This is a genomic window from Sorangium sp. So ce590, assembly GCF_051521365.1.
Taxonomy (GTDB): Bacteria; Myxococcota_A; Polyangia; order Polyangiales; family Polyangiaceae; genus Sorangium.
Window position 1 is genome coordinate 1211104 of record NZ_CP150346.1, and the last position, 57671, is coordinate 1268774.

The 57671-nt window shown below is 73.7% G+C and carries 33 protein-coding genes (2 of these 33 only partly in view); 20 read left to right on the forward strand and 13 right to left on the reverse strand.

The genetic code is table 11. From position 1 onward, the window contains the following. Window positions 1-1340, reverse strand: partial view of an ATP-binding protein gene (locus tag WMF28_RS04485; RefSeq protein ID WP_437600797.1) — the 5' portion only. 1225 nt of this gene lie to the left of the window's left edge; 1340 of the gene's 2565 nt are visible here — the first part of the coding sequence; it begins with the start codon at window positions 1338-1340; the stop codon falls past the left edge of the window. Window positions 1341-1966: 626 nt separating this feature from the next. Between WMF28_RS04485 and WMF28_RS04490 the strand changes: the two genes are divergently transcribed. The 4 genes from WMF28_RS04490 to WMF28_RS04505 all read left to right on the forward strand — a co-directional run bounded on the left by WMF28_RS04490 (window position 1967) and on the right by WMF28_RS04505 (window position 20005). Next, a complete protein-coding gene (locus WMF28_RS04490; protein ID WP_437600798.1) occupies window positions 1967-3616 on the forward strand; it encodes a PfaD family polyunsaturated fatty acid/polyketide biosynthesis protein in 1650 nt (549 codons plus the stop codon). 27 nt (window positions 3617-3643) lie between these two features. After that, complete coding sequence (locus WMF28_RS04495; RefSeq protein ID WP_437600799.1) at window positions 3644-11380, forward strand: SDR family NAD(P)-dependent oxidoreductase; 7737 nt, start codon at window positions 3644-3646, stop codon at window positions 11378-11380. A gap of 11 nt (window positions 11381-11391) precedes the next feature. Next, complete coding sequence (locus tag WMF28_RS04500) at window positions 11392-19224, forward strand: beta-ketoacyl synthase N-terminal-like domain-containing protein (protein WP_437600800.1); 7833 nt, start codon at window positions 11392-11394, stop codon at window positions 19222-19224. Window positions 19225-19489: 265 nt separating this feature from the next. After that, complete coding sequence (locus WMF28_RS04505; RefSeq protein ID WP_437600801.1) at window positions 19490-20005, forward strand: hypothetical protein; 516 nt, start codon at window positions 19490-19492, stop codon at window positions 20003-20005. A 192-nt stretch (window positions 20006-20197) separates the two neighbouring features. On the opposite strand, the gene WMF28_RS04510 is transcribed toward WMF28_RS04505, so the two are convergent. Further along, entirely contained in the window at window positions 20198-20419 is a 222-nt protein-coding gene (locus WMF28_RS04510; RefSeq protein ID WP_437600802.1) for a YdcH family protein, read from the reverse strand. A gap of 336 nt (window positions 20420-20755) precedes the next feature. Between WMF28_RS04510 and WMF28_RS04515 the strand changes: the two genes are divergently transcribed. Then, window positions 20756-21955 carry a tetratricopeptide repeat protein gene (locus WMF28_RS04515; RefSeq protein WP_437600803.1) on the forward strand — a complete coding sequence of 400 codons (1200 nt, stop codon included), beginning with the start codon at window positions 20756-20758 and terminating at the stop codon, window positions 21953-21955. A 53-nt stretch (window positions 21956-22008) separates the two neighbouring features. Here WMF28_RS04515 and WMF28_RS04520 read toward each other — a convergent pair whose 3' ends face one another. Continuing rightward, window positions 22009-23142, reverse strand: coding sequence for a vWA domain-containing protein (locus WMF28_RS04520; RefSeq protein WP_437600804.1), 1134 nt, complete (start codon window positions 23140-23142; stop codon window positions 22009-22011). A 449-nt stretch (window positions 23143-23591) separates the two neighbouring features. On the opposite strand from WMF28_RS04520, the gene WMF28_RS04525 reads away from it, so the two are divergent. Beyond that, window positions 23592-25148 carry a hypothetical protein gene (locus WMF28_RS04525; protein ID WP_437600805.1) on the forward strand — a complete coding sequence of 519 codons (1557 nt, stop codon included), beginning with the start codon at window positions 23592-23594 and terminating at the stop codon, window positions 25146-25148. A gap of 109 nt (window positions 25149-25257) precedes the next feature. Here WMF28_RS04525 and tmk read toward each other — a convergent pair whose 3' ends face one another. Beyond that, complete coding sequence (gene tmk, locus WMF28_RS04530) at window positions 25258-25959, reverse strand: dTMP kinase (protein WP_437600806.1); 702 nt, start codon at window positions 25957-25959, stop codon at window positions 25258-25260. Beyond that, window positions 25960-26850, reverse strand: a complete 891-nt coding sequence (panC, locus tag WMF28_RS04535) for a pantoate--beta-alanine ligase (protein ID WP_437600807.1) — start codon at window positions 26848-26850, stop codon at window positions 25960-25962. A gap of 43 nt (window positions 26851-26893) precedes the next feature. On the opposite strand from panC, the gene ppk1 reads away from it, so the two are divergent. Next, entirely contained in the window at window positions 26894-29257 is a 2364-nt protein-coding gene (ppk1, locus tag WMF28_RS04540; protein WP_437600808.1) for a polyphosphate kinase 1, read from the forward strand. Between the two features lie 108 nt (window positions 29258-29365). Here ppk1 and WMF28_RS04545 read toward each other — a convergent pair whose 3' ends face one another. Further along, window positions 29366-30289 carry a hypothetical protein gene (locus WMF28_RS04545; protein WP_437600809.1) on the reverse strand — a complete coding sequence of 308 codons (924 nt, stop codon included), beginning with the start codon at window positions 30287-30289 and terminating at the stop codon, window positions 29366-29368. A 1249-nt stretch (window positions 30290-31538) separates the two neighbouring features. Here WMF28_RS04545 and rpsL point away from each other — a divergent pair. The 9 genes from rpsL (at window position 31539) to rpsS (ending at window position 38473) form a co-directional block, all read left to right on the forward strand. After that, a complete protein-coding gene (gene rpsL, locus WMF28_RS04550) occupies window positions 31539-31937 on the forward strand; it encodes a 30S ribosomal protein S12 (protein ID WP_012233473.1) in 399 nt (132 codons plus the stop codon). Between the two features lie 30 nt (window positions 31938-31967). Then, on the forward strand, window positions 31968-32438 hold the full coding sequence (gene rpsG / locus WMF28_RS04555) for a 30S ribosomal protein S7 (RefSeq protein WP_437486970.1): 471 nt from the start codon (window positions 31968-31970) through the stop codon (window positions 32436-32438). A 317-nt stretch (window positions 32439-32755) separates the two neighbouring features. Beyond that, on the forward strand, window positions 32756-34870 hold the full coding sequence (gene fusA, locus WMF28_RS04560) for an elongation factor G (protein WP_437600810.1): 2115 nt from the start codon (window positions 32756-32758) through the stop codon (window positions 34868-34870). 9 nt (window positions 34871-34879) lie between these two features. Continuing rightward, the gene (gene tuf / locus WMF28_RS04565; protein ID WP_437600811.1) at window positions 34880-36070 is read left to right on the forward strand and encodes an elongation factor Tu; all 1191 of its coding nucleotides are present in this window, start codon (window positions 34880-34882) and stop codon (window positions 36068-36070) included. Window positions 36071-36080: 10 nt separating this feature from the next. Next, entirely contained in the window at window positions 36081-36392 is a 312-nt protein-coding gene (gene rpsJ / locus WMF28_RS04570; protein WP_012233476.1) for a 30S ribosomal protein S10, read from the forward strand. Window positions 36393-36405: 13 nt separating this feature from the next. Beyond that, the gene (gene rplD, locus WMF28_RS04575; protein ID WP_437600812.1) at window positions 36406-37029 is read left to right on the forward strand and encodes a 50S ribosomal protein L4; all 624 of its coding nucleotides are present in this window, start codon (window positions 36406-36408) and stop codon (window positions 37027-37029) included. A 15-nt stretch (window positions 37030-37044) separates the two neighbouring features. Beyond that, window positions 37045-37341, forward strand: coding sequence for a 50S ribosomal protein L23 (locus tag WMF28_RS04580; protein WP_436612695.1), 297 nt, complete (start codon window positions 37045-37047; stop codon window positions 37339-37341). Window positions 37342-37343: 2 nt separating this feature from the next. Next, the gene (gene rplB, locus WMF28_RS04585; RefSeq protein WP_437600813.1) at window positions 37344-38174 is read left to right on the forward strand and encodes a 50S ribosomal protein L2; all 831 of its coding nucleotides are present in this window, start codon (window positions 37344-37346) and stop codon (window positions 38172-38174) included. Window positions 38175-38176: 2 nt separating this feature from the next. Next, entirely contained in the window at window positions 38177-38473 is a 297-nt protein-coding gene (rpsS, locus tag WMF28_RS04590) for a 30S ribosomal protein S19 (protein WP_437486975.1), read from the forward strand. 219 nt (window positions 38474-38692) lie between these two features. On the opposite strand, the gene WMF28_RS04595 is transcribed toward rpsS, so the two are convergent. The 6 genes from WMF28_RS04595 to WMF28_RS04620 all read right to left on the reverse strand — a co-directional run bounded on the left by WMF28_RS04595 (window position 38693) and on the right by WMF28_RS04620 (window position 48880). Beyond that, the gene (locus WMF28_RS04595) at window positions 38693-39727 is read right to left on the reverse strand and encodes a tetratricopeptide repeat protein (protein ID WP_437600814.1); all 1035 of its coding nucleotides are present in this window, start codon (window positions 39725-39727) and stop codon (window positions 38693-38695) included. Window positions 39728-39732: 5 nt separating this feature from the next. After that, window positions 39733-43800, reverse strand: a complete 4068-nt coding sequence (locus WMF28_RS04600) for a protein kinase domain-containing protein (RefSeq protein WP_437600815.1) — start codon at window positions 43798-43800, stop codon at window positions 39733-39735. A gap of 344 nt (window positions 43801-44144) precedes the next feature. Next, window positions 44145-44789 carry a tetratricopeptide repeat protein gene (locus tag WMF28_RS04605; RefSeq protein ID WP_437600816.1) on the reverse strand — a complete coding sequence of 215 codons (645 nt, stop codon included), beginning with the start codon at window positions 44787-44789 and terminating at the stop codon, window positions 44145-44147. Next, a complete protein-coding gene (locus WMF28_RS04610) occupies window positions 44789-46246 on the reverse strand; it encodes a protein kinase domain-containing protein (RefSeq protein WP_437600817.1) in 1458 nt (485 codons plus the stop codon). The genes WMF28_RS04605 and WMF28_RS04610 overlap by 1 nt, the downstream gene beginning before the upstream one ends. Window positions 46247-46379: 133 nt before the next feature. Further along, window positions 46380-47741, reverse strand: a complete 1362-nt coding sequence (locus tag WMF28_RS04615) for a GDSL-type esterase/lipase family protein (protein ID WP_437600818.1) — start codon at window positions 47739-47741, stop codon at window positions 46380-46382. Beyond that, entirely contained in the window at window positions 47738-48880 is a 1143-nt protein-coding gene (locus WMF28_RS04620) for an SDR family oxidoreductase (RefSeq protein WP_437600819.1), read from the reverse strand. Before WMF28_RS04620 ends, WMF28_RS04615 begins: the two co-directional genes overlap by 4 nt. Before the next feature lie 175 nt (window positions 48881-49055). Between WMF28_RS04620 and WMF28_RS04625 the strand changes: the two genes are divergently transcribed. From WMF28_RS04625 to WMF28_RS04635, 3 genes are all read left to right on the forward strand, one after another. Beyond that, a complete protein-coding gene (locus WMF28_RS04625) occupies window positions 49056-52649 on the forward strand; it encodes a protein kinase domain-containing protein (protein ID WP_437600820.1) in 3594 nt (1197 codons plus the stop codon). A 101-nt stretch (window positions 52650-52750) separates the two neighbouring features. Continuing rightward, on the forward strand, window positions 52751-54541 hold the full coding sequence (locus tag WMF28_RS04630) for a hypothetical protein (RefSeq protein ID WP_437600821.1): 1791 nt from the start codon (window positions 52751-52753) through the stop codon (window positions 54539-54541). A 5-nt stretch (window positions 54542-54546) separates the two neighbouring features. Then, on the forward strand, window positions 54547-55500 hold the full coding sequence (locus WMF28_RS04635) for a 3D domain-containing protein (RefSeq protein WP_437604214.1): 954 nt from the start codon (window positions 54547-54549) through the stop codon (window positions 55498-55500). 118 nt (window positions 55501-55618) lie between these two features. On the opposite strand, the gene WMF28_RS04640 is transcribed toward WMF28_RS04635, so the two are convergent. Then, a complete protein-coding gene (locus WMF28_RS04640) occupies window positions 55619-55909 on the reverse strand; it encodes a PEGA domain-containing protein (protein ID WP_437600822.1) in 291 nt (96 codons plus the stop codon). 199 nt (window positions 55910-56108) lie between these two features. On the opposite strand from WMF28_RS04640, the gene WMF28_RS04645 reads away from it, so the two are divergent. Continuing rightward, window positions 56109-57671, forward strand: the 5' portion of a protein-coding gene (locus WMF28_RS04645; protein WP_437600823.1) for a protein kinase domain-containing protein. It continues 1263 nt past the right edge of the window; only the first 1563 of its 2826 coding nucleotides appear in the window; the start codon lies at window positions 56109-56111; its stop codon lies beyond the right edge, outside the window.

A 57671-nucleotide genomic window follows, 5' to 3' on the forward strand; every position in this document is an offset into this window, starting at 1 on the left:
GCGAGGTTGTCCGCGGAGCGGGGCGCCCCCGCCGGCCTCGGCGGCTCCGCCGCGCGAGGCGCCCGCGACGCCATCACGCCGTCCGCCGCCCGCGGGAGGCGCACGAAGAAGCGGGAGCCGACCCCGGGCTCGCTCTCCACGCCGAGCGTGCCCCCCATGAGCTCGGTGAGCTCCCTGGCCAGCGACAGGCCGATCCCCGTCCCCTCGTGCTTGCGCGTCGCCGACGCGTCGATCTGCTGGAACCGCTGAAAGAGCAGGTGTCTCTGGTCCGGCGGGATGCCAGGACCGGTGTCCTCGACCGACAGCTCGAACTCGCCGTCCGCCGCCCGCAGGCCGACCGCGACCCTGCCGCCCGGCGGGGTGAACTTCAGCGCATTGCCCAGCAGGTTGAGCGCGATCTTCTCGAACTTGCGCCGGTCGAGGGGGACCGTCTGCAGCGCCGGATCCACCCCGAGCGACAGCCGCACTCCGCCGCGCTCCGCCGCGGGGCGCGTCTCGTCCACCATGTCCGCGACGAGGTCTTTCACGTCGACCGCCTCCCAGTCGACCTGCATCTTGCAGGCCTCGATCTTCTGGTAATCGAGGACGTCGTCGACAAGCCGGCGGAGCCGCCGCCCGCTGCGCTGGATGCGCTCCAGATCCGCCCGCACCCGCGGCGACAGCGGCTCGTCCTGGCTGGACAGGAGCGAATCGAGCGGACCGAGGATGAGCGAGAGCGGCGTCCGGAGCTCGTGGCTCATCACCGTGAGGAACTCCCCCTTGGCGCGGGCGGCGGCGTCGGCGGCCTCCTTGGCCTTCTGGAGCTCTGTCTCCATCCGCTTGCGCTCGGTGATGTCGGCGTAGATCCCGAGGAGCCCGGTCACCTCGCCGCGCTCGTCGCGGATGGGCACCTTGCTGGTGAGCAGGACCCGCCGCTCGCCGTCCGGGCGGCGCAGCGGCTCCTCAATGTCGAGGGACGGCGTGCCGCGCTCCATGACCTCCCGGTCGACGCGCACGAAGGACTCCGCGTCATGCGCTCCCCAGACATCGAAGTCGGTCTTGCCGACGAGGTTCTCCAGGACCTTCGTGTTCGTGTCGTTGAGGAAGTTCTGATTTCCTCCAAGAAACCTGCCCTGGCGATCTTTCCAGAAGATGGCGTGGGGGACGTTGGCGATGACGTACTTGAGCACCGCCTGCTGCTGCTCGAGGGTCTCCCGCGCGGCGCTGCCGGCAGCGCCGGTCGGCGCCTCGTCCCCCTCGCCCGCCGGCGCCGCCCTGGACGTCCGTGCCTGTCTGGCGCGAGCTCGACTGGCCTGGAGGAGCTTGCTGATCTTGGCAGAGAGGCGGTAGCGACGTCGCATCGTTCTATTGTCGCGGGAGCATAGGACGAGCGCGAGCGACCTCAAAGCTTGACCGCGCAGGAACCCAGGCGCCGAGCACGAGCGGTTGGTTGGGGAGATCGAGCGAGCGAGCGCGCCGGCTCTGCCGCTCCATATCCTCCCTCATGTGCCCTGGATGAATCCTTTCGTCGCTCTCGTCGAGACCCGGCGGAAGCGCGCCGGCTGCGGTCTTGTCGAAGACACCCGTCATGGCCGGCGGTGCCGGCCAGAGCGCGTGTCCTCTACCATCTATCCGCCTTGAGCCGGCGCAGGTTCACGCGGCGGCTCCGCCGTGGTATCAGTCTTTGGCTTGCGTCGCCCGAGCTCGTCGCTGGGGGCAGGAGAGAAGGGTCCAGTCTCGGATCCACCGGGGCGCGGAAAAAGCAAGCGCCTTCGCTCCTCTCCTGCACAGGGCTCGTTCAGCCGCCCGCGGGAGCGGAGCCGCGGCGCGTCACGACGGCGCGGAGCGCGCAAAAGCCGAGGGAAAGCGCTTTCACGGCCCGATCCGGGGATCCGGCGTGATCGGCGTTCCGTGACCGAACCATTACCGCGGGGCCGAGACGACGGATGTTACAGAGGGGCTGCTTGTCATTTGGAGGCAGCTCAGCATGATTAAGGAACCGCAGGCCCTCCGCAGCGCGGGCCTCCAGCCGATCGGTATCTGGCGCAGCGGACCGTGGCTCCCCGCGTTCACGTCGACCGATCTGAGGGAGGCCATCTCCTGCGTGCGCGAGCCGGTGCACGTGGTGCGGGAGATGCCGGAGGGGCGCGTCGGCGTGTCGCGCGGCGGCGCGCTCATCGGCGAAGATCAGGTCAACGGGGTCCCCACGTTTCCGCTCCTCGGCACGCTCCCGGCGCTCTACCCGGAGTGGCTCGGGGACCGCTCCTTCCTCGAGGTCCATCGCCTGCGCTTCCCCTACGTGGCCGGCGCGATGGCGAACGGTATCCACACCACGCGGCTCACGATCGCGATGGCCAGGGCAGGGATGATGGGGTTCTTCGGCGCCGCCGGCCTCGGGCTGCACCGGATCGAACAGGCCGTCGATGAAATCATCGCTGCGCTCGGGACGGAAGGTCCCACCTGGGGGTGCAACCTCATCCATGCTCCGAACCAGCCGCGGCTGGAGAGCGACACGGTGGAGCTCTACCTGAGAAAGGGAGTCCGCCGGGCCGAGGCCGCGGCCTACATGGGCCTGAACCCGATGGTCGTGCGCTTCGCCTACAGCGGCATAAGGCGCCTGCCAGACGGCCGGATCGACCGGCAGAACCACCTGTTCGCGAAGATCTCGCGCCCGGAGGTCGCAGCGCGCTTCCTGTCGCCCGCGCCGGCCGAGATCCTCGATACGTGCGTTCGGAACGGATGGCTCACCCGGGAGGAGGCGGAGCTCGCGCGCAGCCTCCCGGTCGCCGAGGACATCACCGTGGAGGCCGACTCGGGGGGGCACACCGACAACCGGCCCCTTGTCGCGCTGTTCCCGGTGATCCTCGGTGTCCGCGACGAGCTCGCGGCGAAGCACGGGTATCAGCGCCCGATCCGCGTCGGCGCCGCCGGCGGCCTCTCCACGCCGTCCACGATCGCCGCCGCGTTCGCGCTCGGGGCCGCGTACGTGCTCACGGGCTCGGTCAACCAGGCATGCATCGAGTCGGGCCTGTCCGACGAGGGCAAGAAGATGCTCGCCCAGGCCGACCTCCCGGATGTGGTCATGACGCCGGCCGCCGACATGTTCGAGCTCGGCGTGCAGGTCCAGGTGCTCAAGCGCGGCACGATGTTCGGGGTCCGCGCGCAGCGGCTCTACGACCTGTACGTCGCCCACGACTCCATCGCGTCGCTGCCCGCCGACGTGCGCGCGCGCATCGAGCGAGAGCAGTTCCAGATGTCGTGCGACGAGGTGTGGGCGGGCTGCGAGCGGTTCTTCGCGGAGCGCGACCCGGCCGAGCTCGAGCGCGCCGCCCGCGAGCCGAAGCACAAGATGGCGCTGATCTTCCGCTGGTATCTCGGCATGTCCAGCAAGTGGGCGATCGCCGGGGACCCGAAGCGCCGCGCCGATTTCCAGATCTGGTGTGGCCCGGCCATGGGCGCCTTCAACCGCTGGGTCAAGGGGTCGTTCCTCGAGGACCCAGCGCGCCGCACCGTGGTCCAGGTCGCGCGCAACCTGCTCGAGGGCGCGGCCGTCGTCACGCGCGCGCAGCAGCTCCGGACATACGGCGTCCCCGTGCCGAGCGCCGCCTTCCACTTCACTCCTCGCCCGCTCGACTGAGCGCCTGATCACCTGCTGAGGTCCGTCATGCACCCTTCGTCCTCGCGTATTCCGCCCATCGCTGTCGTCGGCGTGAGCGCCATCTTCCCGGGCTCGCTCGACGCTCACGGCTTCTGGCGCGACATCCTCGCTGGAACCGACCTCATCACGGACGTCCCGAGCACCCACTGGCTGATCGAGGACTACTACGATCCCGATCCGTCCGCCCCGGACAAGACGTACGCGAAGCGCGGCGCCTTCCTGAGGGACGTGCCGTTCGATCCGCTCGAGTGGGGCGTCCCGCCCTCGATCGTGCCGGCCACGGACACGACGCAGCTGCTCGCGCTGATCGTGGCGAAGCGGGTGCTGGAGGACGCGGCGCAGGGGCAGTTCGAGTCGATGAGCCGCGAGCGGATGAGCGTGATCCTCGGCGTCACCTCGGCGCAGGAGCTCCTCGCCTCGATGGTGAGCCGGATCCAGCGGCCGGTCTGGGCGAGGGCGCTCCGGGACCTCGGGTATCCGGAGGACGAGGTGAAGCGCGCCTGCGACAGGATCGCGGGCAGCTACGTGCCCTGGCAGGAGTCCAGCTTTCCGGGCCTGCTCGGCAACGTCGTGGCCGGGCGCATCGCGAACCGGCTCGACCTCGGCGGGACGAACTGCGTGACCGACGCGGCGTGCGCGTCGTCGCTGTCGGCGATGTCGATGGCGATCAACGAGCTCGCGCTCGGCCAGTCCGATCTCGTGATCGCGGGCGGCTGCGACACGATGAACGACGCCTTCATGTACATGTGCTTCAGCAAGACGCCGGCCCTGTCGAAGTCGGGCGACTGCCGCCCGTTCTCGGACAAGTCCGACGGCACGCTGCTCGGCGAGGGCATCGGGATGGTGGCGCTCAAGCGGCTCGACGACGCCGAGCGCGACGGGGACCGGGTGTACGCGGTGATCCGCGGGATCGGCTCGTCCTCGGACGGGCGGAGCAAGAGCGTGTACGCGCCGGTGCCGGAAGGGCAGGCCAAGGCGCTGCGCCGGACCTACGCCGCCGCCGGGTACGGCGCCGAGACCGTGGAGCTCGTGGAGGCCCACGGCACCGGGACGAAGGCCGGCGACGCGGCCGAGTTCGAGGGCCTGCGCGCGATGTTCGACGAGTCGGGGCGCGCCGATCGGCAGTGGTGCGCGCTCGGCAGCGTGAAGTCGCAGATCGGCCACACAAAGGCGGCCGCCGGCGCGGCGGGCCTGTTCAAGGCGATCATGGCGCTGCACCACAAGGTGCTGCCGCCGACCATCAAGGTCGACAAGCCGAACCCCAAGCTCGAGATCGAAAAGACTCCTTTCTATCTCAACACCGAGGCGCGGCCGTGGATCCGCGCGGGCGATCACCCGCGGCGGGCGTCGGTGAGCTCGTTCGGCTTCGGCGGCTCGAACTTCCACGTGGCGCTGGAGGAGTACACGGGCCCGGCGCCGCGGGCGTGGCGGGTGCGGTCGGCGCCGGCGGAGCTCGTCCTCTTGTCGGCGGACACGCCGGCGGCGCTCGCGGACCGCGTCCGGGCGCTGGCGAAGGCGGCGGAGACGCCCGAGAGCCTGCGCTTCCTGGCGCGGGAGTCGGCGCTCTCGTTCGACGCGTCGCGGCCCGCGCGGCTCGGGCTGTGCGTGACGGACGAGGCGGATCTCCGGAAGAAGCTGGAGCAGGTCGCGGCGCACCTCGGGGCGAAGCCCGAGCAGGCGCTCGCCGCGCCGCTCGTGCACTACGCGAGCGGGGAGGCGCCGGGGCAGGTGGCGTTCCTGTTCCCGGGGCAGGGGAGCCAGTACCTCGCGATGGGCGCCGACGTGCTGATGACGTTCGACGCGGCCCGCGAGGCCTGGGACGCGGCGGCGGGCGTGTCGATCGCGGACGCGCCGCTGCACGAGGTGGTGTTCCCGCGGCCTGTGTTCTCGGACGAGGACCGCGCGGCGCAGGAGGCGCGGCTCCGCGAGACGCGGTGGGCGCAGCCCGCGATCGGCGCGACGAGCCTCGCGCACCTCGCGCTGCTCGGGGCGCTCGGGGTGCGGGCGGACGCGCTCGCGGGCCACAGCTTCGGCGAGATCTCGGCGCTGCACGCGGCCGGCGCGCTGTCCGCGGCGGACCTCCTGCGCGTCGCCCGGCGGCGCGGCGAGCTGATGGGCGCGGCGTCGTCCGAGCGGGGCGCGATGATCGCGGTGCCGCGGGCGATCGACGAGGTGCGGGCGATCGACCTCGGCGACGTGGTTGTCGCGAACCACAACGGCCCGAAGCAGGTGGTCCTGTCGGGCTCGGTCGCGGCGATCGAGGCGGCGGAGAAGCGGCTCTCGGGCATGGGGATCCAGGCGCGGCGCCTCGACGTGGCCGCGGCGTTCCACTCGCCGCTCGTGGCGGAGGCGAGCGCGCCGTTCCGCGAGTTCCTGGCGGGCATCGCGGTGCAGGCGCCGGGGGCGCCCGTGTACAGCAACGCGGAGGTCGAGCCCTACCCGGGCGACGGCGACGCGGTGCGCGATCGGCTGGCGCGGCAGCTCGCCGAGCCGGTGCGGTTCGTGGAGGAGATCGAGCGGATGTACGCGGCCGGGGTGCGCACGTTCGTGGAGGTCGGGCCGGGCTCGGTGCTCACGAACCTCGTCGGCGACATACTGAGCGGGCGGCCGCACCGCGCGGTGGCGCTCGACCGCAAGGGCAAGCACGGCGTGACGAGCCTGTTCGAGGCGGTGGCGCGGCTCGCGGTGGCCGGGGTGCCGCTGGACGCGCGGGTCCTCTGGGACGGGTTCGCGGCGCCGGTGGACCCGCGGGCGCTGCCGAAGCCGAAGCTGGCGCTGCCGATCAACGGCAGCAACTACGGCAAGCCGTACCCGCCGCAGGGCGGGGCGAAGGAGCTGCCGAAGGCGAGCGCGGGGCGGCCGGCGCAAGAGACGGCGCGGGCGGCAGCGAGCGCGTCGGCGCCGGCGGGGAGCGCGTCGGGGCCGGTGGTGCGCGCGTCGGTGCCCGCAGTGAGCGCGCCGGTGCCGGTGGTGCGCGCGTCGGGGCCGGTGGTGAGCACGTCGGCCGCGGTGGTGCGCGCGCCGGAGCCCGCAGTGCGCGCGTCGGTCGCGGTGGTGCGCGCGCCAGAGCCCGCAGTGAGCGCGTCGGCCGCGGTGGTGCGCGTGTCGGTGCCGGCAGGGAGCGCGTCGGCGCCCGCAGTGAGCGCGTCGGCGCCGGCAGTGAGCGCGCCGGGACCGAGGATCGTGAGCACGTCGGCGCCGGCAGTGAGCGCGTCGGCGCCGGCCGTGAGCGCATCGCGGCCGGCCGTGAGCGCGTCGGTGCCCGTGGCGAGCGCGTCGTGGCTCGCCGCTTACCAGGAGGCGCAGCGCGCCACGGCAGAAGCCCACAGCGTGTACCAGCGCACGATGGCCGAGACCCACATCGCCTTCCTGCAGGCGGCCGAGGCCTCCTTCGCAGGGCTCGCCGCGCTCGCGACCGGCGCTTCGTACCCGGTCGCTGCCACGGCGGCGCCCGAGGCGTGGCCTGCGCCCGCGCTCCTCGCGCCGGTGCATCGAGGGCCGGTCTCGGAGGCGGCGCTGGGGCCCGCAGCGGCGCAGGCCCTGCACAACGGCGGGGGCAGAGGCAGCGCGATCCACGACGGCCTGAACGGCACCGGCGGGCAGCATCACGCGGCGCTGACCGCGGCGCCGGCCGTGGCAGCGAAGGCGGCGGTCGCGACGCCCGCGGCGCCGGCCGTGGCAGCGAAGGCGGCGGTCGCGACGCCGGCGGCGCCGGCCGTGGCAGCGAAGGCGGCAGTCGCGACGCCCGCGCCCGCGGCGCCGGCCGTGGCAGCGAAGGCGGCGGTCGCGACGCCTGCTGCGCCCGCCGCGGCGACGCAGGCGGCCGTTGCCGCCGCGCCGGGCGTCGATATCGAGCGGATGGTCCTCGAGGTGGTCGCCGACAAGACGGGATACCCCGTCTCCATGCTCGGGCTGCAGATGGAGCTGGAGAGCGATCTCGGGATCGACAGCATCAAGCGGGTGGAGATCCTGTCCTCGGTCCGGGACCGGACGCCCGGGCTGTCGGAGGTCGACGCCTCGGCGCTGGCGCAGCTGCGCACGCTCGGGCAGGTCGTCGACCACCTCCGCGCTTCGATGCCCGCCGCCGCACCGGCGGCCGGCGCCAGGCCGGCTGTGGCTGCTCCCGCCGCCGCAACGGCGCCCGCAGCCGCAGCGCCGGCTGGCGCTGCGGCGCCCGCGGCGTCCGACGTCGAGCGGATCGTGATGGCGGTGGTCGCCGAGACGACGGGCTACCCGGCCGAGATGCTCGGGCTGCAGATGGAGCTGGAGAGCGATCTCGGGATCGACAGCATCAAGCGGGTGGAGATCCTGTCGGCGGTGCGGGATCGCACGCCGGGGCTGTCGGAGGTCGACGCCTCGGCGCTGGCGCAGCTGCGCACGCTCGGCCAGGTGGTCGACCACCTCCGCGCCTCGCTGCCCGCCGGGACGACAGCGACCGGCGCCAGGCCGGATGCCGGCGCTCCCGTCTCGGCAACGGCATCCGCCGGCGCTGCGGCGCCCGCAGCGGCCGAGGTCGAGCGGATCGTGATGGCGGTGGTCGCCGAGACGACGGGCTACCCGGCCGAGATGCTCGGGCTGCAGATGGAGCTGGAGAGCGATCTCGGGATCGACAGCATCAAGCGGGTGGAGATCCTGTCGGCGGTGCGGGATCGCACGCCCGGGCTGTCGGAGGTCGACGCCTCGGCGCTGGCGCAGCTGCGCACGCTCGGCCAGGTGGTCGACCACCTCCGCGCCTCGCTGCCCGCACCCGCGCCGGCGGCCGCCGCCAGGCCGGCTGTCGCCGCCCCCGCCGCGGCGCCTGCGGCCACGCCGGCCGTCGCTCCCGCCGCTGCGGCGCCCGCGGCGTCCGACGTCGAGCGGATCGTGATGGCGGTCGTCGCCGAGACGACAGGCTACCCGGCCGAGATGCTCGGGCTGCAGATGGAGCTGGAGAGCGATCTCGGGATCGACAGCATCAAGCGGGTGGAGATCCTGTCGGCGGTGCGGGATCGCACGCCGGGGCTGTCGGAGGTCGACGCCTCGGCGCTGGCGCAGCTGCGCACGCTCGGCCAGGTGGTCGACCACCTCCGTGCCTCGCTGCCCGCAGCCGCGCCGGCCGGAGCTTCCGCCGCGGCGCCCGCAGCCGCGCCGGCCGGAGCTTCCGCCGCGGCGCCCGCAGCGGCCGAGGTCGAGCGGATCGTGATGGCGGTGGTCGCCGAGACGACGGGCTACCCGGCCGAGATGCTCGGGCTGCAGATGGAGCTGGAGAGCGATCTCGGGATCGACAGCATCAAGCGGGTGGAGATCCTGTCGGCGGTGCGGGATCGCACGCCGGGGCTGTCGGAGGTCGACGCCTCGGCGCTGGCGCAGCTGCGCACGCTCGGCCAGGTGGTCGACCACCTCCGCGCGAGCCTCGGCTCCGCCGCCGGCGACGCCCCGGCGACGCCCGCCGAGGCGCCGCCCGTCGCGCAGCTCGGCCGGTGGACGCTCGTCGAGGCGCCGGCGCCCGCCGCCGGCCTGGCGATGCCCGGCCTCTTCGACGCCGGCACCGTCGTGGTGACCGGCCACGACACGCTCGGCCCCGCGCTCGTCGCCGCCCTCGCGGCCCGCGGGATCGCCGCCGAGCACGCCGCCGCCGTGCCCCGCGGCGCCCGCGGCGCCGTGTTCCTCGGCGGCCTCCGCGACCTCGCCACGGCCGACGAGGCGCTCGCCGTCCACCGCGAGGCGTTCCTCGCGGCCCAGGCGATCGCGGCGAAGCCGGCCCTGTTCGTCACGGTCCAGGACACCGGCGGCGACTTCGGCGTCGCCGGCTCGGACCGCGCCTGGGTGGGCGGACTGCCAGGCCTCGTGAAGACCGCGGCGATGGAGTGGCCCGAGGCGTCCTGCCGCGCGATCGACATCGAGCGCGACGGCCGGCCCGCCGCCGAGCTCGCCGACGCCATCGTCGCGGAGCTCCTGTCCGGCGGCGTCGAGCTCGAGATCGGCCTGCGCGCGGACGGCCGGCGCACCACGCCGCGCAGCGTCCGGCAGGACGCGCAGCCCGGGCCGCTCCCGCTCGGGCCGTCCGACGTGGTCGTGGCGAGCGGCGGCGCCCGCGGCGTCACCGCGGCGACGCTGATCGCGCTCGCCAGGGCCAGCCGCGCGAGGTTCGCGCTGCTCGGCCGCACCGCGCTCGAGGACGACCCGGTCGCGTGCCGCGGCGCCGACGGCGAGGCCGCGCTCAAGGCGGCGCTCGTCAAGGCCGCGTCCTCCGCGGGCCAGAAGGCGACGCCGGCGGAGATCGGCCGCCAGGTCGCGAAGATCCTCGCCAACCGCGAGGTCCGCGCGACGCTCGACGCGATCCGCGCGGCCGGCGGCGAGGCCCTCTACGTCCCCGCCGACGTGAACGACGCGCGCGCCGTGGCCGCGGCGCTCGACCAGGTGCGCCGCGCCCTCGGCCCGGTCACCGCGATCGTCCACGGCGCGGGCGTGCTCGCCGACAAGCTCGTCGCCGAGAAGACGGTCGAGCAGTTCGACCGCGTGTTCAGCACGAAGGTCGACGGCCTCCGGGCCCTGCTCGGCGCGACCTCGGGCGACCCGCTCAAGGCGATCGTCCTCTTCAGCTCGATCGCGGCGCGCACCGGCAACAAGGGGCAGTGCGACTACGCGATGGCGAACGAGGTCCTGAACAAGGTCGCCGCCGCCGAGGCCGCCCGCCGCCCGGGCTGCCGCGTGAAGTCGCTCGGCTGGGGGCCCTGGCAGGGCGGCATGGTGAACGCGGCGCTCGAGGCGCACTTCGCGCAGCTCGGCGTGCCGCTCATCCCGCTCGCCGCCGGCGCGAAGATGCTGCTCGACGAGCTCTGCGACGGCTCGGGCGACCGCGGCGCGAGCGGGCCGGGCTCCGCTTCGCCCGGCGCGGTCGAGCTCGTGCTCGGCGCCGAGCCGGCGACGCTCGCGGCCCCCGAGCATGGCCGGAGGGTCGCGCTGGCCGTCCGCGCCGACCGCGCGACGCACCCCTACCTCGGCGATCACGCCATCAACGGCGTGCCCGTCGTGCCGGTGGTGATCGCCCTCGAGTGGTTCGCCCGCGCCGCGCGCGCGTGCCGGCCGGATCTCGTCGTGACCGAGCTCCGCGACGTGCGGGTGCTGCGCGGGATCAAGCTCGCGGCGTACGAGTCGGGCGGCGAGGTGTTCCGCGTCGACTGCCGCGAGGTGAGCAACGGCCAAGGCGCGGTGCTCGCGGCCGAGCTGCGCGGGCCCCAGGGGGCGCTGCATTACGCGGCGACCATCGAGATGGGGCAGGCCGAGGGGCGTGTGGCCCCGAAGGGCCCGGCCCTGCCGGAGCTCGGCCCGTGGCCCTCCGGCGGCGACCTGTACGACGGCCGCACGCTCTTCCACGGCCGCGACTTCCAGGTGATCCGGCAGCTCGACGGCGTGAGCCGCGACGGGATCGTGGGGACGGTCGTGGGCCTGCGCGAGGCCGGCTGGGTGTCCCAGCCGTGGAAGACCGACCCGGCGGCGCTCGACGGCGGGCTGCAGCTCGCGACGCTGTGGACGCAGCACGTGCTCGGCGGCGCCGCGCTCCCGATGTCCGTGGGCGCGCTGCACACGTTCGCCGAGGGGCCGTCCGACGGCCCGCTGCGCGCGGTGGTGCGCGGGCAGATCGTGGCCCGCGACCGCACCAAGGCGGATATCGCGTTCGTCGACAACGAGGGCACGCTCGTCGCCGAGCTGCGCGACGTGCAGTACGTCCTCCGCCCCGACACGGCGCGCGGCCAGGCGTGATCGAGGCAACCGTGTTCGAGCCCATCGCCATCGTCGGCCGCGGGTGCGTCCTGCCGGGCGCGCTCCACCCCGCGGCCCTCTGGGACAACGTGCTCGCCGGCAGGGACCTCGTGTCCGGCGCCCCCGACGGCCGCTGGCGCCTGTCGCGCGAGCGCGCGCTCGCCGGCGGCGCGCGCGACGTGCGCGACGTGAAGGACCGCGCGTGGAGCGACCGCGGCGGCTACGTCACCGGGTTCGACGAGCACTTCCGCCGCGTGCTGGCCGGGGACCCGTTCCCGCGGCGCAGCGGTCCGCCCGAGTCCCTGCTCGCGCTCGACCCGCTCTTCCAGTGGGTGCTCTACGCGGGCCGCGAGGCGCTGCGCGAGGCCGGCCACGAGGGCCGGTCCGACCGCGCGGGCGCGGTGGTCGGGAACCTCTCGTTCCCCTCGTCGGCGATGTCGGCGTGGTGCGAGTCGACGTGGCTCGGCGATCTCGCCGGCGTCGCGCGGCCCGATCCGCGCAACCGGTTCATGTCTGGGCTGCCTGCCCACCTGCTCGCCGACGCGCTCGGCCTGGGGGCCGGGGCGTTCGCGCTCGACGCCGCGTGCGCGTCGTCGCTCTACGCGATCGCGCTCGCCTGCGAGCGCCTGCAGGACCGCGAGGCCGACCGGATGCTCGCCGGCGCGGTGTGCCGGTCGGACGATCTCTTCATCCACATCGGGTTCTGCGCGCTGTCGGCCATGAGCCGCACCGGGCGCAGCCGCCCGTTCTCGTCGGAGGCCGACGGCCTGGTCCCGGCGGAGGGCGCGGCGTTCGTGGTCCTCGAGCGCCTGGCCGACGCGGAGGCTGCGCGCAGGCCCATCCTGGGCGTGATCCGCGGGATCGGCCTGTCGAACGACGGCCGCGGCCGCGGCCTGCTCGCGCCGGCGGTCGAGGGGCAGCTGCGCGCGATGCGGGCCGCGTACGCCATGGCCGACCTCGATCCCGGCGAGGTCTCGCTCCTCGAGTGCCACGCGACGGGCACCCCCCTCGGCGACGCGACCGAGATCGCGACCCTCACCGAGGTGTTCGGCCCCCGCGAGGTCCCGCTCGGCTCGCTCAAGTCGAACCTCGGTCACCTCGTCACGACCGCCGGCGCGGCCGGGCTCCTCAAGCTGCTCGGCGCCATGGCGGCGGGGGTCCGCCCGCCCACGTTGCACGCCGATCCGCTGAGCGACGCGGTGGCCGCGAGCCCGTTCCGGGTGCTGCAGCGGGCCGAGCCGTGGGAGGGCCGGCGGCTCGCGGGCCTGTCGGCGTTCGGGTTCGGCGGGAACAACGCCCACCTCCTCGTGGAGGCGTACGAGCCCGCCTCGCCGAAGGGGCGCGCCGCCCACGCCACGCACGCCGCGTCGCACCCGGCCGCGTCGCGCCCCGCCCCGGCCGCGCCCCCCGCCCCGGCGGGTCACCTGGCCGTTGTGGCGATGGGCCTGTGCGTCGGTGAGCTCCGCGGCGTCCGGGCGTTCGCCGAGCCGCTCCTCTCGGGCGGCGGCGCGGATCCTCGCCGCGCGACCGTCGCGCTGCCCGCGGACCGCCTCCGGTTCCCGCCGCGCGATCTGCAGCAGGCGCTCGCCCAGCAGACGCTGCTGCTCGAGGCAGCGATCGAGGCGACCGAGGGGCTCGCGCTGCCGCGCGACCGCACCGCCGTGCTCATCGGCATGGGCGCCGACACCGAGGTGTGCCGGTACATGACGCGCTGGCGGGTCGCCGAGACGGCGCCGGCGCGGCTCGGTCCGTCGGTCGACGTCGGCGCGCTGCGGGATTCGATCATCCCTGCCCTCCAGGCGGCGGGTGTCGTCGGGAACATGCCGAACATCCCGGCGAACCGGCTGAACAGCCAGCTCGACGTCGGCGGACCGTCGTTCACGATCGCGGCCGAGGAGCTCTCCGGGCCCTGGGCGCTGCGCGTCGCGTCCCGCGCCCTGCGCGCCGGCACCGTGGACGCCGCGATCGTCGGCGCCGTGGACCTCTCGTGCGAGCCCGCCCACGTGGCCGCGCTCGAGGCGCTCGGCGTTCACCTGCCTCCCGGCGACGCCGCGGTCGTGCTCGTGCTCGAGCGCCTCGACGACGCCGTTCGACAGCGGCACCCGGTCCTGGCCGTGGTCGTGGACGAGCCGGCCGACCCCGGGCTCGTGCTGTCGGCCACGGATCTCGCGCCGCGGTTCGGCCATGCGCACGCCGCCTCCGGCCTGCTGCATGTCGCCGCCGCGGTGCTCGCCTGCCGTCATGCCCGGAAGCCCGACGGAACGCCGTGGACCGACGACGTCCGCGTCGCCGAGGTCCGCTGCGCCGGCCTCGGCGGGGGCTCGCTCTCGGTCCGCATCGGGGCCGGCGGTCCGGCCGCGCCGCTCCCGCCGCCACGATCGGCGGAGGGCCCGGTGCTCACGCTCCCCGCCCACCCGCCGGCGATCGTCGTACCCGGCGCGGCCTCCTGCTCATCCCCTGGAGACTCCATGGAACCTGCGCCGCCTCTGCCGTCCGCTCTCGACGACCTGCCGCCGCTGTACCCCGGGCCCACGGGCTTCTCTGCCGCCGACGCGCCGCCTCCGCCGTCCTGGGACGAGCCGCGGCCGGTCGGGCCGGAGCTCGTCGGGGCCCCTGCCGCCGACCTCCCGATCGAGCCGTCGCCGCTCGCGCCGGCGCTCGTCGAGGCCGCGGCCGTGTACCTCCCGAACGAGCCGCTGCCGGTCGCGCCGGCGCTCGTCGAGGCTGGAGCCGTGGACATCCCGGGCGACGTGATCGTCGGTGCGGCGGCGTTCACCGTTCAGCTGGCGCGGATCCACAGGGAGTGGGCAGAGCAGCAGGCCCAGGTCCACCGCCGGTTCCTGCAGATGCGGCAGCGCGCGCTGGACTCGCTCGTCCAGGCCTCGTCGGGCGCGGCCGCGGTGGTGCATGCGACGCCCTCGGCGCAGGTCTCCCGCGTCGCCCCGGTCGGCGCCGAGTCGCCGCGCCCCGTCGAGTCGCCGCGCCCGATCCGGGTCGAGTCGCCGCGGCCGATCGAGGCGCTGCGCCCCGTTGAATCGCCGCGCCCCACCGCTGCGCCGCAACCGCCGCCGCGGCCGGTGGAGACGCCGCGCCCGACCCGCGCCGAGCCGTCGCGCCCCGCCGCCGCGCCGCCGCCTTCGCCGCGCCCCGCCGCGGCTGCCCTCGCGCCGCGGGGCCCCCGGTTCAGCCGCGAGCAGCTCGAGCGCCTCGCCTCGGGCCGGATCTCCGACGTGTTCGGCCCGCTCTTCGCCCGGCAGGACGGCTATCGCCGCCAGGTGCGCATGCCGATGCCGCCGCTGCTCCTCGCCGACCGGGTCACCGGGATCGACGCCGAGCCCGGCTCGATGAAGCTCGGCACGATGTGGACCGAGACCGACGTCCGGTGGGACTCCTGGTACCTGCACGACGGCGCGATGCCGGCCGGCATCATGATCGAGAGCGGCCAGGCCGACCTGCTGCTCATCAGCTGGCTCGGCGCCGACTTCGAGAACAAGGGCGAGCGCGTCTACCGGCTGCTCGGCTGCGAGCTCACCTTCTACGGCGGCCTGCCGCGCCCGGGCGATACGCTCGTCTACGATATCCACGTCGACGGGCACGCGAAGCACGGCGACGTCCGCCTGTTCTTCTTCCACTACGACTGTCGCATCGGCGGCGAGCTGCGGCTGAAGACGCGCAAGGGCCAGGCCGGCTTCTTCACCGACGAGGAGCTCGCGAGCTCCGGCGGCGTCCTCTGGGACGCGGACACCGCCGAGCACGCGGCGACCGCCCGCCTCGATCCGCCGCGGATCGCCTGCCAGAAGTCCGCGTTCGACCGGGCCGACCTCGTCTCGTTCGCGGCCGGCGACGGCGCGGCGGCGTTCGGCCCCGGCTTCGAGCGCCTGCGCACCCACGTCAGGACGCCGCGGATCAGCGCGCCGCCCATGCTGTTCTTCGAGCGCGTCGACGTGTTCGATCCCGCGGGCGGCCCGTGGAAGCGCGGTTATCTCAGGGCCACGCTGCCGATCACGAAGGACGGCTGGTACTTCGAGGGCCACTTCAAGGACGACCCGTGCATGCCGGGCACGCTCATGTTCGAGGGCTGCCTGCAGGCGCTCGCGTTCGCCATGGCGGCGATGGGCTTCACGGTAGACGCGGACGGCTTCCGCTTCGAGCCGGTGCCGGAGATCCCCTACCTGCTCCGCTGCCGCGGCCAGGTCGTCCCGACGAGCCGGCAGCTCACGTACGAGGTGTTCATCGAGGAGGTCCACGACGGCCCGCACCCGACGGTGTTCGCCGACTTCCTGTGCACGGTCGACGGCCTCAAGGCGTTCCATGCCCGCCGCGTGGGCCTGCGCCTGAGCCCGGACTGGCCGCTCTCGAGCTCCCCCGAGCTCCTCGACGGCCACGTCGAGCCGAAGCCGGTCGCGCGGGTCCCCGGGTCCAAGCTCGGCGCGCCGCCGCCCGACGGCGCCGGCTCTGACGACGCGCACGCCGGCGGCTTCCCGTTCGACTATCGGAGCCTGCTCTCGTGCGCCTGGGGCAGGCCGTCGGACGCCTTCGGCCCGCTCTACCGCAGGTTCGACGAGGGCCGGCACGTCGCCCGGCTCCCGGGGCCGCCGTACCACTTCATGAGCCGGGTCCTCTCGGTCTCGAGCCCCATGGCCGCGATGAAGGCCGGCGCGAAGGTCGAGGTCGAGTACGACGTCCCGGAGGACGCCTGGTACTTCGACGAGAACGCGAGCCTCACCATGCCGTTCGCGGTGGTGCTCGAGGCCGCGCTCCAGACGTGCGGCTGGCTCGCGAGCTACGCCGGCTGCGCGCTCTCGAGCGAGGGCGCGCTGTACTTCCGCAACCTCGACGGCAAGGGCACGCTGCGCGGCGAGGTCCTGCCGGCCGCGGCCGGCGGCGCGCTGCGCACGACGTCGCGGCTCACGAACCTCTCGCGGTCGGGCGGCATGATCATCCTGGCGTTCCGGGTCGAGTGCAGCCTCGGCGGCGCCCCGGTGTACGACCTCGACACGGTGTTCGGCTTCTTCCCGAAGGCCGCGCTCGCGACGCAGATCGGCATCCCGCCGAAGCCCGAGGAGCTCGCCGCGCTGGAGGCGCCGTCCGATTTCGAGGTCGATCTCCGCGAGCGCCCCGCGCGTTACTGCGGGGACAAGCTCGGGCTCGCGCGGCCGTCGCTGCTGATGATCGACCGCGTCGATGGCCTGTGGCAAACCGGCGGCCGGAAGGGGCTCGGCCGGCTGCGCGCGCAGCGGGACGTCCAGGCCTCGGAGTGGTTCTTCAAGGCCCATTTCCTGGGCGATCCGGTGCAACCCGGCTCGCTCGGCATCGAGGCGATGCTGCAGACGATCCAGTTCTGGATGCTGCACCACGACCTCCACGCGGGCCTCGCCGATCCGCGGTTCGAGCCGGTGATGACGGGGCACGAGCACTCCTGGCGCTACCGCGGCCAGGTGCTGCCGAGCAGCCGGCGGGTGACGGTCGAGACCGACATCCTCGAGGTCGGCCGCGACGACCGCGGGCCCTTCGTCATCGCCGAGTCCTACCTGTGGGTGGACGGCCTCCGCATCTACGGCGCGACGCTCGGCGTGCGGATCGTCGACGGCGCTCCGCCGCCCCGCGCGCGGCGCGACGTCGGCTTCGACGTCCGCGGGAACGCGCGCCACCTCGCCTCGCTCCCCGGCGCCGTGCTCCGGGGCCAGGGCCCTCGCCTCCAGCAGCAGCCCGCGGGGCGGGCCGCCCCGTCGCCGGAGGCCGAGGACGCCGAGGAGGTGCTGGATCCGGCCGGCTGGGTGGCGGACCACTGCCCCACCTGGACGCTCCCGGCGCTCCCCGGCATGAGCATGGTCGACCGGCTGGCCGGCGCCGCTTTGCGGGCGCGCCCGGGGAGCGTGGTCGTGGCCGTGGAGGACGTTGTTGTGCTCCGCTGGCTGCCCGTGCCGGGGCCGGTGCGCGTCAAGGCCGAGGCCACCGGCTCCGGCGATGTCCTCGACGTGCGGCTCCTCGCGTGGCGCGAGGCCTCGAACCCGGCGCTCTCGCGGTTCGAGCCGGTGTGCACCGGCCGCGTGCGGGTGGCCGGCGCGTACCCGCCCGCCCCCGCGCTGGAGCCGGCGCTCGACGCGCCGGAGGCCGACGATCCGTACGCGGTGGGCACGCTGTTCCACGGCCCGGCGTTCCGGTACCTGACCTCGCTGCGGCTCGGCGCGCGCGGCGCCTCGGCGGTGCTCGATCCCGGCAAGGGCTCGGTGCCTCCCGGGGCGCTGCACCAGGGCATGCTCGACGCGCTGACCCACGCCATCCCGCACGACCGGCTGTTCCTGTGGGATCCGGAGAGCCCTCCCGCCCACATCGCGTTCCCGTCGCGCATCCCGTCGCTCCGCCTGTTCGGGCCGTCGCCCGACGCGCCCGTGCGCATCGAGGTGCGCTACGAGGGCCGCGAGGATCGCTTCGTCTCGTTCCGGGTGCAGGCCATCGCGGGGGCCGGCACGGCCGCCGGGGAGCGCGTCTGGCTGGAGCTCCGCCTCGTCGAGGTGCTGATCCCGCAGGGGTCTGTCGGCGGCGCGCCGCCCGGGATCCGCCGGGCGTTCCTGCGCGACCGCGCCCCGGTCGACCTCGGCGTCTCGCGCGTCGACGCGGCGTCGGGCGAGGCGCGCTGCGGTCCGGCCGACGTGCGCACGATGGACTGGATGCCGGGCACGGTGGCGCACCTGTACGCCGCGTCGGGCGATCTCGTCGAGGCGGCGGCCGTGAAGGATCACGTCGCGCGGCGCGCCGGCGTGCACCCGTCGACGGTCTCCCTCGCCGGCGTCTCCTCGGCGCAGCCGCTGACGCGCTGGCCGTTCGATGTGGCGCGCGAGGGCTCCGAGGTCGTTGTCCGCGACGCCGGCCCGCCGGTGATCGACATCGAGCCTGTGCGCCGCTACTGGGGCGCGGCCATGGGCCTCGGCCGGTGGCCCGCGGAGGACCTGTACTTCGGCCTCATCGAGCGGTTCATCCGCCGGGTGCACATCGCCGACCCCGCGGCGTTCCGCGCCGTGAAGGGCCGGAGCCTGCTCTACGTCGGCAACCACCAGGTCGCCGTGGAGTCGCTGCTCTTCGGCATCGCCGTCTCGGGCCTCACGGGGGTCTCCACGGTCACGCTGGCCAAGGCCGAGCACCGGGCGACGTGGCTCGGCACGATGCTCGCGCACTGCTTTGCGTACCCGGGCGCGCGCGATCCGAAGGTGATCACGTACTTCGATCGCGAGGACAAGGCGTCGCTCGGGGGCATCATCGCGGAGCTCGGGGCCGAGATGCAGGGCTCCGGCAAGGGGGTGATGGTGCACGTCGAGGGCACGCGGTCGCTCGAGTGCCGCACGCCGGTGCGCAAGATGAGCGGCGCGTTCATCGACATGGCGCTCGCGGTGGGCGTCCCGGTGGTGCCGGTGCGCTTCTCGGGCGCGCTGCCGCCGGAGCCGCTCGAGACGCGGCTCGAGTTCCCGCTGGGCATGGGCGTGCAGGACATCTGGATCGGCCGCCCGCTGCTCCCCGAGGAGCTCGCGGGGCTGACCTACAAGGACCGCAAGGACCTCGTGATCAGCGGCATCAACGGGCTCGGCCCGAGCAACGAGGTCGAGCAGCCGTTCCCCGGCGACCCGGCGTTCGCGGCCTCGGTGGACGCCTGGGTGGCGGAGGCGGGCGTCGCGCACGAGGACGCGACCGTCTTCCGGGTGCTGGAGGCGTGCGCCGACCCGACGCCCGAGACGGCCGCGATCCTGGAGGCTGGGCGCACGGGGCGGCTCGTTCCCCCCGACGCGCGGCGGGCGGACTGGCTGCGGACGCTCGCGGCGCGGCTCCTCGGCAGGCGGCTCGCGGGGTGAGCCGGGGCGGCTCTCCCCGCGCCCACCCCCTCTCTTCTCCGAACGCCGCCGCGACGGTGGCCGGCGCTGCGCCGGCGGCCGGGATCCCGGCCGCTCCCGGCGTTTCCACGGCTCACGCCTGCTTCCGCAGCGACTCCACGGCTCCGCGGATATCCTTCGCGATCTCCGCTCGGGCCGGTGGGGGCGCCCCGGGAGGCGGCGGCCGCCGCGCGGTGGGCTGCCTTCCCGCTTGATCGCGCCGCGACGCGGGAGATACCCTCCGCGCATGCGCCGCCTGGTCTCGTGCGTCCTTCTCCTCTCGTCTTTCGCCCTCGCGCCGGGTTGCGCGACCTACACGCAGGATCTCGATCGCGCCCGCAGCCACTACGAGGCGAACCGGTTCGAGCAGGCGCTTTCGCTGTTCCGCGTGCTCGAGCACGACATGGATTCGTTCTCGCTCCCGGAGCGGGCGCAGTACGCCTACCTCCGGGGCATGACGGACTACCGCCTGGCCGAGCTTGCGCCGCAGGGCACCGGTGTCGCCGATCCGCGCAAGGGCTACCGCGACAACGCGCGCCACTGGCTCGGGCTCGCCGCGGCGATCGAGAAGCAGACCCCCGGAGGCGTCACGAGCGAGCAGAAGATCCGCCTCACCGAGACGCTCGCGGATCTCAACCGCGACGTGTACGGCGGCGCCGAGGGGCTGCCGGAGACCGGCGCCGCGCACGACGCTGCGCCGCCGCCCGACGCGGCTCCTGGATCGCCGGCCGACGCGCCGGAAGCCCCGGCGCCCACGCTCTGACCTCAACGCGCCGGCGTCCGCGGTCGTCGTGCCGCGGCGCGCCGGCGGCGCTGCGCCGCGCGCTGGCATCGCGCCGCGTGCGGCCGTCCCACCGTGTGGGTGCGCCGGATCGACTGGACAGCAACAGTGAGGGGGAGATGCGGGGCGGGGCGCCGTTCGTGGCGCTGGAGATCGTCGGTCCGTCGGGCTCCGCTACGAGAGCCGCTGGCGCAGGGACTCGATCTCGTCCTTCGCGGCGAGCTTGTGTTTCTTGAGCTGGGCTGCCTCCATCCTCTCCCCCGGTGTCAAGAACGCCCGCCGACCCAGCTGCCTGAGGCGCGAGTCGAGCTCGCGATGACGCGCTTCCGCCATGCTGAGCCGCTGCTCCGGGCCGACCGACGTCACCGCGCGAGGAGAGATGATCTGATGCTTCATGTACCCACCTCCAAGGCCCCACCACAGGGCCGTGAACCCTTCGAGAGCCCACAACAGGAACCCTCGTTTTGATCGTCGCTGGAGAGGAGACCGCCGCCGACGAGCTACGAGCCCAAACAGCGGCCTGTGGAACGAATGCGAGATTACCGCAACATGGCGGATCAATGCAGGCTTTTTGTCGGGCGGTACCCTCTGCAACGCCACGGAGCAGCAGCCGAAACAGGGGATTGCCCTAGTGCGCACAGCAATCCACCTCCGTTGCGGACGGCCAGACTGAGAGCTCCGTCCATGCACGAAGCGGAACAACCTCGAGCGTGGGGCTATTCTTCCCGGGCCATGTCGAGAACCAGCACCGCCCCGCACGCTCTCCTCACCCTTGCGGCGGTCCTTGTTTTCACAATATTCCAAGTATTCCTCGGTGGATGCACTTCGGAGGCCACGGCGCCGGCCCGGGCGCGTTCGCCGCAAGCGGCCTCGGCGCGCGCGCCTGTCGAGCTCGCACCGGTCGTCATATCGCCCTATTCGGACGCCGAGCTCGCGGCGGAGTTCGAACGGGCGCGCGCGCTGCTCCTGGCCGACGAGGCGCGCGAGGCGGCGCCCCTGTTCGATCGGCTGGTCCGTCTCGCGCCCGACGGCGAGGTCGCGCCGCCGAGCCTGTTCAACGCCGGGCTCGCGCACGAGGCGCTCGGCGACCGCGCGCTCGCGGCCGAGCGCTACCGCGAGGTCGCGCGGCGCTTCCCGGACCACGCGGTCGCGCGCGGCGCCCTCTTCCGGCTCGCGCGCGCGGCGGCCGCCCTCGAGCGGTGGCCCGAGCTCGTCGAGGTCTCGCGCCGCCTGCTCCGCCTCGGCGATCTGAGCGTGCTCGAGGCGATCGAGGCGCGCGGCGCCCTCGCGCTCGGCCTCGTCGAGCAGGATCTCGTGGATGAAGCGGCGCGTCAGGTCGGGCTCGCGCGCGATCTCATCGAGGCGCACCGGCTGGGCGAGTCGGGCAAGCCGCCGATCGAGCTCGCGCAGGTGAGCTTTGCGCTCGGCGAGGTGCGGCGGCGCCGGAGCGAGGCCATCACCTTCGTGCCGGTGCCGGCGAGCTTCGCCGAGGCGCTGGAGCGGCGCTGCCAGGGGCTGCTCGATGCGCAGGGTGCCTACACCGAGGCCATGCGGAGCCTCGACGCCCACTGGTCGGCGATGGCGGGCTACCGCATCGGGCAGCTCTACAAGGAGCTCCACCGCGACGTGATGCGGGTCCCGCCGCCGCCGAGCGCCGACACCCCGCGGAAGAAGCAGCTCTTCGAGGGCGCGATGCGCCTGCGCTACCGCGTGCTCCTGGAGAAGGGGCAGAAGATGCTCGCCGGCACCGTCCACCTCGGCGACCGCACCGGGGAGTCGTCGGGGTGGGTCCTCCGGGCCCGCGACGCGCAGCGCGAGATCGAGCTCGCGCTCGCCGACGAGCAGGCGGCGCTCGCGCGGCTCCCGTTCACCGAGGCCGAGCTCCTGGCCGCGCTCGACGCCTTGAAGACGGCGGCGCCGCGGCGGCCGTGAGCCCCGCGCCGCGCCGATCGTGAGCCCCGCGCCGGCGGCCGGGCGCGAGGCGCTCAGTTCAGCGTCGGCTCGCACCCGAAGAGCACGTCGAGCTTCGCCTGCACCTCGCGCTGCACGACCCCGCAGGAGGCGGCGCAGAGGATGATCTTCTTCGGGAGCAGCTCGTCGTCGTAATACCACCCTGGCCCCCGACCGCAGTCGGCCTCGTCGTCCGCCTTCGGGATCTCCAGCGCGCTGGAGCTCCCCGCCGCGAACCTGACCGCGACCCGGCTCGTGTCGAGCGTCGCGCCCGCGGGCGGCTCGGGGAGGAGGAGCTCGCACGGGAGCGCCGACGCGCGGATCTCGGCCATCTTCGCCGAGAACGCGGCGACGTCCGCGGTGACGTCGAACGCGCGCGCCGTCCCGCCGGCGGCGGCGATCTGGTCCAGGTTGGCCAGGGTCGCGCCTTCCACGGCGATGACGAAGGTCTGAACACCGTTGTAGTTGAGCGCCCGCTGCGCGATCTCCGCGGTGCTCGCGACCGTGTTTCCGGCGCACCCGGAGGGGTCGCCGTCGGTCGCGAGCACGACGATGACCTTGTGGGACGGGTTCGCGTCCTTGTAGGCGGTCGCGTTCGAGAGCACCCCCTGGAGGGCCGGGCGCATGGGCGTCCCGCCGCCCGGCGAGGTGCCCCGGATGGAGCCGGTGATCTCGGGCGTGTGCAGCGGCAGCTCGCCGATGGTGACCGCGAGCTGGTCGTAGGCCGTGTGGTCGCAGTCGTTCATTCCGTTGTTGCCCCGCGGGAAGTAGGTCAGCCCCACGTTCATCCCGGCGGAGGCGGCGTCGTTCACGAAGGCCGAGAGCGCGCTCGTGACGCCGCTCCATTTCGAGCCGAGCATGCTGCCGGAGCGGTCGAGCAAGATGAGCATATCGAGCGGCATGAGCGCGGCCGCTGCGCTCGTCTGTGCGCAGGAGGTCCCCTCGTCGAAGCCGCCCGCGCCGGTCGCGTCGAACCCTCCCGCGCTGAGCGACGCGCCTCCGCCCGTGCCGCTCGCCCCGAAGGCGCCGCCTCCGCCGCTCTCGGCGTCTTCCGGCGGGTCGGCGCGCGGGGGCCTCCTGTCCTCGGTGGCCGCGCAGCCGCCCGATGGAGCGGCCAGCCCGGCGGCGACGAGGAAAGGGGCAAACACGAAATGACGTCGGAAGGACATCTCTGCGCTCCTCTGCAAATGGATGCGACGTGGCTCGCGGCCGCGCGGGCTCCACGCGCGAAGTAGTCTGTCTATCGAGGGGTGGCCGAGCTCCGAGACGATCTCGTCAGCATAGTGCATCTCTCGATCGCGGGGCGATAGGGGCTCTCCGGTTTGTGGGCCTTGCTGGTCTCGTGATGTCTTCGCTCTCGTCGCTGTCTTTGCTTTCGCGGCTTCTCACGGCTCCTTGCAGCTCTCTTGTCCTCGCCCGCGCCGCCGGCGCGGCGCTCCTCGCCGCCGTCGTTCGTCGCCGTTCGTCGCCGTTCGTCGCCGTTCGTCGCCGTTCGTCGCCCTTCGTCGTCGCTGACCGTTCCGGGTGCTCGCGCGCCGGAACATCATGTTTCCTTGCGCAGCCGCGAAGGACGCGTAATTCCCACGAGGTGCGTCACGATTGCTGGAAAGAGGCGAACATGACTAGGTGGATTCCCTGGGTAATTGCCGCTGTCGCCCTGACGGAACTTGGCTGTTCGGCCGCGACGTCCGCTGGCAGCTCGGGCGCGGCGGGGGGCGGCGGCGGCGCTGCCGGGCCGGATGTCTCGAGCGGTGGGAGCGGCGGCGGGGCCGGCGCTCCGTGCCAGATAGACTGCTCGCTCGTCCCGACATCGCAGTGCATGACGGCCGTGTGCAACGAGGCGACGCGCGCGTGCGAGCTCGTCCCCAGCGCGGGCGGGGAGCCCTGCGACGACAGGGACGCCTGCACGGTCGGCGAGACGTGCGAGGACGGCGTCTGTCAGGGCGGCGCGCAGGAGGACTGCGGCATCGCGCCGGACGGCTGTCACCTCGTCACGTGCGTCGACGCGGGCGGCGAGCCCCGCTGCGGGGTGGAGGCGAAGGAGAACGGGGCGTCGTGCGCGACGGAAGACCGCTGCGTGCTCAACGCGGCGTGCGTGGACGGCGCCTGCGTCGGGACCCAGCGGGATTGCTTCTTCTTCCAAGTACCGGACTCCTGTCATATCGGCGCGTGCAACCCGGCCACCGGTGCGTGCGAGGCGGTCCCGGGGAACGAGGGGACGCCGTGCGCGGACTCCGGCGACCTGTGCAGGGTCGGCAAGACCTGCCAGAGCGGCCGCTGCGAGGGGGGCGTCCCCAAGGACTGCAGCGCGCTGAGCGTCGGGTGCGACGGTGGCGCCTGTGATCCGGGCTCTGGCAATTGCTATGCTGAGCCGATCGCGCCGGGCGGCGCCTGTATCTCCGGGACCGACGAGTGCAACCGTGGCGTCTGCGACGAGCACGGCGCCTGTATTTCCATCCCTACCCCCGGGGAATCGTGCTCCTCACAGACCGTCGGCTGCACGCGCGGCGTCTGCAGCGACGCCGGGGTGTGCACGCCGCGCCCGGTCCCCGACGGGGGCGTCTGCGTCGACAGCGACTGGTGCACCGTGGGGGAGTCCTGTCTGGCCGGCGTCTGCCAGGGCGGCGGCGCCGCGGCGGCGCCGGTTGTCTACTTCCGGGATACGTTCGAGAGCAACGCGGCCGGGTGGGAGCTCGGTCCGACCTGGCAGATCGGCGCGGCGGCGGCCTCCACCGGGCAGACCTACGGGCACGCCGATCCGGCGCTCGATCACACGGCGACGCCGGACAACGGGCTGGCCGGCGTGGTCATCGGAGGGAACGCCCCCCCCGGCGTCCACCCGTATTTCCACCTGACGAGCCCTGTCATCAACGCCGATGTCACGGGCGGCGTGTACCTGACGTTCTGGCGCTTCCTGAACAGCGATGAGGCGCCCCACATGACGAACCGGGTCGAGGTCTACGACGGCGTCCGGTGGGAGGTGCTCTTCGAGTCGGGGCCCTACCCCGGCGTCCGCGACTCGGCCTGGACGAAGATGCGCTACGACCTGACCCCCCACAAGAACGCGAGCCTGCGGATCCGCTTCGGCTACGAGATCGGGCGGGACTCCTTCGTCGACACCGTGTCGAGCTGGAACATCGACGACGTGGAGATCGCGAACGCGGCCTGTCCGTAGCGCGCGACTCGAGAGCTCGGACGACCGAGGCGCAGAGAGCGCGGGGAGACACGGACGCTCCGCGTCCTCCGCGGCTCCTCTCGGAGGCTCGATGAGCCGCCGCCCCGGCTCACCGCTCCACGAACGGCCCGAGCGCGGCGGTGATCGCGCGGGAGACCTCCTCGACCGGGCCACCCCCGTCGATGTGGATGACGCGGTCGCCCGGCACGAGCTCCTCCGCCCGCCGGTACGCCTCCGCGAGCCGCGCCTGCAGCTCGGTCCTCTCGAACAGCTCCTCTGCCCCCCCGCGGCCGCGGCGCCGCTTCTCGGCGATCTCGGGCGCCACGTCGATCACCACCGTGGCGTCGGGGCGCCGCGCGTGGCGGTTAAGTATTCGGATCCATTCCAGGATTTCCTCTGGATCCCCGCCGTCGGCCGCCGTCGTGGACTGGTAGGCCAGGCTCGACAGGTCGTAGCGATCCGAGATCACGACGTACCCGTCGCGGAGGAGCGGCTCGACCTCGGCGCCGAGGTGATCGAGGCGGTCGGCCGAGAAGAGGAGCGCCATCACCTCGGCCTGGCGGGCGCTGGGCAGCGAGATCCGGCGGGTCAGCACCTGCCGGAGCAGCGCGCCCACCGGCCCGGCGCTCGGCTCGCGGGTGACGTGGACGAGGCGCCGCGCGGCCCTGAGGTGCGCCGCGTAGCGCTCGGCCTGCGTGCTCGTGCCGGCGCCGTCGATGCCCTCGAAGACGATGAAGACGCCGCCGCCGGTCTCTCCCGCCGGGCGCGGGGAGGGCGCGGGGCCCTCCTGCTCGGAGCTCCTCTTCGCCATCTAGCTGACCTCCTCGCCCGCTTTCGCGACGGGCGGCGCGTCCTCCCCGAGGACGACGTTGTCGATGAGGCGCGCCGTCCCGAGGCGGATGGCGACCGCGAGCAGGGCCCGGTCGCCGATCGCCGCTTCCTCGCTCCAGATCGTCAGCGACTCCGGATCGGCGAGGTCCACGTAATCGATGCTCGTCGCGACGGCCGCGAGGCGCGCGCGCGCGGGTCCGAGGAGCGCGGCGGGGCGCCGCTCGCCGCGGGCGAAGGCGCGGCACGCCTCGGCGAGGGCGAGCGGGATGGCGCGCGCCGCGCTCCGCTGCTCGGGCGACAGGTAGGCGTTCCGCGACGACATGGCGAGGCCATCGGGCTCGCGCACCGTCGTCGCCCCGACGACCTCGACCGGCAAGAACAGATCGGCGACGACCCGCCGGATCACCTGGAGCTGCTGGTAGTCCTTCCGGCCGAAGACGGCGACGCACGGGCCGGCGAGCGCGAGCAGCTTCGTGACCACGGTGGCGACGCCCTCGAAGTGCACGGGCCGGTGGACGCCGCAGAGCGGGGCCGCGGTCGCGCCGACGCGCACGCGCGTCTCCTCGCCGGGCGGGTACATCGCCGCGGCCTCCGGCGCGAACATGCCCGAGGCGCCGGCCTCGGCGCAGGCGGCGCGGTCGCGCTCGAGCGTCCGCGGGTAGCGCGCGAGATCCTCGCCGGCGCCGAACTGCGTCGGATTGACGAAGAGGGTCACCGCCACGAAGTCCGCTCTCCGCCGCGCCTCCGCGATCAACGCGAGGTGGCCTGCGTGGAGCGCGCCCATCGTCGGAACGAGACCGACGCGGCGTCCCGCCGCGCGCGCTCGCTCGCAGGCGTGCCTCAGCTCGCCCGGATGTCGCCAGAAATCCATGGGCGGACCCTATCAGACCTGGGCTAAAATCGGAGCTTCGACCATGGTTGACCTGCCCTCCTCCACGGATACAACCCTCGCCTCCGGCTCCGGCGGCGACACGGATGCCGACCAGGCCGACAGGCCCGGAGCGGGCTCCAGCGACCCGGCCGGAGCGATCTCTGGAGGGAGCGCCGCGCCGGCGAGCGGCCCGGTGTCGATCCCTGTCCCCTCGGGGCCGATCCCGATCGAGGGCGACCCGGCGCATTACCTGAACCGGGAGCTCTCGTGGCTCGAGTTCAACGCGCGGGTGCTGGCGGAGGCGAGATCGCACGAGGTGCCGCTGTTCGAGCGCCTCAAGTTCCTGAGCATCTTCTTCTCCAACCTCGACGAGTTCTTCATGGTGCGCGTCGCCGGCCTCCAGGCGCAGACGCAGCGCACGATCGCGGAGGTCCCGCCGGACGGGCTCACGGCCCACGCGCAGCTCGTGGCGATCGGCGCGCGGGTCCACGCGCTCGTCGACGACGCCTACCAGCTGTGGAACTCGGACCTGATCCCGGCGCTCCGGCGCGCCGGCATCGTGATCGTCCGGCCGGACGAGCTCGGCCCGGCCGAGCTCGGCGCGCTCGACGATCGGTTTCGCACGGACATCTTCCCGATCCTCACGCCCATCGCGATCGATCCGGGGCACCCGTTCCCGCACCTGCGCAACAAGATGATCAACCTCGGGATCATGTTCTCCCGGGAGCATGAGGCGCAGGAGCCCGGCTTCGCGGTCATCCAGGTGCCGCCGATGCTGAGCCGGCTGATGAAGGTCCGCCTGGAGGGCGCGACGCGCGCCTTCGTCCTGCTCGAGGACGTGATCGCCCGGCACGTGAAGGACTTCTTCCCCTCGGGCAGGCTGCGCGGGACGTACGCCTTCCGCGTCACCCGGAACTGGGACCTCGAGATCGACGAGGAGGAGGGCGAGGACCTCCTGGAGACGATCCAGGCCGAGCTCCGCCGGCGCGATCGCGGCAACGCCGTGCGCCTGGAGATCGGCATCGGCGAGGGCGCCGGCACCTCGGTCCAGCGGCTCTGCCGCGCCCTCAAGGTCGACGCGTCGCTCGCCGTCTACAGGGTGCGGGGGCCGCTCCACATCGCCGACCTCATGGGCATCGTCGCGGACGACGAGCGCCGCGAGTACCGCGACGAGCCGTTCTCGCCGCAGGTCCCGCCGGTCTTCCGGGACGTGGAGGACATCTTCGCCGTCATCCGGGAGCAGGACGTGCTCCTGCACCATCCGTACGAGTCGTTCGATCCGATCGCCGAGTTCGTCTCCCGCGCGGCGGACGACCCGAACGTCCTCGCGATCAAGCAGACGCTCTACCGGACCGGCGGCGACTCGCCGATCCTGAAGGCGCTCGCCCGCGCGGCCGAGAGCGGCAAGCAGGTGACGGCCATCGTCGAGCTGAAGGCGCGCTTCGACGAGGCGAGCAACATCCAGTGGGCGAGGATGCTCGAGCAGAGCGGCGTGCAGGTGATCTACGGGCTGCTCGGGCTGAAGACGCACGCGAAGGCGCTGCTCGTCGTGCGGCGCGAGAAGGACAGGCTGCGCCGCTACGTGCACCTCTCGACGGGCAACTACAACCCGCAGACGGCGCGGCTCTACACCGACATCGGCCTGTTCACGGCGAACCGGGAGATCGGCGAGGACATGACGTCGCTCTTCAACCTCCTGACGGGCTACAGCGCGCCGCCCAAGTGGAACCGCATCATCGTGGCGCCGCTCGGCCTGCACCAGGCGGTGCTGGGCCTCATCGCGCGCGAGACGGCGCACGCGCGGGCCGGGCGCAAGGCGGAGATCTTGGCGCAGATGAACGCGCTCGTGGACGTCGACGTCATCGACGCGCTCTACGCGGCGTCGCAGGCCGGGGTCGACATCAAGCTCGCGGTGCGCGGCATCTGCTGCCTCCGGCCTGGGATCCCTGGGCTCTCGGAGCGGATCCAGGTGCGCGCGATCATCGATCGCTTCCTCGAGCACAAGCGCCTGTTCCGGTTCGCGAACGGCGGCAACGAGGAGGTCTACATGTCGAGCGCCGACTGGATGCCGCGCAACTTCCATCGCCGCGTCGAGCTGATGGTCCCGATCATCGAGCCTTCCCTCCGCGCGCGCGTGGAGGACATGCTGAGCACCTCGACCTCCGACACGGCGAAGACCTGGGAGCTCGCGAGCGACGGCAGCTACCACAAGCTCCAGGTGCCCTCCGGCGCCCCCACGCTGCGGTCGCAGCAGCGCTTCATCGAGGTCGCGCGCGAGCGGGTGAAGCTCAGCGATCCGCTGGCGCGCGGCGGCGGGCGTTTCCACATCCTCCGCATGCCTGCGAACGCGTCGGACGGAGAGTCGCGGCACCGCAAGGGCGGCAAGAAGAAGAAGGGCCTCTCCTGAGCGACGGGCGCCCCGGCGGCCTCGCGCGCGGGCAGCGCAGACGGTGAAGCGGGCAAGGCGAGCCGCTCGGGGCCGCCGCGCGCGCCGGGAGCGGGCGAGGGGGCGCTCTCAGAACCGCGTCTGCAGCGCGGCGGATCCGGGGCCGAGCGAGAGCGTCGTCTGGGCGGGTTTCTCGGGGGCATCGGCGGTGGCCGGCACCTTCTTGCCGCCGATGATCCAGAGCGGGATGCCCACGGCGAGCATGATGCCGCCTCCGATCGAGACGAGCGCGCCGGCGACCTGACGGGGGCCGTCGGTGCGCGTGTCGCAGATGCCGGTGTAGCCCCCGAAATCGCAGTAGATTTCGTAGCGCTCGCTCGCCGAGGCGAGCAGGCCGGTCCCGGCGAAGAACGCGATCGTGCCGCCGGCGGTGAGCGCGATGCCGCCCAGCATCAGGCTCGGGCTCTTTCGACGCAGCGGAGCCGGGGGCGGCGCAGGCGGGATCTCCGCCGCGCTCGACGGATAGCCCGGCGGCAGCGGCGGGTACGCACCGCCATAGGGAGCGTAGCCGCCCTGGTAGCCGGGGGGCGGGTATCCCGGCGGCGGGTAGCCCGGCGATGCTCCCGGCGCGGGCTGAGGGCCCCCCTGCGGCGTCGCGGCGCCCGGAGCCGCGGGGTAGGGCGGCCCGGGGTAGGGCGCCGCGGGGTAGGGCGCCGCGGGGTAGGGCGCCGCGGGGTAGGGCGGCCCGGCGGGAGCTGGCGGAACGGGCTGTGGCGTCGCGGCGCCAGGCGGCCCGGGGGGAGCGCTGCCGGGCTGCGGCGCCGCGGCCAGTTGCGGCGTCGCGGCCGCGCCGGGCTGCCACGGAGTGGCCCCAGGCTGCGCCGGCGACGCCGCAGGGGGTTGTCGTTGCGGCGCCGGTTGCGCGACCGCCGTCGTCGCGGCGAGGAGGCCGGAGAGCGCGACGCCGAGCGGCAGGGCGAACGCCCGCCCGCAGGAGAGCGGCGAGCGGCGCGGCGCTCGGGCGGCGTCGGGCAAGGCATTCAAGCGAAGCATCTCGGGCGTCCTTTCATCGCGGCGTTTTTGATCCTTCGAGGGGAGCCTCGGCGGGCCGTGGTGCCGCGGCCGGCGGCGTCGCCCCCGCTGGCGTCGCCGCTGGCGTCGCGGCGGCTGTCGGCGTCGCGGCGGCTGTCGGCGTCGCGGCGGCTGTCGGCGTTGCCGCGGCTGTCGGCGTCGCGGCGGCTGTCGGCGTTGCCGCGGCTGTCGGCGTCGCATCCGCTGTCGGCGTCGCGGCGGCTGGCGGCGTCGCACCTGTCGGCGTCGCTCCGGACGGCACGGCGGCCGGCTTCGCCGCGCCTGCTCGCTTCTTCGGCGGTGCTGCAGCCGCGGACGCGGCGCCGGTCGCTGCTCCTTGCGGGCCGGCGCTGGCCGCAGCGTGCTGCGAGGCCGCGGCGCTCGCCGGCGCCCCTGCGGCCGCCTCGGCCGTGACGATGGTCGGCGGCGACGAATCGACGGGAGGTCGCGCCGGCAGCTCGCCCGCTTCCGTCGGCGCAGCGGGGGTCGCGGTGGAGGGTTCCGGCGCCTCGCGCTCCTGCGGCGTCCGCGCGGTGCTCGCGGGCTCCTCCCTGGCGCGCTCCGGCGCGCGGGGCGACTGCGCGGCGAACACGATCACCGCGGCGAGCCCGACGAGGCCCAGGAAGACCAGGAGCACGCGATCTCTCCCCGCCTTCGCGCGCGTGCCTCCGCCGCGCGCTCGCGCCGGTTGCTCGCCCTTCGCAGCGGCGGCGCCGCGCGCTGTCGCGCGGGGGGCGTCGTCTCCCTGGCGGCTCGTCGTGGGAGCGAGGCGCGCCGCGACCGGCCCTCTCTCCGTCGCGCTGTCGCCCGGGTCGCTTCGCGACGAGGGCCCCGCGACCCTCGTGTCCAAGCGGGACGCTGCCCCCGACGCGGCGCCGCTCTGAGGCGCCTTCCGCCGGCTTTCTCTACGCTGAGAGCGTGAAAGCTTCTTCGCCACGCAGCGACCGTACCGAACAGCCGCCGGGCCGCCAAGAGCCGCCGGCGCGTGTCGGCGTCCGCCTCGTGCCGCGCGCGGGCGCGACGCGCAGCCCCCCGAGCGCCCTGGAGCGCCGTCGGCGCGCGTCAGTCACCGCTCCGGCGATGCGCCCCGCGACGCGCCCGACCCCCGCGCGCCGCGCCGAAGACCCGGGCGCGGACGCATCCAGCACGAACGGGTCTCGTCCCGCTTGACATGGTTGTGCTCCTGGGTATCCTGCGCGTCCCCATCCCTCAGGTGGAAATCCGCGTCTCTATGCCGACCATCAGCCAGCTCATTCGCCAAGGCCGCGAGGCCGCCCGCTACAAGACGGCCTCTCCTGCGCTCAAGTCCTGCCCGCAGCGCCGAGGCGTGTGCGTACGTGTTTATACCACGACGCCGAAGAAGCCCAACTCGGCGCTCCGCAAGGTCTGCCGTGTCAGGCTGAGCAACCAGATGGAAGTGACGAGCTACATCCCGGGCGAAGGCCACAACCTGCAGGAACACTCGGTCGTCCTCATCCGAGGCGGCCGCGTGAAGGACCTGCCGGGCGTGCGCTACCACGTCGTCCGCGGCACGCTCGACGCGTCCGGTGCCGCCGGGCCCAGCTCCACCAACAAGGCAACCCGCAACCGCAAGCGCTCGAAGTACGGCGTGAAGCGCCCGAAGGCCTGATCTGGCGAAAGCCGAGCAGAGGAACGAAGAATGCCCCGTCGTCGCGAAGTCCCGAAGCGGAAGATCATTCCGGACCCGAAGTACAAGGACAAGCTCGTCGCCAAGTTCACGAACTCCCTGATGCAGTCGGGCAAGAAGGCGACAGCCGAGGGGATCCTCTACGGCGCGTTCGACATCGTGCGCGAGCGCTTCAAGGAGGAGCCGATCGACGTCTTCCGCAAGGCGCTCGACAACGTGAAGCCGAAGCTCGAGGTGAAGAGCCGGCGCGTCGGCGGCGCGACCTACCAGGTCCCCGTCGAGGTCCGCCCGGAGCGCCGCGTCGCGCTGGCGATGCGGTGGCTCGTGACCTACTCCCGCGGGCGTGGCGAGAAGACGATGCGCGAGCGGCTCGCCGCCGAGCTCGTCGACGCGGCGCAGAACCGCGGCAACGCGGTCAAGAAGCGCGACGACACGCACAAGATGGCGGAGGCCAACAAGGCGTTCGCCCACTACCGGTGGTAGGTTCGCGAGGCGGCCAGCGCAGATCCAGGGTCTGCGCTGGTTCGTCCATTTCACGTATGTCACGTCGCATTTCCAGGCGAGGAGACGCGTAGAGCGAGATGGCACAGTCGACATAAGGATCGGGTTACAGAGCCGGTCTTCTCGAGGGAGCGCGACAGCGCTCGCCTTGGCGAGACCTATAAAAGCTGCTGCTGTACCCCGACACCCTCTCCAGGTTCAAGTGCCCGCCACAATGGCGGCGGGCCGGGCTGGAGAGGGTGTTTTGCATCCTGAGTCCGAAACCCTCACCCCACGCATCACACGACGGAGAAGGAATAGTGGCACGCGAGTACAGCCTGGAACGGACGCGCAACATCGGGATCATGGCCCACATCGATGCGGGCAAGACCACGGTCACCGAGCGCATCCTTTATTACTCGGGTGTCAACTACAAGATCGGCGAGGTCCACGAGGGCGCCGCCACGATGGACTGGATGGTCCAGGAGCAGGAGCGCGGCATCACCATCACGTCCGCCGCGACGAACTGTTTCTGGACGCCGGAGCAGGGATCCCAGAAGGGCGTCTCTCACCGGATCAACATCATCGACACCCCCGGTCACGTCGACTTCACCATCGAGGTCGAGCGGAGCCTGCGGGTGCTCGACGGCGCGGTCGCGGTGTTCGACGGCGGCAACGGCGTCGAGCCGCAGAGCGAGACGGTGTGGCGGCAGGCGGACAAGTACGAGGTCCCGCGCATCGCGTTCATCAACAAGATGGACAAGGTCGGCGCCGACTTCGACATGTGCGTCGACTCCATCCGCGAGCGCCTCGGCGCGAATCCGGTGGCGATCCACTACCCGCTCGGCGCGGAGGACTCGTTCCGCGGCGTCATCGACCTCGTGACCCTCCGGGCCGCCGTCTTCGACGACGAGACGAAGGGCCAGCAGTACGAGTGGAAGGACATCCCGGGCGATCTCCTGCCGCGGTGCAAGGAGCTCCGGGAGCGGCTCCTCGAGGCGTGCGCCGACTCGAGCGACAAGGTGATGGAGAAGTTCATCGCCGGCGAGCTCGACAAGATCACCGAGGAGGAGATCCACGCGGCGATCCGCGCGGGCACCCTCGGCTTCAAGATCGTCCCGGTCCTGTGCGGCTCGGCCTTCAAGAACAAGGGGGTCCAGCTCCTGCTCGACAGCGTGGTGAACTACCTGCCTTCGCCGATCGACATCCCGGCCGTCGAGGGGACGCTGCCCGACAAGAAGGACAAGACCGTCCTGCGCAAGGCGAGCGACGACGAGCCGTTCGCGGCCCTGGCGTTCAAGGTCATGAACGACCAGTTCGGCAACCTCACCTTCTTCCGTGTCTACTCCGGCACGACCAAGAGCGGCGTCAGCGTGCTCAACTCGACCCGCGGCAAGCGGGAGCGGTTCGGGCGCATCCTCCGGATGCACGCGAACAAGCGCGAGGAGATCGACGTCTGCTACGCGGGCAACATCTACGCCGCCGTCGGGCTCCGCGACACCCGCACCGGGGACACGCTCTGCGACGAGAAGCAGCCGATCGTGCTGGAGCGGATGGAGTTCCCCGACCCCGTGATCTCGATCGCCATCGAGCCGAAGACCAAGGTCGATCTCGACAAGCTCGGGCTCAGCCTGCAGAAGCTCGCCTACGAGGATCCGTCGTTCCGCACCTTCACGAACGAGGACACCGGGCAGACGATCATCGCCGGGATGGGCGAGCTCCACCTCGAGATCATCGTCGACCGCCTGAAGCGCGAGTTCAAGGTCGACGCCAACGTCGGCAAGCCCGAGGTCGCCTACCGCGAGACGATCTCGAAGAAGGCGACGGACGTCGAGGGGCGCTTCGTCCGGCAGTCGGGCGGGCACGGCCAGTTCGGCCACGTCCGGATCGACATCGAGCCGGCCGAGCGCGGCGCGGGCTTCGTGTTCGAGAACGACATCGTCGGCGGCATCATCCCGAAGGAGTTCATCCCCTCGATCGAGAAGGGCATCCGGGACGCGATGGGCCGCGGCGTGCTCGCGGGCTACCCGGTCGTCGACATCAAGGTGCGGCTCCACTTCGGCAGCTACCACGAGGTCGACTCCTCGGGCCCCGCGTTCGAGGTCGCCGCGTCGATGGCCTTCCAGGAGGGCGCCAAGAGGGCGGGCCTCGTGCTCCTCGAGCCGATGATGTCCGTCGAGGTCGTGTCTCCCGAGAACTACCTCGGGGACGTCATCGGAGATCTCAACTCGCGGCGTGGCCGCATCCTCGATATGGGGCAACGCGCGAACACCCGTGTGATCCGCGCGGAGGTCCCGCTCGCCACCATGTTCGGTTACGCGACCGACGTCCGTTCAAAGACGCAGGGCCGCGCGACTCATTCGATGCAGTTTTCTCATTACGCACCGGTTCCAGCAGCGATCCAGGAAGAGATCGTCGCCAAGCAGCGAGGTTAAAAAGACGCCATGGCCAAGGAGAAATTCACTCGTACGAAGCCGCACGTGAACGTGGGCACCATCGGTCACATCGACCACGGCAAGACCACGCTCACGGCGGCGCTCGTGAAGGTGCAGTCGAAGCGCAACCTGGCGAAGGCGATCTCGTACGCCGACATCGCGAAGGGCGGGACGGTCCGTGACGAGACCAAGACGGTGACCATCGCGGCGGCGCACGTCGAGTACGAGTCGGTGAATCGTCACTACGCGCACGTCGACTGCCCCGGACACGCCGACTACATCAAGAACATGATCACCGGCGCGGCGCAGATGGACGGGGCGATCCTCGTCGTGTCGGCGCTCGACAGCGTGATGCCGCAGACGCGCGAGCACGTGCTGCTCGCCCGGCAGGTCGGCCTGAACCACATCGTCGTGTTCCTCAACAAGTGCGACGCCGTGGACGACCCGGAGATGCTGGACCTGGTCGAGATGGAGGTCCGCGAGCTGCTGTCGAAGTACAAGTTCGACGGCGACAACGCGCCGGTGGTCCGGGGCGCGTCGCTGCCCGCGCTGCAGGGCGACCCCAAGTGGGAGGAGACGATCCAGCAGCTGCTCGCCGCGCTCGACAGCTACATCCCCGAGCCGGTGCGCGACATCGACAAGCCGTTCCTGATGGCGATCGAGGACGTGTTCTCGATCAAGGGCCGCGGCACCGTGGCCACGGGCCGCATCGAGCGCGGCATCATCAAGGTCGGCGACGAGGTGCAGATCATCGGCTTCAAGGACACGAAGAAGTCGATCGTCACCGGCGTCGAGATGTTCCGCAAGCTGCTCGACCAGGGGCAGGCGGGCGACAACGTCGGATGTCTGCTCCGCGGCGTGGAGAAGGAAGAGATCGAGCGCGGCCAGGTGCTCGCGAAGCCCGGGTCGATCACGCCGCACACGAAGTTCACCGGTGAGGTGTACGTCCTCAAGAAGGAGGAGGGCGGGCGCCACACGCCGTTCTTCACCAACTACCGGCCGCAGTTCTACATCCGGACGACGGACGTGACCGGCACGGTGAACCTCCCCGAGGGGGTGAAGATGGTGATGCCGGGCGACAACATCACGATGACGATCGAGCTCATCGCCCCGGTCGCGCTGGAGGAGCAGATGCGCTTCGCCATCCGCGAGGGCGGCAAGACGGTGGGCGCCGGCGTCGTCACCAAGATCCTCGCGTAGGAAGAGCACCATGGCTGATACAACGAAGATCCGGATTCGCCTCAAGGCGTTCGACCACCAGCTGCTCGACAAGTCGACGAGCGATATCGTCGAGACGGCGAAGCGGACCGGCGCGCACGTCGCGGGACCCATCCCGCTGCCCACCGAGATCCGCCGCTACACGGTGCTCCGGGGGCCCCACGTCGACAAGAAGTCGCGCGAGCAGTTCGAGATCCGGACTCACAAGCGGCTTCTCGACATCATCGAGCCGACTCAACAGACCCTCGACGCGCTGATGAAGCTCGACCTTTCGGCCGGCGTCGACGTCGAGATTAAGAGCTAGGAGTCCAGGTACCATGAAGGTTACCGTCTACAACCTCAAGCGGGAGCAGGTCGGCGAGCTCGACCTCTCGGACGAGGTCTTCGGGACCGAGGTCAAAGAGCACCTCTTCTACGAGGTCGTGAAGGCGCAGCTCGCCTCCCGCCGCTCGGGCACCAAGGCCACCAAGGAGCGGAGCGCGGTCTCCGGCTCCTCGAAGAAGCTCTATCGCCAGAAGGGCACCGGTCGCGCTCGCCAGGGCTCGATCCGCGCGCCGCACCACGCGGGCGGCGGTATGGCGCACGCCCTGGAGCCGAAGGACTGGTCGTACCGTCCGCCCCGCAAGGTGCGCATCGGCGCCCTGAAGAGCGCGCTCTCCCTCTTCGCGAAGGAGGGCCGGCTCATCGTGCTCGACAGCCTGGAGGTCCCCGAGATCAAGACCAAGGCGATCGCCGCCACGCTCTTGACCCTGCAAGCGGATCGCAAGTCGCTGGTCGTCGACACGGCCGGGAACGAGAAGCTGGTGAAGAGCCTCCGCAACCTGGAGAATCACCAGTATCTGCCGCCGGAGGGGGTCAACGTCTACGACCTCCTCAGGCACGACCACCTCATCGTCTCGAGGGACGCCGCCAAGGCGCTCGAGGCGCGTTGCCTTCGCTAGTCAGGGGAGCCCGCCATGCAGCCCGAGCAGATCATCCGCCGACCGATCATCCTCACGGAGAAGTCGAGCCGGCTCCGCGACCAAGGCAACAAGGTCATCTTTGAGGTCCGCCGCGAGGCGAACAAGATCCAGATCAAGGACGCTATCCAGACGCTCTTCAAGGTGGGCGTGGTGGACGTCAACACCATGATCATGCGCGGCAAGGAAAAGCGCATGGGGCGTGGCTATGCGAAGCTGCGCAATTGGAAGAAGGCGATCGTCACCCTCAAGCAGGGTGACGAGATCCAGTTCTTCGACGAGAAGGCGGAGTAGCCATGGGAATCAGATCCTTCAAGCCGACCTCGCCGGCGCGGCGTTACTACTCGGTCAGTGACTTCAAGGAGCTCACGAAGGTCGAGCCCGAGCGGTCGCTGCTCGAGCAGCAGACGTCCAGCGGCGGCCGGAACAACAACGGCCGGATCACGTCGCGGTTCCGCGGCGGCGGTCACAAGCAGCGCTACCGGATCGTCGATTTCCGGCGTGACAAGATCGGCGTCCCGGCGAAGGTCGCCTCGATCGAGTACGACCCGAACCGGACGGCGCGGATCGCGCTCCTGCACTACGTGGACGGCGAGAAGCGCTACATCCTGGCGCCCGACGGCCTCGCGGTCGGGGCGACGCTGCTCGCGAGCCGGAACGCGGACATCAAGCCTGGCAACAGCCTGACGCTCCGCTTCATCCCGCCCGGCACCTCGATCCACAACGTGGAGATCAAGAAGGGCAAGGGCGGCCAGCTCGTGCGCTCGGCCGGCGTCGCCGCGCAGCTCATGGCGAAGGACGGCGACTACGCGCAGGTCCGCCTCCCGAGCGGGGAGATCCGCAAGGTGCACCTCGACTGCCGCGCCACGATCGGGCAGGTGTCGAACTCCGACCACGCGAACATCAGCCTCGGCAAGGCGGGGCGCTCGCGCTGGCTCGGACGCCGACCGCACAACCGCGGTGTTACGATGAACCCCGTCGATCACCCGATGGGCGGCGGTGAGGGCCGGACGAGCGGCGGGCGCCACCCGTGCTCGCCCTGGGGTCAGCTCGCCAAGGGGCTCAAGACGCGGAACAACAAGCGCACCGACGGCATGATTGTCCGGCGGCGCGGGACCAAGGGTTAGTCATGCCGAGGAGCGTTAAGAAAGGGCCCTTCATTGACGGTCACCTGCTGGAGAAGATCCAGGCGGCCCAGGCGACCAATGCCAAGAAGGTGATCAAGACATGGTCGCGCCGCTCGACGATCCTGCCCGAGTCGGTCGGTCTGACCTTCGCCGTGCACAACGGGAGGAAGTTCGTTCCCGTGTTCGTGACGGAGAACATGGTCGGCCACAAGCTGGGTGAGTTCGCCCCGACGCGGACGTTCCACGGTCACTCCGGGGACAAGAAGTCCAAGGTCGGCAAGGGCCCTGGCGGTCGCTGATCGCTCCGCGGCAACGCGAGAGCATTGACGACAGGCGGGCGGGGTCGCAGAAGCGATCCCGCCCGTTCGTTTTTTCGGTTGAGCCCAGGCGGACGGCCCGCGCGACGGCACGGAACGAGCGATCGCCGTGGCTCCAATGGCGCGAAATGGCTCAGGAATTTGTGTTCCTGACGCGCCTCTCGCCCCGGCGGCCCGCCTCCTCCTCGACGGAGCAGCGGTCTAGAACGTGCCGCGCAGGCCGGCGAAGCCGGGACCGACGAGCAGCTGCGTCGAGGCGGTGGTGCGCTGGGGTTCGCCAGCGCTGCCGCCGGTGAAGCTCAGGACGAGCAGCGTCGTGCCGGCGACGAGCCCGATCGCGCCGACCACCACGCCGACGTTCGCGACCGTCTTCTCGGCCTTGCCCGCGTCGACGTCATCCCTGCGATCGACGGGGCAGGGGCCCCGGCAGCTCTCGGCGAGATCGCTGTAGGTGCTGTTGGCCATCAGCCCGGCGACGGTGAACACGGCGAGCCCTGCCACGCCGACGCCGCCGGCGGCATAGGCGTACGGGCGCAGGTGCGCCCTCGCCGAGGGCGCCTCCGACTCGGGCAGGCCCGCGCCCTCGTCGAGGAGCACCGGCTCGCCGACCGGGTCGCTCCGATCGGCGTCGAGCGCGACGGTCTTCGCTTCGCCCGCCGAGAGATCGAGGGTCTGCGGGATCGAGGTGGCCCTCGTGCGCAGGACGACCTCGGTCTTGCCGGGCTTGACCGGGAACGGCTTGCCCCACCGCTCGCGCGGGACGTCCTTGCCGGCGATCGCGAGCGAGGTCGCGGCCTCCGGGTGCGCCACCGTGACCGTCACGAGCGCGATCTTGCGCGCGAGGTCGTCTCGCTCCAGCTGCGCCGTCTGCTCCGTCTGGACGTAGCGCGGCTCGGCCTTGGCCCGGGACGCGGCCTCCGCCGCGACCTGATCGAACTCGAGGTACGCCTCGGTGTGCTCGCCGAGATCCGCGAGGCAGCGCGCGATGTAGAGATGGGAGTTCGGGCTCGCCACCGCGGCGTACGAGGCCCGGAACTGCTCCAGCGCGAGCGCGTAGCGCTTGCTCTCGTAGAGGGCAGCGCCCTTCTTGAAGAGGCTCTGCGCCTTCTCCACCGCGTCCGGCGCCGGCGTGGCCGCGGCGTCGTCCGCGCCCGCTGCGGGCCCGGGGAGCGTGCACAGGCAGAGGCAAGAGACCGCACCGAAGAGCAGCGCACGGAGCCAGGGTCGAGATCGCACGGTGGTCAGATACCCGAAGGGTTGTACTTCTTTTTGGTGGTCGATACCGGCTTGGGCGCGGGCTTCGTCGACGTGGACGTCGTCCGAGGGCGCGCGGTCGAGGCTGGGCGCGCCGTCGACGTCGGGCGCGCAGGCGGCTGCGTCGCAGCGGGAGCCTTGGCCGTCTGGGGAGGCGGCGGCGTCTGGGGAGGCGGCGGCGTCTGGGGAGGCGCCTCCTCGGGGAGCGGGGCCGAAGGCGTCGGCGCCTCCTCGGGAGGCGGCGGCGATGGCGGCTGCGCCGCCTGCGAAGGCTCCGCGGTCGCCGGGGGCACCGCGGGGAGGGCCTCCGCCGCGCCTGTGGCCGTGACCACGGGCGCGGCGGTGTCCGCCGTCGCGGGCGCGGGCAGCGCGTCGACGCGCGCCTTGCCGATCTCCGAGGGAGAGCGCTCGTCGCCGCTGCGCACGACCAGCGCGACGGCGCCGAGCGCCACGCAGAACATCGCCGCGCCGGCCACGATCAGCTGGAGCCGCTTGCGTCGTTCCCCGGTCTCGAACGACCTGTCGACGATGGTGACCTCGCCGGTGTCGTTGGCCATGCTGCGGGAGCCGCCCCTCGCGAAGCGCGCGGCGAGCGCCGCCGCCCTGGAGGCGGGCGGGTCCGCCGCGGCGAGCACCTTCGTGGCAGGGTTGCCGGCCGCGGGGAGGACCCGCGGCACGGACGAGCCGAGCAGCTTGCCGTCGCGGGAGGAGGGCCGCGGGCTCGCCGGCTCGGCCGGCTCGACGGGCGGGATGTTGGCATGCAGCGAGGGCGCGATGATGAGCCGCGGCGCTCCCTCGGGAGGCTTCGCCGGCACGGCGATCTCCTCGAACGAGATCGGCTCCAGGCTGACGGGGGGCTCCTCGTCGTGCGCCGCCGCCGGGGACGCCGCCGCGAGGGCCGCTGCGCCGGCAGCGAATGCGCTCCCGCGGGCGCCCGCGCCCGCGTCGGCCGGCGCGGTGTGGGGCTCCGGGGCGGCGCCGGAGCGCGGCTCCGAGTTCACGGCCGCGCCGGCGTCGACGGCTGCGATCGCATCGCGGAGCTCCTGCGCGCGCTTCGACTGGATCTCGCCGATCGCCTGCCGCACGAAGGCCGCCACGTCCTCGTCGGTCGTGGGCTCGCCGAGCGTCGACGCCACCTGATCGATGGCCCGCTGCATCTCGGCGCACGTCGAGAAGCGGTTCTCGCGATCCTTCTCGAGCGCCTTGAGGATGATCCTGTCGAGCTCGGGGTGGATCGCGCCGTTCAGCTCGCGCGGGGGGAGCGGGTTCTTGATCGTGATGTTCTCCACGGTCGAGAGCTCGGTCTCGGCGCGGAACGGGTGCAGCCCGGTGGTGAGCACGTACAGCAGCGCGCCGAGCGAGAAGATGTCGCTCCGGCGATCGATGGAGAGCCCGCCGAGCTGCTCGGGCGAGAGGTACGGCGTCTTCCCCTTGATGATGCCGCCGGCGCGCGTGACGTGCAGGCGCCCCTTCGACTTCGCCACGCCGAAGTCGACGATCTTCACGAAGCCGGCGGTCGAGATGAGCACGTTCGCCGGCGAGATGTCGCGGTGGACGAGGTCGAGCAGCGCGCCGCTGTCGTCGCAGAGCTCGTGCGCGTTGTGGAGGCCAGCGCAGATCTGGGAGGCGATGCGGAGCACGATCCGCTGCGGGATGCCGCCGAGCCGCTTCGCGGCCTTCTGCAGCGTGCCGGCCGTCTCGCCGTCGACCCACTCCATGACGATGTAGAGGACGTCGTCCTCCTCGCCGAGGTCGAGGATCTCGACCACGTTGGGGTGCCGGATGCGCGCGGCGACCCGCGCCTCGTCGAGGAACATCGACTCGAAGTCGGGGTCGTCGGAGACGTCGGGCAGCATCGTCTTGATGGCGACGATCTTCCTGAAGCCGCGGGTGCCCTGCAGACGCGCGGCCCAGACGGCCGCCATGCCTCCCTTGGCGACCGGCATGAGGATCTCGTACCGGCCGAGGGTGCTCCCCGGCCCGAGCCGGTCCACGGCCGACGCCGCGCGACCCCACAGCTTCATCGGGCCCTGGGCTCCGGTCGGCGTGAGGAGCGCCCTGCCGGAGGTCGATGCCGGACCGCTGCCGAGCGCGATCTCCTGCGTGGCAGCCGCCGCCCCACCGCTCGCGGAGGCGGCCGCCGACGGGAGCGGTGGACCCTTCAGCACGGCGGGGATCGCAGGCGCGGTGGCCGATGCCGGCGCAGGAGGGATCGGCGTCGGACGAGGGCCACGCGCCGCGGCGGGCACCACGGCGACGCGATGCGCGGCCGGGGCCAGCCGCGCCGCGGGCGACACAGGGACACGCGGCGTCACCGGGCTGGACGCGGTCGCAGGCCCCGTCGCCACGGACGCCGCGGCGCCGAGGGCCGTGGACGCCGCAGCGGAGGTCTTGCCGGGGACCTCGGGCGGCGACGGCTGCACCACCCGGGGCGGCGGCGGGCGCGGCGGCCTCGCGTGCGGCCCGGCCGGGATGGGCGTCGGCCGCTTCGGCACCGTGCCGTCGGCCGGCGTCGGCGTTACCCGCGCCGCCACGAGGCTGTCGCCCGGATCCCCCGGCCGCGGCACGGCTGGCCGCGCAGGAGGCTGCTCCTTCCGCAAGGCCGCCGCCGGCGTCGCCGACGCCGCGGGGACCTCGGGTCTCGCCACGGCGGCGCCGCGGCTCTCCCTCCTCTCGCTCGACGGCTCGATCTGCGGCAGCGTGTCCGCAGGAGGGCGCGGCGCGGGCAGGCCGCGCGCGGCGCCGTCATCCGCCGAGCCCCACTCGGCGTCGATGCCGGCGTGCGCCGCCGGCACGGCGCCGTTCGACGCGCCGGCCCCCGTCTTGGCCGCCAGGCCGTTCTTCAGCGCCGCGGCCTCCTTCGGCGCGGTCGCGCCGCTCGATGGGCGGAGCTGGCTCGCGGTGACCGCGGCCGGCGGCGGGCCCGGGGTCCCGCGCGGGCGCGGAGACGGCGCGGTGATCGCGTGACGCGGGCCGTCTCCGTGGGGCGAGAGCGCGCCGTCGGGGAGCGCCAAGCCCACCAGCGTCGCGCCGCGCGCGCGCGGCAGCGGCCGCGAGCTGGCCGCATCGGCCAGGCGCGCCATCGCCGCCGCGACCATGGTCCTGCGCGGCTCGATCGTCTTGCCGGCCAGCCTGCTGAGCGCCGCGGTCACGTCCTCCACCCCGGCGATCCGCCCCGCGCCCGCGGCCTCCAGCGCCGCGAGCATCGCCGACGCGCTCTCGAACCGGCGCGCGGGATCGCGCTCGAGCGCGGTCCGGACCACCTCGCCGACCTCGGCCGGGACGGCGTTGCCGGCGAGCGGCGGGATGGGCGCCGTCAGCACCTTCTGGATGACCGCGGACTCCAGCTTCGACGAGAACAGCCGCTGCCGCGCGAGCAGCTCCCAGAGGAGCACGCCGACCGAGAAGAGATCGGCGGGCGGATCGAGCGGGGCCGCCGTGTGCGTCGCCATCGCCTTGACCCGCTCCGGCGCGGCGTAGGCCAGACGATCGGGGTTCCTCGTCCCCATGGGCGCGAGCCCGGCGATGGCCCGCGCGACGCCGAGCCCGCTCACCCGCGTGACCCCGTCGATGCCGACGGTGACGTGGGTCGGGTTCAGCTCGCCGTGCACGAGCGGCGCCGGCTCCGCCGCGTGCGCGGACGCGAGCGCGCGCAGCACGTCGGCCCCGATCCGGAGGGCGACTGGCAGCGGCAGCCCCTCGGCGCCGGCGGCCGAGACGAGCGCGCCGAGCGGCTCGCCCTCCACGTACTCCGAGACGATGAAGACCTCGCCGTCGGCGACGCGGGCATCGAGCACCGAGAGCACGCTGGGGAAGCGGACCTGCTGCGCCATCCCGGCCTCGCGCAGGATGCTGTCCGTGGTCTCCGCCCTCTTCGTGAGATGCCGGTAGATGCGCAGGATCGTGACAGGCGACGCGCTCGTCGCCGCGCCCTCGTCGGACGCCGTCCGCGCGAGCCACGTGGACCCGATCCCGCCGCCGGAGAGCTCTTTCAGCAGCTCATAATTGCCGAGTCGCGAAGCAGAGCCCGCAGCGGGCGGCCTGTCGAGCGCCATGGGACTTGCATGCTATCAGGACGTCAGAAGCTGGATCCAGCGTTCACGCCCGATAAAACGCGAGCTTGGCCGTGTCCGGAGCGCCCTGTCAGGCGAGCTTCCAGCGTGGTCCGGAGCGGACGCCTGGCGCCCTGGCCAGCGCCGCGCTTGCCTCGAAAAGCGGTTGTTTCGGCGCGATCTCGCCGGCGCGCCGCGGCCGCTCTCGCGGCTTGACACACGTCCGCGACGAGCTCCAGGCCCGAGCTCGCTTCCGAGGCGATCGTGGCCACAGCGCGCCCGCGCTCGCAGCGAGGGGTGTGAGCTCCTCCGCGCGCACACACGTGCTCGGGTGTGGGGGGGCCGACTCAGGGGCGCGGCGCGCCGATCGGGCGCGGCACGCCGATCGAGACGGGGTGAACGGTCAGCGTCACGAACCTCGTGCGGCGCTCGTGGCTCGAGAACGCGCTCGCGGCGACCGGGATCCCGTGCCGGAGCGCCACGGCCACGTGCGGACCCGGATCGACCCGGATCGCCCGCGATGGCTGCGCCACCTCGCCGTCGAGCAGCAGCGTCACGCCCTCGGTCGCGCCGGCGAGGTTCAGCACGATCCTGGGCATGCGCCCCTCGAGGTCCTGGAGGCGCGCGTCGATCTCGGCGAGCACCGCCGGCGCCGCGGCCCGCGCCGTCGCGCGCGCATCCTGGTACGTCCGCTCGGCCGTCCGCAGCCGGCCGAGCCGCTCGTGGCAGAGACCGATGTGGAACGCCACGTTCGCCGTCGGCCGCTGGCGGGCGATCGCCTCGAACCGATCGAGCGCGTCGGCCCAGCGTCCGGCGACCTCAAGGGTCAGCCCCTGCGCGAACTGGAGCCGCAGCGCGCGCGTCGCGCGGTCGTCCTGCGCATGTCCCCAGGACGGCGAGAGCAGCGCCCAGCCGGCGAGCGCGAGCGCGAGCGCAGCGGCGCGCCGGCGAGCGCGCCTGCGCAGGGCGGAGAGCGGTGCGGCGCTGCTCATCAGAACCCGGGGCTCGTGATGCGGGATCTCGAGGGACCGCGCGGCGCCGGCGCGCGCGGGGGCTTGTCCCCCGGGGCCGCGGTGATCTCGGGCGAGCCCGGGTCCGCCGAGGCGAGCTCGGGCGAGCCCGGCGTGCCGTCGCGGCTCGCCGACTTGCCGGCCGGCGCGTGCGGCGCGTGCGGCGCGTGCGGCGCGTCGAAACCCGCCGGATCGGGCGCGCCCGCGCCGCGCCGCCACGCGGCGCCGCTGTCGGCGAAGGCCGCGGCCAGCACGGGGCGGAGGCTCTCGCGCGCCGCGGCCCCGGCCCCGGCGTCCGTCTGCTCCCGCAGCGCGCCCGAGCCGAGCGCCGCCGCGAGCACCGCCGCGCCCGCGAGCTGGAGCGCCGTGATCGCCCGCGCGCGCCGCCGCGCCTCCGGCGGCGACCCGGCGCCCTGCATGCGCCCGAGCGTCGTCGCCTCGCGCCACCGAGGCGCCCGCGTCCCCGCGGTCCAGAGCCGCCCGAGGGCGCGAAGGGCGAGCCGCGGGGGCGCGGCGAGCGCGCCGCGGGGGCGCGTCGTCGCGAGCGACCGCGGGCCCGTGGCGGCCGGCGCGAGGATCACGATCGGCGCGGGCGCGCTCGCGCCGAGATCGCCGAGCGCGGCCTGGAGATCCGCGCGCAGCGAGGCCGCGTCCGGGTAGCGCCGCGCCGGTTCCTTCTCGAGGCAGCGGCCGACGATCTTCCGGAGGCGCTGCGGGATCGAGGGCGGGAGCGGCGCGGGCTCGGTCTCGAGGATGCGCCGGAGGATCGCGTGGTGGTTGCCCCCGCTGAACGGCTGCGCGCCGCTGAGCGCCTCGTAGAGCATCACGCCGACCGCCCAGAGGTCGGCGCGCGCGTCGATGGTGCGCTTGCCCAGGGCCTGCTCCGGGCTCATGTACGAGGGCGTCCCGAGCAGCTGTCCGTCGATGGTGATCGCGTCGCCCGCGTCCGTGACCTGGCTGATGCCGAAGTCGACGATCTTCGGCACGATCCCCTCGCCGGGGACCATGGCCATCACGATGTTCTCGGGCTTGATGTCGCGGTGCACGACGCCCTCGGCGTGGGCGGCGGAGAGCCCGCTGCAGACTTCGATGAGGACGGGCACGACCTCCTCGGGCGGCAGCGGCCGGTTCGGCAGGAGGCGATCCGCGAACGGCGCGCCCCGCAGGAGCTCCAGGGCCAGGAAGAGGTAGCCCTCCTCCGGGAGCTCGCCGGCGTCGACAACGCCGACGATGTTCCGGTGCTGGAATTTGCCGATGATCTTCGCTTCGCGGATGAACCGCCCGACGACCTGCTCGTCCCGGTGCGCCGGGGACAGCTTGAGCGCAACGTCCCGGCCGATGAGCTCGTGGCGCGCCCACCAGACGCTCGCCATCCCGCCCGAGCCGATCGGCTGAATCAGTCGGAAGCGACCTCCTGCGACGTCCCCGGCATGCAGCATGTGCCCCCTTCGCCCATCGCGCGTGAGAAGCCTTCACGCCGATCGAGCATCGAGAGCCGAAAAGCACGAGCAAGGCCACGGGCTCGGCGATCCGCCGTCGCCGTCGAACGGAGCCGCTGGGTCGATCCGCTCGTCAGGGGCGATAGCGCTCGAGGATGGCGCTCGAGAGCTTCACGCCGAGCTCCCGGTAGCCGCGGAACGTCAGGTGGACGCCGTCGCGCGACGCGCGCGGCGGGCGCTCGCGGTACCAGGTCTCGATGGAGCCCCTCCCGCCCATCGCCTCGTACGTGTCCCAGAACGCGCAGCCGCCCTCCCGGGCGGCGTCGCGCAGCACGTCTCGGACGAGGGGCGTGCGCTCCGCCGTGTCCTTCCGGTCCGTGGGCGCGAGGACCAGGCAGTCGGCGTCGGGCTCGACCCTGCGGGTGCGGGCGAGCAGCTCGGCCAGCTGCTTCGCGTAGAGGGATGGATCCGTGGTGACGTCGCCCGCCTCGTTCGTGCCGTACTCCAGCACGACGAGCTCGGGCGAGCGCCGCGCGAGCTCGGCAGCCCAGGCGAGCTCGTTCCACCGCAGCGCCGTCGCCAGGCGGGCGCCGTTGATGCCGAGCGTGTCGAGCACCACCCCGGGCTGGACCTCCGGATCGGTCTCGACGACGAGCCCGCAGAGCTCGGGCGCACCCGACGGCACGACGCCGAGCTTCGCCGCGCCCACGCTCGCGAGCTTCGTGTGCTCGAGCGCGCCGGGGACGTCGCCCGCGGCCCCGCGGAGGACCTCGCTCGGGCCGCCCTCGATCGTCACCGCGAGCTCGTCGGTCGGCGCGCTCGATCGGAAGCACACGTCCCAGAGCAGCCGCGTGGAAGGCCCCGCCCCGGTGACCGTGATCTCCGCGCGCGCCGGGCCCTTGTGCGCGCTGAAGAGGATCCCCCCGAGCCCGAAGACGCCGTCGTCGATCGGCGTGGAGCCGCCCGGCGTCTTCGGGCGGGTCCGCCACTTGCCGTCGGCCGTGAGCCGCGCGCGCTCGTGGCGGTAGGCGGCATAGCCGAGGTGCACGAAGCCGACGCCGCCGTCGCCGAAGCGCCGCTGCAGCGCCGAGCGGACCGCGCCGCTCCAGAAGTCCGCCGCGGCGTGCGAGTCGCCGAGCCAGGCGATGCGCACGTGGTCCTTGCGGCGCCGCTGCTCGAGGGCGCGGAGCGCCGCGAAGAAGTGCGCGTAGGGCCCGTCCTCCGGGCGCAGCAGCGCGAGCTCCGGCGGGGGCTCAGGGAGGCGCGGCGCGGCCGTGCGCTCGCCGCCGGGCGCGGCGATCTCCGCCGGGCGCGGCGGGGGCGCCCCGGCCGGCGCGGCCCCCACCTCGGGCGACGGGGGCGCGACGTGCTCGCGTGTCGAGCTGCAGCCGAGCGCCGCGGCCACGAGCAGCGCCGCGAGGAGGCGCCGAGGAGGCGCGGAGATGCCGCGCTCCGGGGCCTCCGCGCGAGGCGCGGAGCGGGCTGCGCCGCTCACGAGAGCGGATCCTCGATGTCGAGCTCGGCGTCCGCGCTGGCCTCGATCTCCTGGCGCTCGCGCCGCTCGCGGACACGCTCCTGCACGGCGCCGACGAGCACGTCGACGTACGACTCGAAGGGGGGGCAGGCGAGCCCGGCGCCGGTCAGCACGAGGTCCGCGTTCCGGGCGTCGTAGCGCACGGGGGTCATCAGCTGCTCGACGAACGCGCGCGGGCTGCGGAGGAAGCGCTCGATCCCGGGCGTGCGGAGCAGCGCCTTGGCGAGGTTCGACGGGATGTGACCGCGCGCGGCGCGGCGGCCGCTCGCCCGGGCGATGAGGTCGAAGACCCGCCGCGCCGACAGCGGGTGCGGGTCGGCGATGTGGAACGTGCGGCGCGGCGCGAGCCGGTGCAGGCCGATCGCGTGCGTCGCGCGGACCACGAAGTCGATGGGGACGATGTTGAGCGGGACGTCGCCGCGGCCGGGCATCGGGATCGCCATGTCGGCCGGCGCCGCCATGATGAGCAGCACGAGGAGGTACAGGCCGTCGAGCCGGTCGATCTCCCCGGTCACCGAGTCGCCCACCACCGTGGTCGGCCGGACGACCGCCACCGGCACGTGGCGCATCGCCCGCCGCACGAGCACCTCCGCGCGCATCCGCGTCTCCTCCACAGGGTTGCGGAACGCCTGACCCGCCTCGAGATCCTCCTCGTACACCGTCCCTGTACGATCGCCGGCCACGAACGCGGTCGATTGATGCACCAGGCACTGGAGCGAGGTGCAGGCGCGGGCGAGCTCGAGCACCTCGGCGGTCCCGACGACGTTCAGGGCGTGGGCGGCGCTCCGGTCGGCGCCGGCTTTGCTCACGTACGCGAGGTGATGGATCCGGTCGACCTCGCCGGCGAGCTGCCGGAACTCGGCGCCGGACAGGCCGAGATCCATCGCCGCGACGTCCCCCTCGAGCAGCACGACGCGCTCGCGGTCCGCCGCCGGGAGCGCGTCGCGCTCCGCGGCCGCCTGCGCCGACGAATTCGCGACCACCACGGCATACACGAGCGTGCGCGGCTCCGACGCGAGGATGTGCTGCAGCATCCTCCGCGCGATGAACGAGGGGAAGCCGGTGATGAGCACCACGCTGTCGTGGCCGGGGCGAGGCATCGATCGAAGCTTACCGCAGCAGTGTGCCTGCTCCGCAGCTTTCCGTTGACGCCGCCTCGGACGAGCGCGGAGCGATGGGGGCATATGCGGCAGCGCGGGCCGCCCTCCGGCGGGGGCGCGCGGCCGAGGGCTGCCCCTATCCGCGACCGCGGCCCCACGTATAATCGCCCGGTTGATGCGCCCGGGAGTCACGGTCGCGGACCGGTTCAGGATCGAGGGCCTGGCGGGATCGGGCGGGATGGGCTCGGTGTACCGGGCCACCGACCTGACCGACGACAGCCCGGTCGCGCTGAAGATCCTGCACCGCGGGGCCGAGCATCAGGAGAGGCGGCTCGAGCGTGAGGCGCAGCTCCTCTCCGGGCTGCGCCACCCGGGGATCGTCCGCTACGTCGCGCACGGGGTCACCGCGGATCAGCAGCGGTACCTCGCGCTCGAGTGGCTCGACGGCGAGGACCTCGCCGCGCACGTGGCGCGCGCGCGGCTCAGCGTGGACGGCGCGGTGACGTTGCTGCAGCGCCTCGCGGGCGCGCTCGGCGCGGCGCACGAGCGGGGCATCGTCCACCGCGACGTCACGCCCGGGAACATCTTCCTGCCGGGCGGCGCGCTGGAGGGCGCCAAGATCGTCGATTTCGGGATCGCTCGCGCCGGCGCGGACGCCGGGGCTCCCGTGGGCCTGCCCGCGCGCGCGCACGACGCCGGCGTCCTCCGGGCGGGCGAGCTCGCGCGCGACGGGGTGACGCTCGGGACGCCGGGGTACATGGCGCCCGAGCAGGCGCGCGGCGACCCGCACGTCGACGCCCGCGCCGACGTGTTCTCGCTCGGGTGCGTGATCTGGAACTGCCTCACCGGCCGGCCTCCCTTCGCCGGCGATCAGGTGATGGCGATCCTCGCGAAGGCCGCGCTCGTGGGCCCGCGCCGGCTCTCGGAGCTGCGACCCGACGTGCCCGCCGCGCTCGACGATCTGGTCGCGTGGATGCTCGAGAAGGATCCGGACGGCCGGCCGCGGGACGGGAACGAGGTCCTCGCGAGCGCGGCGCAGCTCCGCGTCGCCCGGGAACAGGCCAGGGACACCGGCGAGAGCGGGACGCCGAGCACGCGGCTCGCCCGGGCGCTGGCCGAGAGCGCCGCGGGCGAGCCGCGGCTCATCAGCGTGGTGCTCATCCACGGCGCGCTCCCGGGCGACGCCGCGGCGGCGGCGCCCGCCGCGAGCGCCGGGCCCGCCGCGCCGGGCGCCGCTCTGCCGCCGGCGCACCCCCAGGAGCCCGCGCCGAGGGCCGCGATGGAGGCGGCGGTCCGGGCCGCGGTCGCGCCCTTCGGCGGGCGCGTCGACCGGCTCGCTGCCAGGTGGCTCCTCGTCACGATCGCCGGCGGCGGCGAGGCCAACCTGCAGGCGGAGCCGCCGCGCCCCGCCGGAGCGCAGGCGAGGACGCCGACGGACCAGGCCGCCCACGCGGCGCGCTGCGCGCTCGCGCTGCGCTCGCTGCTGCCCGCGGACGTCTCCGTCGCGCTCGCGACCGGCCAGGACGTCGCCTCCGGCCGCTGGCCTGCGCGGCAGGTGATCGATCGCGCCGCGGCGCTGCTCGGCGCGCGGTCGCGCGCGGAGGGGGAGCGCCCCGCCGGCGCCGGGAGCGACGGCGCGCCGCCGCACGGCGGTGTCCTGATCGACGACGTGACGGCCGGCCTGCTCGCGCTCGGCCGTCACGAGATGGAGCGCCTCTTCCCCGAGCTCTGGGCCGCCGGCGCCCCCCTCGATCCTCGGCCCGGCGAGCGCGCTCCCCGTGCCCCGGGGCAGCTCGCCCGCGAGGTGATGGGGCAGGGCGCCGCCGCGGAGGCGCGCGCCGACGGCAGCGCGGCGGCGCGCGCGTTCTACCTCGAGGAGCTGATCCGGTCGGTCGCCCGCGGCGACGCCGAGGGCTCGCCCGAGACGGTGCTCGCGATGGCGCACGCCCGCCTCGACGACCTGCACCCGGCGGTGCGCCGCATCCTCCGCGCGGCGAGCATCTTCGGCGAGGCGTTCTGGCGCGGCGGCGTGGCCTCCCTGCTCGGCGGGGCGCAGGGCGCGCCGGACCTGGACAGGTGGCTCCTCGAGCTCGTCGCGCGCGCGCTCGTCGAGCGGCGCCCCGCGTGCAGGTTCGCCGGCGAGGAGGAGTACGCGTTCCGGCACGCGCGCCTCCGCGAGGCCGCGTACGCGACGCTCACCCGGGGCGACCGGCTCCTCGGCCACCGGCTCGCGGGCGCGTGGCTCGAGCAGTCCGGTGAGATCGACGCGATCGTGCTCGCGGAGCACTTCGACCACGGCGGAGAGCACGGCCGGGCGATGCAGTGGTTCCTGCGCGGCGCCGAGCAGGCGCTCGAGCGCGGCGATCTCGCCGCGGCGATCGCGCACGCGGAGCGGGGCGCGCGGCACGGAGACCTCTGCGATCGGCTCGCGGACGAGGACCTCGCCGGGGAGCGCGGCGCCTCGGCCGACCCGTACGGCCCGCGCGAGGGCGAGACGCTGAGCGCGCTGCGCCTGGTCCAGGCGGAGGCGCACCGCTGGCGCGGCGAGTTCGAGCAGGCCCAGCGCTGCGCCGCCCAGGCGGCGCGGCGCCTGCCTCGCGGCACGCCGCCCTGGTTCCGCGCCGCCGACGAGCTGATGAGCGCGAGCGGCCGGAGGGGCGACTACATGCTCACGACCGCCTGGGCGAAGGAGGTCGCCGCGTGCGGCGATGCCGGAGCCACGGCGGGCGGTCCAGGCGACGCGGGCGCGCCCCGGAGCGAGCCGTCCGGGGCCCGGGCCGCGGCCGACATCCGCTCGGCGCGCGTCATCGCCCTGTGCTCGGCGGCGCGCCAGCTCTTCCCCGCGGGGCGTTACGCCGAGGCGGACGCGCTGATCGCGCGGGTGCGCGCCCTCGCGGGGGATCTCGCGTCCCTCGCGCCGCGCGCCGCCGCCGAGGTGCACCGGCTGCGCGGCGCGCGGGCGCGGCACCTCGGCGATCCCGCGGGCGACATGGCGGGCTACGCCGCCGCGGTCGACGCGTTCGAGCGGGCCGGCGACGTCCGCGACGCGTGCAACGCCCGCGTCAGCCTCGGCTGCGCGCTCCTCGAGCTCGGCGATCCAGAGCGGGCCGGCGAGGAGCTCACCGCCGCGCTCGCGGCGGCCGAGCGCATGGGGTTGCGCACCGTCGCCACGCGCGCCCGGCAGAACCTCGGCCGCGTGCTCGCGGCCAGCGGTCGGCTCGACGACGCGCTCGCGCTCTCGCGGCAGGCCATCCTGGAGGCCCGCGCGCAGGGCAACCTGCGCCTCGAGGGCGGCACCCGCATTTACGCCGCCCTCATCGCCCACGCCGCCGGGGACTTCGCCGCGGCGGAGTCCGACGCCCGCGACGCCGCGGAGCTCCTCCAGGTGGTGCCGCCCTCCCGCGCCGGGGCGCTCGCCGCGCTCGCGCGCGCCCTGTCCGCCCAGGGGCGCGCCGACGACGCGCTCTCGGCGGCGCGCGAGGCCGAAGGCCTCCTCGCGCGCCACGGCGGCCTCGAGGCGTTCGAGTCGCTGGTCCTCGTCGCCGCCGTCGAGGCGGCGCGCGCCGCGGGGGACCTCGAGGGCGCCCGCGCCGCCGCTGCCCGGGGCCGCGATCGGCTCCTCGTCCGGGCCGCGGCGATCCCGGAGCCCGCCCTGCGCGAGAGCTTCCTGCACCGCGTCCGCGAGAACGCGATGCTGCTCTCGCTCGCGCGCATCTGCCTCGGCGAGTCCGCCGTGATCGTCGCCGCCCGCCGCTCCCCGAGGTCCTGACGCGCCGCTGCGCCGCGGCGCGGCGGCGCCCCGGGGACCCAGCGCGCGGCGGTTCTGCAGGTTCGTGGTCGATCGCGGCAGGAAGGCGCTACCGTGCGGTCGTGATCGCACGACCGACCTCCGCCGTGCGCCGCCGCGCCGCCGCGCTCCTGGCCCTCGTCCTTGGCCTGAGCGCGGGCGCCCTCGGCTGCAAATCGCCGGGCGCACCGGCCGACGCCGGCGTCGCGGGCCTGAGCCCCGTGCCCGCGCCGGCGGGGCTCATCGCCGAGGCGTACCTCCCGACGCCCGACGCCACGTGGGCCAAGGCGCGCGCCCTCCTCGGCGGCCCGGCGGCGCTCCTCCCGAGCAGCGCCGGCGCCCTCGCCGCGTCGCTGCTCGGCCTGCCCATCGCCGTCGCCTCCGAGATCGACGGCAACGTGCCGTTGCTCGGCGCGGCCGTGGAGTCCCCCGACCGGCCGCGCCCCCGGGCCGCGCTCGGCATCCATGTGAAGGACGGCGGGCGTCTGATCGACCAGCTCACGCGGGGCGAGGGGGCGCGCTTCCGCGCGAAGCCCGACGCGGCGACCTCGATCGCGCTGCTCGAGCCGCTGCAGGGAGCGAGCCCGGTGGCCCTCGGCGTCCTCGGCAACTACCTGCTCGTCGCGGAGAGCCCGAGCGACCTGACCACCCTGGGCCCGTACGTCGCGCGGACGATGCCGCAGGCGCAGGTGCCGAAGGAGGATCTCGCGATCGAGATCCCGCGGCCCGCGATCGAGGGCCCGGTGCTCAGGGCGGCGCGGAGCGCCTGGGACGAGGCGCGCGGGCCGGACGGCGCGCCGGCCGCCACCGCGGTCCCGCTCGCCCCGATGATCGAGGGCGGGCTCGCGGTGCTCGGCGATCTCGAGCGGGCGCGCCTCACGCTGGTGCTCGACGAGAGCGCGCACCTGCGCGTCTCCGGAACGCCGAAGGCCGGGGGTGGCCCGGCGTCGAAGGCGTCGACCGAGCTCGCGGTCGGCGACGTGAGGCCGCTGCTCGATCTGCCCGCCGACGCGCTCGCCGGGATCCTGGTCCGCGACCGGGCCGCGTCGCGCGCCGAGAACGTCCCCAAGCTCGTCGACGCCCTCGCGGGGCTCATCGAGGGCGGCCTCCCGCCCGCCGAGCGCGAGCGGCTCGGCGCCGCGATCCGCGCGGCGTCCGACGCGCGCGGCGACTGGTTCGCCGGCGGGCTCCGCTTCGACGGCCGGGGCCCCACGGCGTTCGTGCGCGCCGCCGTGGGCGACCGGGCCAAGCTCGAGGCCGCGATCCAGGACCTCCTCGGCGCCACGGAGCTCCCGCCGATCAAGGCCGCGCTGCAGCGGGAGGGGATCCGGGCCTCCACGGGCAAGGCCGAGCTCCCGCAGCTCGAAGGCGAGGTGCGGCGCGTGCGCTTCGAGCAGACCGCCGCGGCGATCCGGCCCGGCGGCGCGGGCGCGTCGCCGGCGCCGCCGGCGCGGAAGGGAGCGCCGGCGCCGCCGGCGCGGAAGGGAGCGCCGGCCGCGGCGCCGCCGCCGGCCGCGATCGAGCTACTCTACCAGATCCGCGACGACGGCCTCTTCGCGTCGGTCGGCAACGATCCGGGCGCGGGGCTCCGCAGCGCCGTCGCCGCGGTCCAGGGGGAGAGCCTCGGCGACGTCCCGGCCATGAAGGCCGCGCTGGCCCCGCTCGGCGCGGACATCGCGTTCGCGCTGGTGGTCGAGCCGCTGCGGCTCGTCGCGAGCCGCCTCGGCCAGCCGGGCGCGGGCGATCCGGCGCCCGTGGTGATCGCCGCCGGCGCCGCGCCGGCCGGCGCCGGCGCCCCCGCCGCGATCTGGGTGCGCGCTGACATCGCCGCCGCGGCGATCCGGGAGCTCGCCCGCCTCGGAGGCGCCTTTTGACGAGCGTGGCGCGCGCGGGGGCGCCCGTCGTCCGCGGGCTCCGTGCGTTGCTGCTCGCGCTCGCCGCGGGGTGCGCGGCGAAGGGGGGCGCGGACTGGGTCGAGGACGGCTCGAGCGATCCGCGGCTCGCGCGCGGGGGCGCCGGCTGGCTCAATGCGCGACCGCCGGACAGCGGCGATCGCGACCCGACGGCCGGCGCCGCCAGCGGTCCCGGGGGCCGCGCCCTCGGCGGGCCCGACGCGGCGCCCGACGCGGCGCAGGCCGATCTGGGCGGCGCCGCGGGCGCGGCCTCTGCGCAGGACGAGCCCGCGATCCTCGTGCGCGAGCACGGCAGGCCCGCCCGCGCGGCGCCGGCGCCGCCCGTGGCGCCGGGGCTCGCGCCCGGGCTGTTCCGGAACACCTACTACGACTTCCCGAGCGAGGGCGGCGGGCCGAAGGACGCGGTCCTCTACGACGCTGCCTGCGCGCCGCTCGCGAGCGTCCCGCGCGCGTTCCACGACCAGGTCTGCGTCCAGGGGAGCGGCCGGCTCGCTTCGGGCGACACGGTGAGCTTCGCGCGGCGCGGCTGCGCGTGCGCCGACGCCTGCCCGCGCACCGGTCAGCAGATCTGCTTCGAGCGGCTCGACCCGCGGCGCTTCCCGTACGGCCGCGGCGCCACCGGGCGCGCCATCACGCCGCTGCGCACGGTCGCGGTCGACTCGAGCGTCATTCCGCTCGGCACGGCCCTTTACGTGCCCGAGCTCGTCGGGCTGCCGCTCCCGGACGGGGGCCGCCACGACGGCTGCTTCGTCGCCGAGGACCGCGGCATCAAGGTCGTCGGCCGCCAGATCGACGTCTTCACCGGCGATCCCGCGGTCACCGCGCGCCTCAACGCGCTCTTCCCGTCGAACCGCGGCGTGCGCCCCGTGCTCGATGACGCGCGCTGTCGCGCGCTCGGGGGCCCTGCCGGGCCGTCCTAGCTCCGCGCACCAGCGGTCCCGCCAGGGATCTCCGGAAGCGGATTCGAGCACGCCGTGGACCTCGCGCATCGAGCCGCCCTCCGCCCATCGGTGTTCTGAGCCCCAGCGGGGATGGCCATCACGTGCCGGGCATGCGGCTCGGCGGCTCTGGCGGCGGCGGTGCGCCGGCGGGCTTCCGCTGGAGCGTCAGCCCGTTCTCGATCTGGCCACCGGCGCCGAGCTGCACCGTCATCTGCGTCGTCTCGTGCTCCTCGTGCTCCACGGAGATCCTGTGCACCCCGGGCTCCACGAACAGCGGATCTGGAAGCGGCGTCAGCCCTCGCAGGGTGCCGTCCACGAACACCAGCGCCCCCTCCACGTCGGTGCGCACCACCAGGGTGCCCACCTTCGCCCGTGCCTCTTCGTACATCGCGGCGCCCCGCTCACGCTCCGCCGCCGTGCTCGTCGTGTCCTCCGCCATCTCTGGGGGACGGGACGAGCTCCCGTACCAGCGATCGTCCTGCACCCGCCGGGCGCCAGGAAACGGTAAGGAGCATTGCCTGCCCCTCGAAATCCGGAACCTGGCGAGGGCGCGGAGGTGATACGATTTCCCGCCTTCCGGTGGCCGAATGACCTCACGTGGCGTCATCCCCGAGTCCGTCCTCCCTCCTCCCTCGGAGGTCTCGGACGCCCCGGACGAGAAGCAGCGGGCGCGCGCCCGCGTCGGGATGACCCTCAACAACAAGTGGCGGATCGACGCCCTCCTCGGCGTGGGGGGCATGGCGTCCGTATACGCCGCCACTCACCGGAACGGCTCGCGCGCCGCGCTGAAGATCCTCCACGCCGAGTTCGCGCGGGACGTCGGCATCCGCGACCGGTTCCTGCGCGAGGGGTACGTCGCCAACAAGATCGATCACCCTGGCCGGGTCGCGATCCTCGACGACGACAGCACCGAGCAGGACGAGCCGTTCCTCGTGATGGAGCTGCTCGACGGCGAGACCGTGCAGCAGCTCTGGAAGCGCAAGAGCCGGAAGCTCCCCGTCGCCGAGGCGCTCTGGATCGCCGGGGACGTGCTCCAGACGCTGGAGAGCTTCCACGGGGAAGGCATCGTCCACCGCGACCTGAAGCCCGCGAACATCTTCGTCACGAAGGACAACGTGGTGAAGCTGCTCGACTTCGGCGTGGCGAGGCTGCGCGGCGCGCCCGGCGACAAGACCAAGGCGGGCACCGCGCTCGGCACCCCCTCGTTCATGGCGCCGGAGCAGGCGATGGGGCTGACCGAGGGGGTCGACGGGCGGGCGGATCTCTTCTCGATCGGCGCGACCCTGTACGCCGTGCTCAGCGGCCAGCGCCTCCACCAGGGGCGCTCGGACAACGAGGCGTTCATCCTCGCCGCGACGACGCCGGCGCCGTCGCTCGCGCGGATCGCGCCCGAGCTGCCCGCCTCGGTCATCGGCCTCGTCGACAAGGCGCTCGCCTGGGACCGGCGCAACCGCTACGACTCGGCCGCGCAGATGCGGCAGGAGGTGCTGCGCATCCTCGAGGAGACCGGCGCGACGGTCCCGCGCCGCCCGGAGCCGCAGAGCACGCGGCGCCCCCCGCCGGACGACTCGCCCACGGCCGTCGGGGGGCGGCCGCCGGAGGAGCCCGCGCCCCAGGAGGAGCCGGGGGACGCGGAGCCGGACGATCCCGCGGTCACGCGGCTCACCGAGGTGTTCCGCCGCGTGGAGCGGCTGCTCCCGGCGGTGCGCCACTACGGCTTTCGCCATCCGGACGCGGACAACAAGCTCCGCGCGACCTTCCAGGCCATCGTGGAGGCGCTGCGCGCGGACGGGAGCCTCGTCCACTGGGCGCTGACGCCGTACGCCTTCGAGCACCGCCGGCGGACGGTGTGGGAGCCGCCGCACCCGCTCGACCTGGTCCCGTACAACCTCTTCGCGGCCGGCGTGCGGCGCGTCCAGCTGCTGCCGGGCATCACGGAGGAAGAGCTGCGCTCGTTCTGCGAGGTGCTGCTGCTCGACCCGCTGCGCGACCTCGCCCCCGAGGACGACGTCGCGGCCGCGCTGTGGGAGCGCCGCCTCGAGCACGTGCGCTACGACGTGGTGAGCATCTTCGCCGAGGGCGACGCGGCCGATCGCGAGCAGTTCTGGCACGAGGCCGACGACCTCGAGGGCATGGCCCGGCGCGCCGCC

Excerpts from the sequence above, each read along its gene's own strand:
- WMF28_RS04490 (WP_437600798.1), top strand. The coding sequence starts at position 1,967 with ATGATTAAGGAACCGCAGGCCCTCCGCAGCGCGGGCCTCCAGCCGATC.
- WMF28_RS04625 (WP_437600820.1), top strand. The coding sequence starts at position 49,056 with ATGCGCCCGGGAGTCACGGTCGCGGACCGGTTCAGGATCGAGGGCCTG.
- WMF28_RS04515 (WP_437600803.1), top strand. The coding sequence starts at position 20,756 with ATGTCGAGAACCAGCACCGCCCCGCACGCTCTCCTCACCCTTGCGGCG.
- WMF28_RS04520 (WP_437600804.1), bottom strand. The coding sequence starts at position 23,142 with ATGTCCTTCCGACGTCATTTCGTGTTTGCCCCTTTCCTCGTCGCCGCC.
- ppk1 (WP_437600808.1), top strand. The coding sequence starts at position 26,894 with ATGGTTGACCTGCCCTCCTCCACGGATACAACCCTCGCCTCCGGCTCC.
- WMF28_RS04600 (WP_437600815.1), bottom strand. The coding sequence starts at position 43,800 with ATGGCGCTCGACAGGCCGCCCGCTGCGGGCTCTGCTTCGCGACTCGGC.
- WMF28_RS04580 (WP_436612695.1), top strand. The coding sequence starts at position 37,045 with ATGCAGCCCGAGCAGATCATCCGCCGACCGATCATCCTCACGGAGAAG.
- WMF28_RS04525 (WP_437600805.1), top strand. The coding sequence starts at position 23,592 with ATGACTAGGTGGATTCCCTGGGTAATTGCCGCTGTCGCCCTGACGGAA.
- WMF28_RS04640 (WP_437600822.1), bottom strand. The coding sequence starts at position 55,909 with ATGTACGAAGAGGCACGGGCGAAGGTGGGCACCCTGGTGGTGCGCACC.
- WMF28_RS04510 (WP_437600802.1), bottom strand. The coding sequence starts at position 20,419 with ATGAAGCATCAGATCATCTCTCCTCGCGCGGTGACGTCGGTCGGCCCG.
- tuf (WP_437600811.1), top strand. The coding sequence starts at position 34,880 with ATGGCCAAGGAGAAATTCACTCGTACGAAGCCGCACGTGAACGTGGGC.
- rpsJ (WP_012233476.1), top strand. The coding sequence starts at position 36,081 with ATGGCTGATACAACGAAGATCCGGATTCGCCTCAAGGCGTTCGACCAC.
- rpsG (WP_437486970.1), top strand. The coding sequence starts at position 31,968 with ATGCCCCGTCGTCGCGAAGTCCCGAAGCGGAAGATCATTCCGGACCCG.
- WMF28_RS04545 (WP_437600809.1), bottom strand. The coding sequence starts at position 30,289 with ATGCTTCGCTTGAATGCCTTGCCCGACGCCGCCCGAGCGCCGCGCCGC.
- rplB (WP_437600813.1), top strand. The coding sequence starts at position 37,344 with ATGGGAATCAGATCCTTCAAGCCGACCTCGCCGGCGCGGCGTTACTAC.
- WMF28_RS04620 (WP_437600819.1), bottom strand. The coding sequence starts at position 48,880 with ATGCCTCGCCCCGGCCACGACAGCGTGGTGCTCATCACCGGCTTCCCC.
- panC (WP_437600807.1), bottom strand. The coding sequence starts at position 26,850 with ATGGATTTCTGGCGACATCCGGGCGAGCTGAGGCACGCCTGCGAGCGA.
- rpsS (WP_437486975.1), top strand. The coding sequence starts at position 38,177 with ATGCCGAGGAGCGTTAAGAAAGGGCCCTTCATTGACGGTCACCTGCTG.
- WMF28_RS04505 (WP_437600801.1), top strand. The coding sequence starts at position 19,490 with ATGCGCCGCCTGGTCTCGTGCGTCCTTCTCCTCTCGTCTTTCGCCCTC.
- WMF28_RS04605 (WP_437600816.1), bottom strand. The coding sequence starts at position 44,789 with ATGAGCAGCGCCGCACCGCTCTCCGCCCTGCGCAGGCGCGCTCGCCGG.
- rpsL (WP_012233473.1), top strand. The coding sequence starts at position 31,539 with ATGCCGACCATCAGCCAGCTCATTCGCCAAGGCCGCGAGGCCGCCCGC.
- WMF28_RS04610 (WP_437600817.1), bottom strand. The coding sequence starts at position 46,246 with ATGCTGCATGCCGGGGACGTCGCAGGAGGTCGCTTCCGACTGATTCAG.
- WMF28_RS04495 (WP_437600799.1), top strand. The coding sequence starts at position 3,644 with ATGCACCCTTCGTCCTCGCGTATTCCGCCCATCGCTGTCGTCGGCGTG.
- rplD (WP_437600812.1), top strand. The coding sequence starts at position 36,406 with ATGAAGGTTACCGTCTACAACCTCAAGCGGGAGCAGGTCGGCGAGCTC.
- tmk (WP_437600806.1), bottom strand. The coding sequence starts at position 25,959 with ATGGCGAAGAGGAGCTCCGAGCAGGAGGGCCCCGCGCCCTCCCCGCGC.